61 protein-coding genes (2 of these 61 only partly in view) are annotated in these 55,119 nt (G+C 67.0%); 30 read left to right on the forward strand and 31 right to left on the reverse strand.

What is annotated here, in order from left to right:
• From RIF23_RS01760 to RIF23_RS01770, 3 genes are all read left to right on the forward strand, one after another.
• A protein-coding gene (locus RIF23_RS01760) for a helix-turn-helix transcriptional regulator (RefSeq protein WP_310910533.1) crosses the window boundary here: on the forward strand, positions 1 to 398 show its 3' portion. It extends 52 nt beyond the left edge of the window; the window shows 398 of its 450 coding nt (coding positions 53-450); its start codon lies beyond the left edge, outside the window; its stop codon occupies positions 396 to 398.
• Between the two features lie 5 nt (positions 399 to 403).
• Entirely contained in the window at positions 404 to 817 is a 414-nt protein-coding gene (locus RIF23_RS01765; protein ID WP_310910534.1) for a VOC family protein, read from the forward strand.
• Positions 818 to 1,007: 190 nt separating this feature from the next.
• Positions 1,008 to 3,410, forward strand: coding sequence for an excinuclease ABC subunit UvrA (locus RIF23_RS01770; protein WP_310910535.1), 2,403 nt, complete (start codon positions 1,008 to 1,010; stop codon positions 3,408 to 3,410).
• Between the two features lie 95 nt (positions 3,411 to 3,505).
• Here the strand turns inward: RIF23_RS01770 and RIF23_RS01775 are convergent, their stop codons facing one another.
• Positions 3,506 to 3,982 (reverse strand): hypothetical protein, encoded by a 477-nt coding sequence (locus RIF23_RS01775; RefSeq protein WP_310910536.1) that lies wholly within the window; start codon positions 3,980 to 3,982, stop codon positions 3,506 to 3,508.
• On the opposite strand from RIF23_RS01775, the gene RIF23_RS01780 reads away from it, so the two are divergent.
• A complete protein-coding gene (locus RIF23_RS01780) occupies positions 3,953 to 9,091 on the forward strand; it encodes an SDR family NAD(P)-dependent oxidoreductase (RefSeq protein WP_407659353.1) in 5,139 nt (1,712 codons plus the stop codon). The genes RIF23_RS01775 and RIF23_RS01780 overlap by 30 nt on opposite strands.
• A 60-nt stretch (positions 9,092 to 9,151) precedes the next feature.
• On the opposite strand, the gene RIF23_RS01785 is transcribed toward RIF23_RS01780, so the two are convergent.
• Positions 9,152 to 10,129, reverse strand: coding sequence for an aldo/keto reductase (locus RIF23_RS01785; protein WP_310910538.1), 978 nt, complete (start codon positions 10,127 to 10,129; stop codon positions 9,152 to 9,154).
• An 84-nt stretch (positions 10,130 to 10,213) separates the two neighbouring features.
• Between RIF23_RS01785 and RIF23_RS01790 the strand changes: the two genes are divergently transcribed.
• Both RIF23_RS01790 and RIF23_RS01795 read left to right on the forward strand, forming a co-directional pair.
• On the forward strand, positions 10,214 to 11,107 hold the full coding sequence (locus tag RIF23_RS01790; RefSeq protein ID WP_310910539.1) for a DMT family transporter: 894 nt from the start codon (positions 10,214 to 10,216) through the stop codon (positions 11,105 to 11,107).
• 303 nt (positions 11,108 to 11,410) lie between these two features.
• On the forward strand, positions 11,411 to 13,108 hold the full coding sequence (locus RIF23_RS01795) for a formate--tetrahydrofolate ligase (RefSeq protein ID WP_310910540.1): 1,698 nt from the start codon (positions 11,411 to 11,413) through the stop codon (positions 13,106 to 13,108).
• Positions 13,109 to 13,172: 64 nt separating this feature from the next.
• On the opposite strand, the gene RIF23_RS01800 is transcribed toward RIF23_RS01795, so the two are convergent.
• The 7 genes from RIF23_RS01800 to RIF23_RS01830 all read right to left on the reverse strand — a co-directional run bounded on the left by RIF23_RS01800 (position 13,173) and on the right by RIF23_RS01830 (position 16,699).
• Entirely contained in the window at positions 13,173 to 13,616 is a 444-nt protein-coding gene (locus tag RIF23_RS01800) for a pyridoxamine 5'-phosphate oxidase family protein (protein ID WP_310910541.1), read from the reverse strand.
• 45 nt (positions 13,617 to 13,661) lie between these two features.
• Positions 13,662 to 14,063: a VOC family protein gene (locus RIF23_RS01805; protein WP_310910543.1), complete on the reverse strand. Its 402-nt coding sequence runs from the start codon at positions 14,061 to 14,063 to the stop codon at positions 13,662 to 13,664.
• A 115-nt stretch (positions 14,064 to 14,178) separates the two neighbouring features.
• Positions 14,179 to 14,352 (reverse strand): hypothetical protein, encoded by a 174-nt coding sequence (locus RIF23_RS01810; RefSeq protein ID WP_310910544.1) that lies wholly within the window; start codon positions 14,350 to 14,352, stop codon positions 14,179 to 14,181.
• Entirely contained in the window at positions 14,340 to 15,014 is a 675-nt protein-coding gene (locus tag RIF23_RS01815; protein ID WP_310910545.1) for a type II toxin-antitoxin system VapC family toxin, read from the reverse strand. Before RIF23_RS01815 ends, RIF23_RS01810 begins: the two co-directional genes overlap by 13 nt.
• Entirely contained in the window at positions 15,011 to 15,271 is a 261-nt protein-coding gene (locus RIF23_RS01820; protein ID WP_310910546.1) for a type II toxin-antitoxin system VapB family antitoxin, read from the reverse strand. Before RIF23_RS01820 ends, RIF23_RS01815 begins: the two co-directional genes overlap by 4 nt.
• A 277-nt stretch (positions 15,272 to 15,548) precedes the next feature.
• Positions 15,549 to 16,343, reverse strand: a complete 795-nt coding sequence (locus RIF23_RS01825; protein WP_310911209.1) for a pyridoxal phosphate-dependent aminotransferase — start codon at positions 16,341 to 16,343, stop codon at positions 15,549 to 15,551.
• On the reverse strand, positions 16,232 to 16,699 hold the full coding sequence (locus RIF23_RS01830) for an aminotransferase class I/II-fold pyridoxal phosphate-dependent enzyme (protein WP_310910547.1): 468 nt from the start codon (positions 16,697 to 16,699) through the stop codon (positions 16,232 to 16,234). Before RIF23_RS01830 ends, RIF23_RS01825 begins: the two co-directional genes overlap by 112 nt.
• A gap of 134 nt (positions 16,700 to 16,833) precedes the next feature.
• Between RIF23_RS01830 and RIF23_RS01835 the strand changes: the two genes are divergently transcribed.
• On the forward strand, positions 16,834 to 17,427 hold the full coding sequence (locus RIF23_RS01835; protein ID WP_310911210.1) for a pyridoxamine 5'-phosphate oxidase family protein: 594 nt from the start codon (positions 16,834 to 16,836) through the stop codon (positions 17,425 to 17,427).
• Between the two features lie 18 nt (positions 17,428 to 17,445).
• Here RIF23_RS01835 and RIF23_RS01840 read toward each other — a convergent pair whose 3' ends face one another.
• From RIF23_RS01840 to RIF23_RS01860, 5 genes are all read right to left on the reverse strand, one after another.
• The gene (locus tag RIF23_RS01840; RefSeq protein ID WP_456085732.1) at positions 17,446 to 18,516 is read right to left on the reverse strand and encodes a fatty acid desaturase family protein; all 1,071 of its coding nucleotides are present in this window, start codon (positions 18,514 to 18,516) and stop codon (positions 17,446 to 17,448) included.
• A 253-nt stretch (positions 18,517 to 18,769) separates the two neighbouring features.
• On the reverse strand, positions 18,770 to 19,675 hold the full coding sequence (locus tag RIF23_RS01845; RefSeq protein WP_310910548.1) for a dihydrodipicolinate synthase family protein: 906 nt from the start codon (positions 19,673 to 19,675) through the stop codon (positions 18,770 to 18,772).
• Between the two features lie 39 nt (positions 19,676 to 19,714).
• Positions 19,715 to 19,861, reverse strand: a complete 147-nt coding sequence (locus tag RIF23_RS01850) for a hypothetical protein (RefSeq protein WP_310910549.1) — start codon at positions 19,859 to 19,861, stop codon at positions 19,715 to 19,717.
• Positions 19,862 to 19,894: 33 nt separating this feature from the next.
• Complete coding sequence (locus tag RIF23_RS01855) at positions 19,895 to 20,080, reverse strand: hypothetical protein (RefSeq protein ID WP_310910550.1); 186 nt, start codon at positions 20,078 to 20,080, stop codon at positions 19,895 to 19,897.
• A 69-nt stretch (positions 20,081 to 20,149) separates the two neighbouring features.
• On the reverse strand, positions 20,150 to 21,406 hold the full coding sequence (locus tag RIF23_RS01860; protein ID WP_310910551.1) for a metal-dependent hydrolase family protein: 1,257 nt from the start codon (positions 21,404 to 21,406) through the stop codon (positions 20,150 to 20,152).
• Positions 21,407 to 21,491: 85 nt separating this feature from the next.
• On the opposite strand from RIF23_RS01860, the gene RIF23_RS01865 reads away from it, so the two are divergent.
• Positions 21,492 to 22,334, forward strand: coding sequence for a MurR/RpiR family transcriptional regulator (locus RIF23_RS01865; RefSeq protein WP_310910552.1), 843 nt, complete (start codon positions 21,492 to 21,494; stop codon positions 22,332 to 22,334).
• 138 nt (positions 22,335 to 22,472) lie between these two features.
• The gene (locus tag RIF23_RS01870) at positions 22,473 to 23,912 is read left to right on the forward strand and encodes a sodium:solute symporter family protein (protein ID WP_310910553.1); all 1,440 of its coding nucleotides are present in this window, start codon (positions 22,473 to 22,475) and stop codon (positions 23,910 to 23,912) included.
• 93 nt (positions 23,913 to 24,005) lie between these two features.
• On the opposite strand, the gene RIF23_RS01875 is transcribed toward RIF23_RS01870, so the two are convergent.
• Positions 24,006 to 24,665 carry a hypothetical protein gene (locus tag RIF23_RS01875; protein WP_310910554.1) on the reverse strand — a complete coding sequence of 220 codons (660 nt, stop codon included), beginning with the start codon at positions 24,663 to 24,665 and terminating at the stop codon, positions 24,006 to 24,008.
• A 275-nt stretch (positions 24,666 to 24,940) separates the two neighbouring features.
• Here RIF23_RS01875 and RIF23_RS01880 point away from each other — a divergent pair, with 275 nt between their 5' ends.
• Together RIF23_RS01880 and RIF23_RS01885 are read left to right on the forward strand one after the other, a co-directional pair.
• Positions 24,941 to 25,561 carry a class I SAM-dependent methyltransferase gene (locus tag RIF23_RS01880; protein WP_310910555.1) on the forward strand — a complete coding sequence of 207 codons (621 nt, stop codon included), beginning with the start codon at positions 24,941 to 24,943 and terminating at the stop codon, positions 25,559 to 25,561.
• 37 nt (positions 25,562 to 25,598) lie between these two features.
• Positions 25,599 to 26,174 carry an HhH-GPD-type base excision DNA repair protein gene (locus RIF23_RS01885; RefSeq protein WP_310910556.1) on the forward strand — a complete coding sequence of 192 codons (576 nt, stop codon included), beginning with the start codon at positions 25,599 to 25,601 and terminating at the stop codon, positions 26,172 to 26,174.
• A 15-nt stretch (positions 26,175 to 26,189) separates the two neighbouring features.
• On the opposite strand, the gene RIF23_RS01890 is transcribed toward RIF23_RS01885, so the two are convergent.
• Positions 26,190 to 26,696 (reverse strand): SRPBCC family protein, encoded by a 507-nt coding sequence (locus RIF23_RS01890; protein ID WP_310910557.1) that lies wholly within the window; start codon positions 26,694 to 26,696, stop codon positions 26,190 to 26,192.
• A gap of 433 nt (positions 26,697 to 27,129) precedes the next feature.
• Here RIF23_RS01890 and RIF23_RS01895 point away from each other — a divergent pair, with 433 nt between their 5' ends.
• A complete protein-coding gene (locus RIF23_RS01895; protein WP_310910558.1) occupies positions 27,130 to 27,648 on the forward strand; it encodes a lytic polysaccharide monooxygenase auxiliary activity family 9 protein in 519 nt (172 codons plus the stop codon).
• 142 nt (positions 27,649 to 27,790) lie between these two features.
• On the opposite strand, the gene RIF23_RS01900 is transcribed toward RIF23_RS01895, so the two are convergent.
• Positions 27,791 to 28,429: a nucleoside/nucleotide kinase family protein gene (locus tag RIF23_RS01900; protein ID WP_310910559.1), complete on the reverse strand. Its 639-nt coding sequence runs from the start codon at positions 28,427 to 28,429 to the stop codon at positions 27,791 to 27,793.
• A gap of 51 nt (positions 28,430 to 28,480) precedes the next feature.
• Positions 28,481 to 29,305 carry a hypothetical protein gene (locus tag RIF23_RS01905; RefSeq protein WP_310910560.1) on the reverse strand — a complete coding sequence of 275 codons (825 nt, stop codon included), beginning with the start codon at positions 29,303 to 29,305 and terminating at the stop codon, positions 28,481 to 28,483.
• 562 nt (positions 29,306 to 29,867) lie between these two features.
• Here RIF23_RS01905 and RIF23_RS01910 point away from each other — a divergent pair.
• The 11 genes from RIF23_RS01910 (at position 29,868) to RIF23_RS01960 (ending at position 39,801) form a co-directional block, all read left to right on the forward strand.
• Entirely contained in the window at positions 29,868 to 30,857 is a 990-nt protein-coding gene (locus tag RIF23_RS01910) for an ATP-binding cassette domain-containing protein (RefSeq protein WP_310910561.1), read from the forward strand.
• Entirely contained in the window at positions 30,857 to 31,705 is an 849-nt protein-coding gene (locus tag RIF23_RS01915; RefSeq protein WP_310910562.1) for an ABC transporter permease, read from the forward strand. Before RIF23_RS01910 ends, RIF23_RS01915 begins: the two co-directional genes overlap by 1 nt.
• A gap of 230 nt (positions 31,706 to 31,935) precedes the next feature.
• Positions 31,936 to 32,208, forward strand: a complete 273-nt coding sequence (locus RIF23_RS01920; protein WP_310910563.1) for a hypothetical protein — start codon at positions 31,936 to 31,938, stop codon at positions 32,206 to 32,208.
• A gap of 97 nt (positions 32,209 to 32,305) precedes the next feature.
• A complete protein-coding gene (locus RIF23_RS01925; protein ID WP_310910564.1) occupies positions 32,306 to 32,692 on the forward strand; it encodes a transposase family protein in 387 nt (128 codons plus the stop codon).
• Positions 32,693 to 32,960: 268 nt separating this feature from the next.
• On the forward strand, positions 32,961 to 33,296 hold the full coding sequence (fdxA, locus tag RIF23_RS01930; protein ID WP_310910565.1) for a ferredoxin: 336 nt from the start codon (positions 32,961 to 32,963) through the stop codon (positions 33,294 to 33,296).
• 65 nt (positions 33,297 to 33,361) lie between these two features.
• On the forward strand, positions 33,362 to 34,798 hold the full coding sequence (amrS, locus tag RIF23_RS01935; RefSeq protein WP_310910566.1) for an AmmeMemoRadiSam system radical SAM enzyme: 1,437 nt from the start codon (positions 33,362 to 33,364) through the stop codon (positions 34,796 to 34,798).
• Between the two features lie 16 nt (positions 34,799 to 34,814).
• Complete coding sequence (locus tag RIF23_RS01940; protein WP_310910567.1) at positions 34,815 to 35,189, forward strand: cupin domain-containing protein; 375 nt, start codon at positions 34,815 to 34,817, stop codon at positions 35,187 to 35,189.
• A 68-nt stretch (positions 35,190 to 35,257) separates the two neighbouring features.
• Positions 35,258 to 36,349 carry a pyridoxal-phosphate-dependent aminotransferase family protein gene (locus tag RIF23_RS01945; RefSeq protein WP_310910568.1) on the forward strand — a complete coding sequence of 364 codons (1,092 nt, stop codon included), beginning with the start codon at positions 35,258 to 35,260 and terminating at the stop codon, positions 36,347 to 36,349.
• An 8-nt stretch (positions 36,350 to 36,357) separates the two neighbouring features.
• Positions 36,358 to 37,311: a quinone oxidoreductase family protein gene (locus RIF23_RS01950; protein WP_310910569.1), complete on the forward strand. Its 954-nt coding sequence runs from the start codon at positions 36,358 to 36,360 to the stop codon at positions 37,309 to 37,311.
• A 46-nt stretch (positions 37,312 to 37,357) separates the two neighbouring features.
• Positions 37,358 to 37,984 carry a LysE family transporter gene (locus tag RIF23_RS01955; RefSeq protein WP_310910570.1) on the forward strand — a complete coding sequence of 209 codons (627 nt, stop codon included), beginning with the start codon at positions 37,358 to 37,360 and terminating at the stop codon, positions 37,982 to 37,984.
• A gap of 773 nt (positions 37,985 to 38,757) precedes the next feature.
• Positions 38,758 to 39,801: an Rv2578c family radical SAM protein gene (locus RIF23_RS01960; RefSeq protein WP_310910571.1), complete on the forward strand. Its 1,044-nt coding sequence runs from the start codon at positions 38,758 to 38,760 to the stop codon at positions 39,799 to 39,801.
• Positions 39,802 to 39,818: 17 nt separating this feature from the next.
• Here the strand turns inward: RIF23_RS01960 and RIF23_RS01965 are convergent, their stop codons facing one another.
• Positions 39,819 to 40,553: a uracil-DNA glycosylase gene (locus RIF23_RS01965; protein ID WP_310910572.1), complete on the reverse strand. Its 735-nt coding sequence runs from the start codon at positions 40,551 to 40,553 to the stop codon at positions 39,819 to 39,821.
• Between the two features lie 276 nt (positions 40,554 to 40,829).
• On the opposite strand from RIF23_RS01965, the gene RIF23_RS01970 reads away from it, so the two are divergent.
• Entirely contained in the window at positions 40,830 to 42,113 is a 1,284-nt protein-coding gene (locus tag RIF23_RS01970) for an MFS transporter (protein WP_310910573.1), read from the forward strand.
• Here RIF23_RS01970 and RIF23_RS01975 read toward each other — a convergent pair.
• The 8 genes from RIF23_RS01975 to RIF23_RS02010 form a co-directional block, all read right to left on the reverse strand.
• Positions 42,110 to 42,601 carry a TetR/AcrR family transcriptional regulator gene (locus RIF23_RS01975; protein ID WP_310910574.1) on the reverse strand — a complete coding sequence of 164 codons (492 nt, stop codon included), beginning with the start codon at positions 42,599 to 42,601 and terminating at the stop codon, positions 42,110 to 42,112. The genes RIF23_RS01970 and RIF23_RS01975 overlap by 4 nt on opposite strands.
• 288 nt (positions 42,602 to 42,889) lie before the next feature.
• The gene (locus RIF23_RS01980; protein WP_310910575.1) at positions 42,890 to 43,627 is read right to left on the reverse strand and encodes a VOC family protein; all 738 of its coding nucleotides are present in this window, start codon (positions 43,625 to 43,627) and stop codon (positions 42,890 to 42,892) included.
• A gap of 280 nt (positions 43,628 to 43,907) precedes the next feature.
• Complete coding sequence (locus RIF23_RS01985) at positions 43,908 to 44,153, reverse strand: FitA-like ribbon-helix-helix domain-containing protein (protein ID WP_310910576.1); 246 nt, start codon at positions 44,151 to 44,153, stop codon at positions 43,908 to 43,910.
• Positions 44,154 to 44,306: 153 nt separating this feature from the next.
• Positions 44,307 to 45,317 (reverse strand): protein-L-isoaspartate O-methyltransferase family protein, encoded by a 1,011-nt coding sequence (locus RIF23_RS01990; RefSeq protein WP_310910577.1) that lies wholly within the window; start codon positions 45,315 to 45,317, stop codon positions 44,307 to 44,309.
• 39 nt (positions 45,318 to 45,356) lie between these two features.
• Positions 45,357 to 45,770: a lasso peptide biosynthesis B2 protein gene (locus RIF23_RS01995; protein WP_310910578.1), complete on the reverse strand. Its 414-nt coding sequence runs from the start codon at positions 45,768 to 45,770 to the stop codon at positions 45,357 to 45,359.
• An 8-nt stretch (positions 45,771 to 45,778) separates the two neighbouring features.
• A complete protein-coding gene (locus RIF23_RS02000; protein WP_310910579.1) occupies positions 45,779 to 46,072 on the reverse strand; it encodes a PqqD family peptide modification chaperone in 294 nt (97 codons plus the stop codon).
• Complete coding sequence (locus tag RIF23_RS02005; protein WP_310910580.1) at positions 46,062 to 47,861, reverse strand: albusnodin/ikarugamycin family macrolactam cyclase; 1,800 nt, start codon at positions 47,859 to 47,861, stop codon at positions 46,062 to 46,064. The genes RIF23_RS02000 and RIF23_RS02005 overlap by 11 nt, the downstream gene beginning before the upstream one ends.
• Positions 47,862 to 47,938: 77 nt before the next feature.
• Positions 47,939 to 48,061, reverse strand: a complete 123-nt coding sequence (locus RIF23_RS02010) for a putative RiPP precursor (RefSeq protein WP_310910581.1) — start codon at positions 48,059 to 48,061, stop codon at positions 47,939 to 47,941.
• 198 nt (positions 48,062 to 48,259) lie between these two features.
• On the opposite strand from RIF23_RS02010, the gene RIF23_RS02015 reads away from it, so the two are divergent.
• From RIF23_RS02015 to RIF23_RS02030, 4 genes are all read left to right on the forward strand, one after another.
• Positions 48,260 to 48,463, forward strand: coding sequence for a hypothetical protein (locus tag RIF23_RS02015; protein WP_310910582.1), 204 nt, complete (start codon positions 48,260 to 48,262; stop codon positions 48,461 to 48,463).
• Positions 48,447 to 48,995, forward strand: coding sequence for a DUF6879 family protein (locus RIF23_RS02020; protein WP_310910583.1), 549 nt, complete (start codon positions 48,447 to 48,449; stop codon positions 48,993 to 48,995). The genes RIF23_RS02015 and RIF23_RS02020 overlap by 17 nt, the downstream gene beginning before the upstream one ends.
• The gene (locus tag RIF23_RS02025; protein ID WP_310910584.1) at positions 48,992 to 49,864 is read left to right on the forward strand and encodes a helix-turn-helix domain-containing protein; all 873 of its coding nucleotides are present in this window, start codon (positions 48,992 to 48,994) and stop codon (positions 49,862 to 49,864) included. Before RIF23_RS02020 ends, RIF23_RS02025 begins: the two co-directional genes overlap by 4 nt.
• A 117-nt stretch (positions 49,865 to 49,981) precedes the next feature.
• On the forward strand, positions 49,982 to 50,530 hold the full coding sequence (locus tag RIF23_RS02030; protein WP_310910585.1) for a DUF6879 family protein: 549 nt from the start codon (positions 49,982 to 49,984) through the stop codon (positions 50,528 to 50,530).
• A 130-nt stretch (positions 50,531 to 50,660) separates the two neighbouring features.
• Here RIF23_RS02030 and RIF23_RS02035 read toward each other — a convergent pair whose 3' ends face one another.
• Complete coding sequence (locus RIF23_RS02035; RefSeq protein ID WP_310910586.1) at positions 50,661 to 50,924, reverse strand: DUF397 domain-containing protein; 264 nt, start codon at positions 50,922 to 50,924, stop codon at positions 50,661 to 50,663.
• Complete coding sequence (locus RIF23_RS02040) at positions 50,921 to 51,775, reverse strand: helix-turn-helix domain-containing protein (protein ID WP_310910587.1); 855 nt, start codon at positions 51,773 to 51,775, stop codon at positions 50,921 to 50,923. Before RIF23_RS02040 ends, RIF23_RS02035 begins: the two co-directional genes overlap by 4 nt.
• Positions 51,776 to 51,977: 202 nt before the next feature.
• On the opposite strand from RIF23_RS02040, the gene RIF23_RS02045 reads away from it, so the two are divergent.
• Positions 51,978 to 52,343 (forward strand): hypothetical protein, encoded by a 366-nt coding sequence (locus tag RIF23_RS02045; protein ID WP_310910588.1) that lies wholly within the window; start codon positions 51,978 to 51,980, stop codon positions 52,341 to 52,343.
• On the opposite strand, the gene RIF23_RS20745 is transcribed toward RIF23_RS02045, so the two are convergent.
• Positions 52,303 to 52,605 (reverse strand): alpha-hydroxy-acid oxidizing protein, encoded by a 303-nt coding sequence (locus RIF23_RS20745; RefSeq protein ID WP_407659354.1) that lies wholly within the window; start codon positions 52,603 to 52,605, stop codon positions 52,303 to 52,305. The genes RIF23_RS02045 and RIF23_RS20745 overlap by 41 nt on opposite strands.
• A 318-nt stretch (positions 52,606 to 52,923) precedes the next feature.
• On the opposite strand from RIF23_RS20745, the gene RIF23_RS02050 reads away from it, so the two are divergent.
• Entirely contained in the window at positions 52,924 to 54,564 is a 1,641-nt protein-coding gene (locus RIF23_RS02050) for a DUF885 domain-containing protein (protein WP_310910589.1), read from the forward strand.
• A gap of 218 nt (positions 54,565 to 54,782) precedes the next feature.
• Here the strand turns inward: RIF23_RS02050 and RIF23_RS02055 are convergent, their stop codons facing one another.
• A protein-coding gene (locus RIF23_RS02055) for an ATP-binding protein (protein ID WP_310910590.1) crosses the window boundary here: on the reverse strand, positions 54,783 to 55,119 show its final stretch. It continues 5,120 nt past the right edge of the window; the window shows 337 of its 5,457 coding nt (coding positions 5,121-5,457); its start codon lies off the right edge, out of view — the gene reads right to left on this strand; its stop codon occupies positions 54,783 to 54,785.

Here is a 55,119-nt window from a genome sequence, read left to right on the forward strand (position 1 = left end):
GCCGTGTTCGGGATCGTATCGACCGGGAGTACGATCGTCCCCTGGATGTGACGGCGTTGGCGCGTGGCGTGCACATGTCGGCGGGGCACCTTAGCCGCCAGTTTCGCCTGGCCTATGGCGAGTCGCCGTACAGCTACCTCATGACCCGACGTATCGAGCGGGCGATGGCCCTGCTGTGGCGCGGTGACCTCAGCGTCACCGAGGTCTGCTTCGCGGTCGGCTGCGCCTCGCTGGGCACCTTCAGCAGTCGATTTACCGAGCTGGTCGGTGTTGCGCCCAGTATCTACCGGCGTCGAGCTTCGGGGGCGGCCGTGGGGATACCACCGTGCGTGGCAAAACGGGTGACGCGACCGATCAGGAATCGAGAAGCCTCCCAGGCTCGGCTACAACTAGCGTGATCAGCATGGATATCACTATTCACACCAGCTTCCTGCCGCACACCGACCCGGAGGCATCCCTGGCCTTCTATCGGGATGCGCTTGGCTTCGAGGTTCGGGGCGATGTCGGTTCCGGTGAGACGCGTTGGATCACGGTCGGTCCTCCCGGACAGCCGGATACCGCGATCGTGTTGGAGCCTCCGGTGGTACCGGGGGCGGGAATCACCGACGAGGAGCGCCGTGTCATTACCGAGATGATGGCCAAGGGCACCTACGCGAGCATCAATCTCGCCACTCCCGATGTGGACAGCACATTCGAACACCTTCAGGCGAGTGGCGCCGAGGTGGTCCAGGAGCCCACCGACCAGCCCTGGGGAGCCCGCGACTGCGCCTTCCGGGATCCGGCGGGATCCATGGTCCGCATCATCGAACGGAGCTGAGGCCAGCTCTGGGAGCCGGCGCATCCGACCAGGGTCGAATCCCGGCGGCGTGTCCGCGGAGCCGGTGGGGAGGGCGTCCGCTTGGGCTCGAACCGGGCGGCTGCCCCGTTGGGCTGCCGGATTCGGGGCTGCGGGGCTGCCACACCACAGGACGATCAAGCCCATGGGTTGTGACCACCAGGGAGATGTAATGGGTACGGAGCAGCAACGGGAATGGCCCACGTCCGCGGTGCACGCTGCCGACCGTCACGACCTCATCCGAGTGCGTGGTGCGCGGGAGAACAACCTGGGCGGGGTCAGTGTCGAGATTCCCAAGCGCCGGCTGACGGTGTTCACCGGGGTGTCCGGATCCGGGAAGAGTTCCTTGGTGTTCTCCACGATCGCCGCGGAGTCCCAGCGGATGATCAATGAGACCTACAGCGCGTTCCTCCAGGGGTTCATGCCGACCCTGGCCCGCCCCGACGTCGATGTTCTCGACGGCCTGACAACCGCGATTATCGTCGACCAGGAACGCATGGGTGCCGATCCACGCTCCACGGTCGGTACCGTCACCGACACCGGTGCGCTGCTGCGCATCCTGTTCAGTCGCCTGGGGCAGCCGCACATCGGCTCGCCCCAGGCTTTCTCATTCAACGTCGCCTCGGTGCGCGCCAGCGGTGCGGTCACCGTCGAGCGAGGTCCGGGAAAACCCAAGACCGAAAAGGCGACCTACACCCGGTTGGGGGGAATGTGCCCGCGCTGCGAGGGGCGTGGTGCGGTCACCGACTTCAATCTCGCCGCCATGGTGGACGACAGCAGGTCCCTACGCGAGGGGCCGTTCACGATACCGGGGTGGGGGGCAGAGGGCTGGTACGGCCGCATCTACCTCGGCTGCGGATTCTTCGACCCGGACAAGCCCATCCGTGAGTTCACCGAGTCCGAGATGCACGACCTCCTCTACCGGGAGCCCACCAAGATCAAGGTCGACGGCATCAACGTGACCTACGAAGGCATCATCCCGAAACTCCAGAAGTCGATGCTGGCCAAGGACCGGGAGGCGATGCAGCCGCACATTCGCGCCTTCGTGGACCGGGCCATCACTTTCACCACGTGCCCCGACTGTGACGGGACCCGGCTGTCCGAGGCGGCACGCTCCTCCAAGATCAACGGGATGAGTATCGCCGATGCCTGCGCGATGCAGATCAGCGACCTCGCGGTGTGGGTGCGTGATCTGGATGAGCCCGCATACGAGCCCCTCCTCGCGACACTGCGGCATACGCTCGACTCGTTCACCGAGATCGGCCTGGGTTATCTCTCCCTGGACCGGGCCGCAGGCACACTCTCCGGCGGTGAAGCCCAACGGACCAAGATGGTGCGCCATCTCGGATCGGCGCTGACCGACGTCACCTACGTCTTCGACGAGCCCACGATCGGCCTGCACCCCCACGACATCCAACGGATGAACGAGCTGCTGCTCCAGTTGCGCGACAAGGGCAACACCGTGCTCGTCGTGGAACACAAACCGGAGACGATCATGATCGCCGACCATGTGGTCGACCTCGGCCCCGGTGCCGGTGCCGAGGGGGGCACCGTGTGTTTCGCGGGGGACGTGGCCGGGCTGCGGTCCAGTGACACCGTCACCGGTCGGCATCTCGACGACCGGGCGGTGCTCAAGGACTCGGTGCGCCACGCGTCCACGGCGCTGGAGGTTCGTGGTGCGTCAACGCACAACCTGCGCCATGTTGACGTGGACATTCCGCTTGGGGTCCTGTGCGTGGTTACCGGTGTCGCGGGTTCCGGAAAGAGTTCTCTGATCCACGGCTCGGTGGCCGGCCGTGCGGGGGTGGTGGTGATCGATCAGGCCGCGATCCGGGGTTCCCGTCGGAGTAACCCCGCGACCTACACCGGGCTGCTCGACCCGATTCGCAAGGCCTTCGCGAAGGCCAACGGTGTGAAACCGGGGTTGTTCAGTGCGAACTCGGAGGGCGCCTGTCCCACCTGTAACGGTGCCGGGGTCGTCTACACCGATCTGGGCATCATGGCCAGTGTCGAGTCCACCTGCGAGGAGTGCGAGGGGGAGCGGTTCCAGGAGTCGGTGCTCGAGTACCGGCTCGAGGGCCGGAATATTGCCGAGGTGCTGGCGATGTCGGTCAGTGCGGCCGCGGAGTTCCACGCGGTGGGCGAGGCTCGCATACCCGCCGCGCAGCGGATTCTGAACCGCCTTGTTGATGTCGGGCTTGGATACCTGCGTCTGGGCCAGCCGCTCACCACCCTGTCCGGGGGCGAGCGGCAGCGCCTCAAGCTGGCCACCCACATGGCCGAAGGTGCCAGTGTCTACGTCCTGGACGAGCCCACGACGGGTCTGCACCTCGCCGATATCGACCAGCTGCTTGCCCTTCTCGACCGGCTGGTGGACGGGGGGACGTCAGTCGTCGTCATCGAACATCATCAGGCAGTGATGGCACACGCGGACTGGATCATTGACCTCGGTCCCGGAGCCGGCCATGACGGTGGCCGGGTTGTCTTCGAGGGCATCCCCGCCGATCTCGTTGCGCAGCGGTCCACGCACACGGGCGAGCACCTCGCCGCGTACGTGGCACGGTCGGGTGGCTGAGCCCACCGATCGCTGTGCTCCACAGTGTGGGGCGGTGGTGAGGAAACGGTTACACAGCTCCGGTGGTGGGAGCCGTGGCCCATCGGGTGCCCGGTTCATCCATGTGGAAGCTCACCCACGATGGCATACACGGAGGCGACGTCTTCCTCCGGCCACACGACAATGATCTCGCGCTCGGTACGATGTTCGATTCCAGCGCCGGTGCACAGGACCATGCCGTCCACGGTGTCTTCGGTGATCTCGAAGCGTTCGCGCTCCTCTTCGTCCGGCGATCGGTTCATATCGTAAACGCCGATGTTTTCTCCGGAGCAGAACTCCTCCACACCGTCGGCGTCGGTGGTGAAGCTCGCCCGGTACAGCGGAAGGTTCGCCCACCCATGGTCGGCGGTGACCTCCACGTCTTCGGCGTTCTCGGGGATGGTGAGCTCACTGAGGTCCTCGAAACCCTCGTAGACCTCCGCTTCCCCCTCGGGGAGTGGTACACGGCCCCGAAGTTCTCGCGTTGCCTTGGCCACACCGGCGCCGCGGCGGGTATGGCGGGGATGATCAAGATGATCGAGGCGATCCGGCATGCGCATCTGCCGTGCACGTTGCATGTGGATGAGCCCACGCCGCATCTGGACTGGAGTCGTTCCGGGCTTGCGTTGTTGACGCGGGCTCGGGACTGGCCGGATATGGGCCGGCCCCGCCGGGCGGCGGTGTCAGCATTCGGCGTCAGTGGTACCAACGCCCACCTCGTCCTCGAACAAGCCCCCACCCCCGAGGCATCCCAAGATCCACGACCGGACTCTGTGCAGGGGGGTGAGACACAGTCCTGCTCGGCGATCCGAACGGAGACCGCGATCGAGGCAGAGATGGTTGTTGGGAAAGGAAGGACGCTGCCATGGCTCCTGTCAGCCCGCAGTTCTGCGGCACTACGTCGGCAGGCTCGCCAACTCGCGGATCGTATCGAGGCTGAGCCGGAGGTCGATCCGGTCGGCATCGCGTGGTCGCTGGCAACCCAGCGCACGCAGTTCCCGTATCGGGCCGCGATTGTGGACCGCGACCTCGCCGGCTTTCACAGCCAACTTACCAGTCTCGCCGAGAACCGTCCTGCCTCTGGCCTGGTAAACGGGCAGGCGAACGCATCCCGAGCGGCGGTGTTCGTGTTTGGGGGCCAGGGGGCGCAGTGGGTGGGGATGGGTGCCGGCCTCTTAGATTCCTCTGAGGTGTTCGCGGAGTGGATCGCGGCGTGTGAGAAGGCACTCGCCCCGTGGGTGGACTGGTCGGTGCGTGCGGTGCTGCGCGGGGAAAATCACGACAGTGACCTGCGACGTGTGGATGTAGTCCAACCAGTGTTGTGGGCAGTGATGGTGTCGCTGGCCGAGGTGTGGCGTTCCAGTGGAGTAGAGCCAGCCATGGTGGTAGGCCACTCCCAAGGCGAAATCGCCGCGGCCACCGTCGCCGGTGCCCTGTCCCTGGAGGACGCCGCCCTCGTGGTGGCCCGCCGTAGTCAGGCTATTGCCGCCAACGCCCCACCGGGCGCGATGGCGGCACTTGCCACCAACGCCGACCAGGTTCGCCCTCTGATCGACCCCGAGTCCGAAGTGGAGTTGGCGGCAGTCAACGGTCCCAACGCCACCGTGGTCGCGGGCCGTCTCGCTGCTGTGGAGGCCGTGGTGGACCAGTGCGCCCGGCTCGACGTACGCGCCAGCATCCTGCCCGTGGACTACGCCTCTCACACCGCGGCCATGGAACCACTACGCCCACACATCCGAAATGACTTGGCCGGAATCACCCCCCAGCCGCCCCGCGTTCCGATGTACTCCACTCTCACCGCCGACTGGGTAGTGCCCACCACCCCCCTTAACGCCGACTACTGGTACCGCAATCTCCGGTACCCGGTCCAGTTTCACAGCGCCACCAAGGCCCTGCTTGCCCACCAGCCCTCCGTGTTCCTCGACGTCAGTCCGCATCCCAGCCTGGGCCCAACCCTGATCGACACCCTCGCCGAGGCACCCTCTCCCAACAGCGTCGTGCTGCACACCCTGCACCGTGACGCGGGAGACGAGGCCACCCAACTCGCCATAGCCCTCGCCCGTGCCCACGTTCATGGCCTTACCGTCGATTGGCCTCAGCTGCTGCCCCCACCTTCCACCAGCCCCCCGGAACTGCCCACCTATCCCTTCGAACACCAGCACTTCTGGCTCTCAGCCACCCCCGATGGCATCGTCCCCACTTCCAACGATCCCGAAGCGTTGGACCATCCACTGCTGGACACTGCGGTCTCCTTGGCTGACCGGGACGGCTATGTGATAAGCGGACACATCAACCTGGACACTCACCCCTGGCTGGGCGACCACACCGCCCTGGGACAGACCCTGTTGCCGGGGACCGCGTTCGTGGACCTAGCGCTGTATGTTGGCCAGCGCATCGGACTCGGCACCGTTGCGGAACTGGTGATCCACACCCCCCTGCCGCTGGCCGAGGGGCAGACCAAGCGCTTGCAGGTCACGGTGGATGCCCCCGACCCGCAGGGGCGCCGGGAGCTGCGTGTGAGTTCCGCCGTTGCTGAAGCCGACCCCATAGAGCAACACGCCTGGGTCCAACACGTCACCGCAACGCTCGCCCCCGATGCCGTTGCGCGTCCGCAGCACACCACCACCGTGCCGCATCCCGAAGCCACGCCACTGTCCGTAACCGAGCTGTACACGCGGTTGGACGAGCTGGGCTACGGCTACGGCCCCGCATTTCAAGGCGTGACTCGTGCCTGGCAGCAGGAACGCGACCTGTATGCCGAGGTTGACCTGGGAGAGGAGCAACGCAGCGAGGCGGAGAACTACTGCCTTCATCCCGCCTTGCTCGATGCCGCGCAGCACGTCCTGGCGAGCCTGACGCCCGTTACGCGGCAGAGCCATGAGGAACGTGACGACACCCGGTTGCCCTTCAGCTGGAACGGGATCCGTCTGTATACCACCGGAGCCACCCAGGTGCGGGTGCATGTCCGTCCCGGTGGGGAAGGGCAGGCACGGCTTGAACTCAGCGATCCAACCGGAACACCGGTTGCGTCCATCGAGTCCCTCCAGCTCCGGCCGGCCCAACGTGACCAGCTCACCCGTGCCAATGCGGATCGCCTAGAGCTCTACCGCTTGGAGTGGCCCGTGCTGGAATACGCCCCCCAGGCCACGGCGACACACTGGACCGTACTCGGGCCGGACCATCTGGGCATCGCCGAGGCGCTCACCCGACAGGGGCATTCGGTTCAAACCCACGCTACTCTGGACGAAATTGCGGAACGTATGGACGCGGCCACGGCAGATGGTCACAGGGCTGCCGCGCCGCACGCGATGCTGGTACCGGTCGCCGTAGACGCAGGTACCACCGTTACAGCGACCCACACCGTTACCCAAGAGGTGCTATCTCTGCTGCAACGCTGGTTCAGCGATAGTCGCTTTGACGAGGTACCCGTGGTGGTGCTTACTCGGCGTGCCGTGTCCGTGGTCGACGGTGAGCCGGTCGCTGACCTCTCAGCGGCGGCCGTGTGGGGGCTGGTCCGTTCCATCCAGCGGGAGTACCCTCAGCGTTGTGTGCTGATGGATCTGGAGGATGCACCCAGCGCTGTTCGCCAGCTATCGACGACGCTCCTGGATCTCGACGAGCCCCAGCTGGCAGTGCGTGCGGGACAGTTGTATGCCCCACGATTGGCACGGATCCAGACTACTAACGATACCGAGCCAGTGACGTTGCCGCGAACCGGAACAGTCCTGGTGACCGGTGCAGGCGGAACCCTGGGGCAGAGCATAACCCACCATCTGGCCTCCCGATACGAGGTCTCGCACCTACTACTCCTGAGCCGCACCGGATCCTTGGATCCCCACGTGGAAGCGGAGTTGGTTGCGAACGGGACCAGTGTCGAATCCGTGGCCTGTGACGTAGCCGATCGAGAAGCCCTGCGTGCGGTCCTCGACGCTATCCCGACCCATCGCCCCCTTTCCGCGGTAATACACATTGCGGGAACACTCGACGACGCAACGGTCGGGGCACTGACCCCGCCGCAGATCGAGACTGTGCTACGTCCGAAGGTCGACGCGGCGATACACTTACACGAACTCACCCAGGGACACGACCTGGAGGCGTTTGTTCTGTTCTCCTCGGCTGCCGGCACCTTTGGGGGCGCGGGGCAAGCAAACTACGCTGCCGCAAACAGCTTCCTGGATGCGCTCGCCACCTACCGTCGAAAGCAAGGGTTGCCCGCGACGTCGCTGGCGTGGGGACTGTGGGAACGGCGTAGTCAGCTGACCGCCAAGGTGAACAACACTGATCTTCGACGCTATGCGCGCCTAGGTATGGCGGGTCCGGTGAGTACCGAGGGGGGCTTGGCCCTGTTCGATGCGGCACTGGCCGCCGACGAACCCCATATCCTTCCGGTTCCGCTGGATACGGCGGCGGTGCGTGCCCGCGCCAGGCGCAGCGGAAAGGTGGACCCGCTGTTTCGTGGTCTCATAGCGGCGCCCCGCCCGTTGGCGGCGGGCGAAGCTCGTACGGAGGATCCGAACTCCCTGGTGGACCTGCCCCTCGAGAAACGGTATTCGGTTCTGCTGGAGCTGGTGCGCGCTCGAACAGCCGAGATTCTCGGTCATTCCCAGCCGTCGGACATCACTACCGAGGATGCCTTCCTGGAGTTGGGCTTCGACTCGTTGACTGCGGTGGAACTGCGCAACCACCTGGCAATGGCCACCGGGCTGCACCTGCCGGCTGGGCTCGTTTTCCAATACACCACGCCAGCAGCGGTCGCTCAGCATCTCCAGGACCAGCTGTCGAGACTCTCGACAGGGCAGGAGGACTCCACCGAGGATGGGATCGGGGACGGAGCGAGCGGTGATGTGGGGGAAGCCCTGGTCACTCTGTTTGAACAGTGCTGCCACCAGGGCAAGATTGCCGAAGGGTTCCAGCTGGTCGAAGCTGCGGCCCAGGTACGCGCCAGCTTCGCCGTTCCCGTGGAGCTTGCGGAGCCACGGGATCCGGTGCGCCTATCTCAGCAGGCGGCCTCGTACCCGGTGCTGGTCTGTTTGCCGTCCTTGCTGATGATTTCGGGGGTTCAGGAGTACGCGCGCTTTTCTGCGGGAGTGACGGGGCTACGTGAGGTTGAGGTACTGCCGCATCCCGGCTTCGGCGCAGCGGAACCGTTGCCCAATAACGTAGAGGTGGTAGCGCGGCTGCACGCGGACACCATCGCGCACAGTGTCGGCGATCGGCCATTTGTTGTGGTGGGGCGATCCTCCGGCGGATGGCTGGCTCAGGAGGTCACCCAGCACCTGGAGCATCGCCGGCTGTTTCCGCAAGCGCTGGCCCTGTTGGACGCGCCCGCGCCAACGGACCGCACGCTCAACGCGACTGTCGAGACCGGAGTGGTCCAGCGGGCCGAGCTGTTGGGGATCATGGACAGCGTGCGGTTGACCGCGATGGGGGCGTATCTGCGGCTGTTTCGGGATTGGCAGCCGCAGCCCATCACGACCCCCACGGTGATTCTGCGTCCGCAGGAGCCCACCATCGACCGCGATGGCCAAGCTCTGGCTCCGTTCACCTGGGATCTGCCCCATACGGTACTGGAGGTGCCCGGGGATCACTTCAGCATGCTGGAGGGTGATGTGGATGTGGTCGCACGTCACCTGCACGACTGGCTGGCCGAACGCGGCTGGTAGGTGCGGCGGGGCGGGCGACCGCCCCGCCGGCGGGCTGTGCCGGTGCAGTGATTATCACGCTCACCAGCGGTGGTGGATCTCGGGGTGGATCAGTTCGGCATAGATGTCGCGCACCGCGGCGTGGACGTCGGCGCTCAGTGGCGCAAGCTCATCCGCGGCGGCGTTGGTGCGGGCCTGCTCGGCGTTGCGGGCTCCCGGGATCACGGTGCTGACCCCGGGCTGGTCCAGGATCCACCGCAGGGCGAACTGTGTCATCGTCATTGTCGGGGGCACCAGGGGGCGGAGCCGCTCCACGGCGGCCAGACCGGTCGCATAGTCCAGCCCGGAGAAGGTCTCGCCGCGGTCGAAGGCGGAACCGTCGCGGTTGAAGGTGCGGTGGTCGTCCGCACCGAAGCTGGTGTCGCGGGTGAGCTTGCCACTGAGGAGGCCGCTGGCGAGGGGAACGCGGGCGATGACGCCCACCCCGGCCTGACGGGCCTCGGGCAGCACCTGTTCTAGGGGCTTATGGCGAAACGCGTTGAGAATGATCTGCACACTGGCCACGCCGGGGCGCCGAATCGCCGCGAGAGCTTGGGTGCAGCTCTCCACACTCACCCCGTAGGACGCGATGCGCTGCTGTTCGACTTGGGTCTCCAGAGCGTCGAACACGGCGTCACTGGTGTAGACGGCGTCCGGAGGGCAGTGGAGTTGCACCAGGTCGATGGTGTCCACGCCGAGGTTGGAGCGGGACCGGTCGATCCAGTCGCGGAAATTCGCGGCCGTGTAGTTCTGGGGGTCTTGGGCGGCCCGCCGGCCGATCTTGGTGGCAACCACGAGGTCGGGGTGCTCGCGTCGTACCTGCCCCACCAGGCGCTCACTACGTCCGTCGCCGTAAACGTCGGCAGTGTCTATGAAGGTGATGCCGGCGTCGACGGCCGCGCGCAGCGCGGCCAGGGCGTCCTCCTCGGGGACCGTTCCCCAGGCTCCGCCGATCTGCCATGCGCCGAAGCCCACAGTGCTGACCTGTCGTCCGGTTGTGCCAAGCTCACGTGTCCGCATGCGGCCGATCCTAGGGGCGGGTATGGGGTGCGCGGAAAACGTGTGGGGCGCGTGCGAGCATAGTGCTCATGAGACGGGTGCGACGTGAGTGATTTTTGGATCGCGGTGGCGCTGTCGGTGGTCTCGGCGGTGTGCTACGGCGGGGGAGCGGTACAGCAGCGCCGGGTGGCCGCCGGGATTCCCCCCGAGCTGACCCGGTGGGCGGTGCTGCCGGTACTGCTGGGGCAGGCGCGCTGGTGGGCGGCTTTGGCGTTGAACTCGACCGGGGCGCTGCTGCATGTGGTGGCGCTGGTGTACGGCACCCTGATCGTGGTGCAGCCCTTGGGAACTCTGGCCCTGGTGTTCGCGTTGCCGTGGGCCGCGTGGCTGATGGCGCGTACTGTCACAGGTCGGGAGTGGCGGGGTGCCCTGCTCACCATGGGGGCTTTGAGCGTGATGATGGTTGTGGCCGCGCCGACGGAAGGGGGCCACGCTCAGGACCAGCAGGGTGCGTTGGTGTTGACGGTGGGCACATTGGCGGGCGTGGGGGTGGCGGCGGCCCTGGCACTGCGCCTTCCCCGGGTGGCCTGGCGCAGTCAGGTGTGTGCCGCCGCAGCCGGGCTCGGGTTCGGGGTGTCCTCGGCGTTGACAAAGACGTTGGCCGAGCAGGTGTTGGCCGAGGGGCTCATGGGGCTCGTGCACGTGGCCGTCCCGGGGATCGCTGCCCTGGGGGTGAGTGGGGTCCTGTTGTCGCAGGCCGCCTACCGCGGGGTGACTGTGGGTGCTCCGCTGGCGACGATGACACTGGCCAACCCGGTGGCTGCGGTGTTGGTGGGGCTGCTGTTCATGGGTGAGGTCTATCTCGGCGGGGGCTGGGGCTTGGTCGTGGCGCTGCTGAGCGGTGCCGTGGCGGTGCGGGGCGTGGTGCTGTTGACCGTGACCGTGGATGCGGGGGTGCGGCAGCGTCGCATCGCGCCGGTGGCGGGTGGCGCTGGCTGAGTTCGGCCGGGGTCCGGGGCTGATCGAAGGTGTGCGGTTTGCCCGCGGTGGTGGTTGTGGCTGCACTATCATCGCGATCCTTGCGTCACGTATCGCGTCTGCGTTGTAGCCCAGAGTTCGTGACGATCGTGGGCCGTGTGACTGGCCTTACCCCCTCGTTGTTTCGTATCATGAGAGGGGTTGCGTAAGACGGAACTCGACGCACACGATGGTGACCCCGGGAAACCGAAGTCACCGCGCGGGTGGATCCGCCGAGTCACCCCACTCCCACAGCCACCCCAGCCACATTCCAGGAAGGCAGCCATGGGATTTCCAAGCGACCTCACAATCGCACGGGACGCGGCCCTCACGCCGCCGCAGGAGATCGCCGAGCAGATGGGGATCGGATCCCACCTGCTGGAGCCCTACGGCGAGAGTGTCACCAAGGTCAAGCTCGAGGCCGCCGACGAGCTGGCCCACCGCCCCCGCGCCCGCTATGTCGTGGTTACCGCCGTCACCCCCACCCCACTGGGCGAGGGAAAAACCACCGTCACTGTCGGACTCGGGCAGGGCCTCAACCGCATTGGGAAAACCGCAACGATTGCGGTACGCCAGCCCTCCATGGGCCCCACCTTCGGGATCAAGGGTGGCGCCGCCGGTGGCGGCTACAGCCAGGTCGTACCCATGGAAACCCTCAATCTGCATCTCACCGGTGACATGCATGCCGTCACCGCCGCGCACAACCTGCTGTCGGCGATGGTCGACAACCACCTGCATCACGGCAATCAGCTGGGTCTCGACCCGCACAACATCACCTGGCGTCGGGTGCTGGATGTCAACGACCGAGCCCTACGCAACATCGTGGTGGGGCTCGGTTCCCGTGCCGACGGCATCCCCCGACAGACCGGATTCGACATCACCGCCGCCTCCGAAGTGATGGCGCTACTCGCGCTGGCCACCTCACGCGCGGACCTGCGGGCCAAGCTCGGGCGGATCGTGGTCGGCTACACCCGTGAGGGCGACCCGGTCACCGCGGAGCAGCTGGACGCCGCCGGATCCATGGCCGTGCTCCTACGCGAGGCCCTCAAACCCAACCTGCTGCAAACCCTGGAGAACACGCCGGTGCTCGTGCACACCGGTCCGTTCGGCAACATCGCCACTGGCAACTCGTCCATCGTCGCCGACCAGATCGGCCTGCGCAGCGGTGACTTCTTGGTCACCGAGGCCGGATTCGGCGCCGACATGGGCGCCGAGCGGTTCTTCAACATCAAGTGCCGGCTCTCTGGGGAGTCCCCCGACGCGGCGGTGGTTGTGGCCACGGTGCGTGCGCTCAAGACCCACTCCGGCAAGTACACCGTGGTGGCTGGCAAACCACTGCCCGAGGAGATGCTGGCGGAGAACCCCGACGACGTGCACGCGGGTGCCGACAACCTGCGCAAGCAGATCGAGAACTGTCGCATCCACGGGGTGTCGCCGATTGTGGCGATCAACGCCTTCCCCGGGGACCATCCCAGTGAGCACGATGCCATCCGTGAGATCGCCGCCGACGCGGGTGCCCGCAGCGCGCTGTGCACCGGATTCACCGACGGTGGTGCAGGCATGACCGAACTGGCCGAGGCCGTGGACGCCGCAGCAGCCGAGGACAGCTCCTACGCCCCCCTGTACCCGGACCATGCCACCCTCCGCGAGAAGATCGAGACGGTGGCCAGCCGCGTCTACGGTGCCGACGGTGTCGACTACAGCAGCCAGGCGTCCAGTCAGCTCGACGCCTACGAGAAGGCGGGATTCGGCCAACTGCCGGTGTGTATCGCCAAGACGCACCTATCGATTTCCTCGGACCCGAGTCTGCGCGGGGCACCGACCGGGTGGCGGCTGCCGGTACGGGAGGTGCGCGCATCGGCCGGCGCCGGGTTCGTCTACCCGATCTGCGGGGAGATGCGCACCATGCCCGGCCTGGGAGCCCAGCCAGCGGCCACTCGCATCGATATCGACGAGCACGGCGAGATCACGGGCTTGGGGTAACGGCAGCACCCCAGATGCCCGGTGCCGGGGGCGCGGACCGGCACCGGGCACCCGTGCGGCTGGGTCAGTTCGGGTCAGCCGCACGCTGTTTGGACAGATCCCTCGCGATCAACCGGTCCGGCTGCATCCGCACCAGCCGCGTGTCCTCGTCGAAGTCGTGGAAATCCCGTGGCCAGGTGGTCTCGTCCTCGCCGAGGTAACGCACCAGCTTGCGCCGCGCCAGCTGTGGGTCGAACGGACGGATCTCGCCCGTTCCCCGCACGTTGACCTGCAACACCTCCAGCGTGCCCAGGTCGCAGGTGTCCACCACCAGCGACACTCGCGCATCCCGGCGCAGGTGCTGGGCCACGCGCGAGTACGAGCCGGTGATCCACCAGAACGCGTTCTGCTCCCACAGAAACCACACCGGGCGCACCGTGGGGCCATTGGTGGCGTTGGTGGCCACCCGTGCCACCAATGGACGCCGCAGGAACTCTTCGATGTCGAAGGGGGGAATGGCGGTCAGCATGCGCCTACTCTAGACATCGACACTCCCCGTCAGCGCGCCGGCAGCTCACGCGGAGATCTGCGACTCGTCCATCCACAGCACCTCCCAGTGGTGGCCGTCCAGGTCGTAGAAGGCGCGGCTGTACATGAAGCCGTGGTCCTGCGTGGCGCCCGCACTGGCGCCCTGGGCCAGCGCGGTGTCGACGAGCTGGTCCACGCCGTCCCTGCTCTCGGCGGAGATCGCGATGATCGCCGCGGTGCTGGTGGCGGGATCCGCGACCGGCCGGTCGGTGAACGTGGCGAAGAAGTCCCGCACCAGCAACATCACGAACGCGTCCTTGCCCACCAGCATGCAGGTGGCGTTCTCGTAGGTGAAGTCCGGATTGAACTCGAATCCCAGCGCGGTGAAGAAGGAAACGGCCCGGTCCAGCTTGGACACCGGGAGGTTCACGAACAGCTTGCGCTCCATGGCACTACCCATCCTTGACGACGATGCGATGCGGCCTACACCAGAACAGACTCCCCCGCCACGTGAAACTCATCGCAGGCATGAGCAGAGAATTCGCCGCAAGTGTAGGTGCGCGTCAGCCCACTACCGCCCCCGTCGCCACGCACCCCGCCACGATCGCAACAGTGGCCAGCACCACCGCACACCCCAGTGCGTACTCGGCCAGGTCAAGCAGGAAACCGACCACGGCGCCCAGAAGGATGATCACGACGGCGGCACCGATCGCGATCCCCACGATCAACAACTCCACGCCACCTCTTCCCGCGGCACCGGACCGATCACGCCAGCTCTCGCTACACAGCCTTCCCACACCATCGGACCACACGCACCCGCGGTAGCCCCCACGCAGCGGCGATAGCGAAGTCTGGCCCGAGGGTCAGCTACCACAGGCTGGCTCGACGGGATCAGGGCGGGAGTGACGCGGTTCTGGAACCTGGGGTTCGCTCCCAGACCAGGAGACCCAGGAAATGCCGATGGGGGTGTCCAGGAACGGGGACGACCTTCGTCTCCGGAACCGCGCACGAACACCGCGGCCTCAGGGACGGGCCGGCCGGATGTCGGTGTGGGGAAGTCCGCTCCCTTGAACAGCAGGGCCAGGGCGTAGGAGAAGCAGTCCCCGAAGTTCAGTCCCGCCTTGTGGCCGCTGCGCTTGCCATAGTCCCAGTAGGAGCGTCGCGCGATACGGGCCTGCTGTGCAGTGACCGGCATGATCGCGATGCCCGCTCGCTCCAGGAAGTCGTCGAGTAGCCTGGAGGCAACGGGATCACGGGCTTGTTCGACGACCGCGGCCAGTTCCGCGTAGGTTGCGGCGGACATTTGACGCTCGCTGTCTGTCTGTAGCGCGGCGAGAAGTTCGGCGGCATCCGGTTCGTTGTTGATGATCGCGATGACCGCGCTGGTGTCGACGATCACGTGGGCAGTCCCGTCTCCGGGCCGTAAAGATGCTCGCTGCTGAGCTCGGCGCCGCCCACTCTGGCACGGATTCGCTCGGCGATGGTGCTGAGGTCATCGGTGAGCGTGGTGTCGTCCTCCTGCTGCCGAGCGGCGAGCAGTGGGGTGCGACGCTCGCGCAGGGCAGTGACCACCGCGGTCGTCTTGCTCTCCCCGGCGGTCCTGCTGACCTCGGCCGCCAACTCATCGGCCTCGCGGTTCTTGATGTTCAGATTCACCGCCGCCACCTGTTTCTACCGGATCTGTAATCTGATTCTTCCCGGGGAGGACGATTCCTGCCGAGTGCCGGGCCCCTCGGCGAGGTCGGTCGCAATGAGCCCCTCGCAAACGATCCAGACGTCCTCGCGTTCCAACAGACGGTGGGTGGGGCCTGCGCTCCAGCAGGTCCACACCCACGCAATGCGGCTGGTCACACCACTCCGGCGGAACCGGTTTGTGCCTCCGCCAACCGTCGCTTTGGGCGAGACGCCCGCTTCCGGAGCCTCCCGTCGGCGCTCACCGTGCGGTGCCACGCGGCGCCCGCTTGCGCAGCCATGCGGCGAAGGCGTCCAGGCCGGCCTGCGGATCGGCGCGGCCGAAGCCGATACGGAAGCGGTCGGTGGGCGTGGGGGTGAGCTCGGAGTGGAACACGCTGGCGGGCAACAGCAGCACACCCGCCTCATGCACCAGGTCGTGACACATCTGTTCCACGCCATCCGTGCCCAGGTAGCGGGGGAAAGCCACACAGCCCCCGTCGGGGTGGGTCCAGTCGAACAGGTCGGCGAACTCGCCGAAGAACGCGTCGAACATCGGCAGGTTCGCCGCCAGGACCGCCCGGGTGCCCTCCAGCAGCTGGGGGCGGGCCTTGAGCGCGATCCGGGCCAGGATCTCACTGGGTGCCGAGTTGCAGATCGTGGTGTAGTGCTTCGCGTTCAGAAGCCGGCGGCGCACCTCAACATCACGACAGGTGATCCAGCCGATACGCAGCCCCGGTAGTCCCAGTGATTTCGAAGTGACGTTCAACGACAGGGCCCGCTCCGAGAGATCGGCCGCGTGCGGTAGGGCGGTGCGTCCACCCAGCTCCAGCCCGCGGTACACCTCGTCACTGAGCAGGTAGACGCCCCGTTCCTCGCACAGTCGAACTAGCTGCCGGAACTCCTCCTCCGGCGGTAGTGCCCCGGTGGGGTTGTGCGGGAAGTTCACGTACACCAGGCGAGTATTGGGCCGTAGTGCGGCAGTGAGCTGGTCCAGGTGTAGTGCCCAGCCGTGGTCCGGATCCAGCGCCAGTCCGGTGACCGCACACCGCGACAGGGGACGCTTTCCGCGGACTGGTAGTTGGGCGTGACCACCACAGCGTGGTCCCCCGGCTCGAGCAACGCTTGCATCGCCAGGTACAGGCCCTCCTCAGCGCCAGCGAAACACACCACGTCCTCTGCGTTGGCCTGGGTGTGGGTGGCTGCGATCGCTGCACGCAGCCCCGAGTCCCCCGGCACTTCGGTGTAGCCCAGCTCCAGCTCCTCCCAGGCCCGACGGTCCTCGGGGTCGGCGAGTTCCAGGAGCTGGGACATCGGTATGGTCTGGGCGTCGGAGGCGGTCATGTGGTACTGGGCGGTGAATTCCCAGCGGTCCATGTGCTTTTCCAGCCGAAACTCCGGTAGTTGCCGCACGCTGGCGCCACCCTTCTCCCCGCGTCTGCGAGTCGGTCTGGTGCCGCCGGATGATCCCACGGCTGTCGTGAGTGGGGACAGGCGGCACACTGGGTCTTCCATGATGCGGCCTACCGGTGACAGAATCAGCCACGTTGGGAAAGCACTATTCCGCCCTGGACGAAGGCCTGCGTGCCTTCCTGCGGGCGCAGCCCGTGTTCTTCGTGGGCAGCGCCCCGCTGGAGGGCGATGGCCATGTGAACGTCTCGCCGAAGGGAATGGCGGGCACCTTCGCGATTCTCGATGATACGCGCGTTGCCTACCTCGACTACACGGGCTCCGGCGCCGAGACCATCGCCCATCTACGCCAGAACGGCCGAATCGTGCTCATGTTCTGCGCTTTCGTCGGTCCGCCGCGGATCGTGCGTCTGCACGGCAGCGGCCGGGTGGTCGTTGCCGACGACGCGGAGTTTGCCGAGCTGCGAGGATACTTCCCTAAGGAGCGAACGATCGGGCAACGCTCCATCATTGTGGTCGAGTGTCACCGCATCGCGGACTCCTGTGGGTACTCGGTGCCGCTGATGGAGTACCAGGGTGATCGCGACATCCTGGACCGCTCACACGAACGCCGCGAACCCGAGTACTTTCCGGAGTACTGGAAGCGGCGCAACGCCACCAGCATTGACGGGATCCCGGCCTACCCCACAACTTCGGGCTCGGATACGGAAACCCGCATGGAAACCAGTTAGTGCCGGGTATCCGCTGGTTCACCGGCGCTGCCGCAGCGGCGCACCAGCCTGGTGCAGGTGACGCAGAGCCTCGGCGTGGGATCCGAAGAATCCGGTTTCGTGGTACGGAAGACCGATGCGCACGCAGTGGTCCCGCACGATCGGTTGTGCGGCCCGCAGGTGCACCGAGGGCATGTTCGGCAGCAGATGGTGTTCGATCTGGTAGTTCAAGCCGCCCAGAGCGACGTCGGTGAACCAGTTTCCACGCACGTTGCGGGTGGTCAGTACCTGCTTACTGAGGAAGTCCAGACGCTGTCCGGGCGTCACGGTCGGCATGCCCTTGTGATTGGGGGCGAAGACAATACCCAGGTACACGCCGAACAGTCCCTGGTGTACGACCAGGAAGGCCACGGCCATGGCTGGCGGCAACACCAGGAACACCAGACCGAGATAGCCCACGAAGTGAGCGAGAAGGAGACCCCCCTCGAGGGCACGTCGCTTCATCCATGGCTGGAACAGAGCCCGCACGCTTTGGACGTGCAGGTTCATTCCCTCCAGCAGGAGCAGTGGATAGAACAGGAACGCCTGCCAGCGTCCGATCACCCGGGTGATCCCGGTGGCGGCGCGCGCCTGGTCGGTCGACCATACGAAAATCTCGGTCCCGATATCCGGGTCACTGCCCTCGTGATTCGGATTGGCGTGGTGGCGGGTGTGCTTATCCTGCCACCAGCCGTAGCTCATGCCGATACCGAGATTGCCAACGAGACGTCCGGTGAGGTCACTGTACGTGCGCCGACGAAACACCTGCTGGTGCGCAAGGTCGTGCGCGAACAGGCCCACCTGACCAAACACCACCGCGAGCACGGCCGCAACCAACAGTTGCCACCAGGAGTCGCCAACGATGAGGAATGCGGTCCAACCGCCGCCGAACAGCAGAGCGAGGACGGTGGCGCGCAGTCCGTAGTAGCCGGGGCGTGCCCGCAGCAGGCCCGATTCGCGAATCTCGCGGATCAGGGGGGCGAAGTCGCTGCCCCGGCGCCGCGACGGCCCCTGTGCGTCAGGGTCGCTGGCCGGATGGTCCGATTGTCGACCACCGCCGGGGGCTCCAATATTCACGCTTAAGCCGCCTTCCGGGACGGGCGGGCAGCAGCCGCGGCTCCCGGGGAATCGAGGGGATCGCTTTCCGTCAGCCGGATGCTGCACCGCGGACACTAGGGTGCGGTTCCGGTGGATGCCGGCGTGTCCAGCAGTAACCTGACCGCTGCCACCCAAACTAGGTTCCGGAATGCGCCAGGGACGATGGTGCACACAGGCGTCTTCGTTTTGGTGTGTGCACCCCCGGTGTAGGGGTGCACACACCCCTCTACACCGTCCCGACCGGCTGCCGTGCTAGCTCCAGCGCAGCCGCGACCCGGTCGCGATCAGCCTTGGGGAGTGGCAGTACCGGCCGGGGTGGCTGGGCCTCGGTGATGCCCAGCAGATTCGCGGCGCAGTACATTACCCGCAGACTGGACAGCTCGGCGAACAGCTCCCACACCGGGGCGAGGCGCTCGTTGCTGGCGTGGGCGCTGGCCGCATCGCCGGCCTGGGCGGCGCGCACGATCGCCAGCGCCGCTTCAGGGAACAGTCCGCCACTGACCGAGTACCAGCCATCGGCACCCGCCAGTAGGGCCGCGGTGGCCCGGTGGTCTCCGCTGTAGCCCACGGCGAAGTCGCTGGGCACATGAGCGCGCAGCGCCGCCAGGTTGTCCGCGACCTCCTCGGCTGGCGGGCCCGGATGCTTGACCGCGCACACGGTGGGAATCTGGGCGAGACGCCCGGTCAGTTCGGTGGAGATCGTGAGGTGGGTGGCCACCGGGTTGTTGTAGATCGCGAGTGGAAGGTCGGTGGCCCGGGCCACGGCGGCGATGTGGGTGTGGATCTCGGTGTCGGACAGCGGAGCGTAGGCCATGACGGGGGCCAGTAGCCCGTCCGCGCCGGCCGCGGCGGCGTCACGGGCGAGGTCGATGGCCGTGTCGGTGCGCAGCGCGGCCACGCCCGCCATGACGGGAGTCCGACCGGCGGTCGCATCGACGGCCGCGGCCACCGCCCGCCGACGCTGCCCGCGTTCCAGATAGGGAGCGATGCCGGTGCTGCCCAGCACACCCACGGAATCCACCCCGGCGGTGGCCAGCCGGTCGGTGAGCGCGCCTACCGCGGCGGTGTCGACGCGGCCGTGCTCGTCGGTGGGGGTGATCGGGAAGGCCGAGAGGCCGTGGAACAGCGCCATCGCCAGCTCCGTCCGCTGGAGGGGAAAACGGAGTCCAGCCTATCGGGGGAGCTCGCCGTAGCTGTTGTGGTAGATCCTTCCGGGTTTGGGGTGCGTGAACGTCAGTGCGGAGTAGGTCGCTGTCCCGTTCCGGCAGGTGCTCTCCACCATGGCGTGGCTGTAGCCGATGCGGATGACCTCGCCCATGGTGAGCTCGGTGCCTCGTCTGCGGCCTTTGGGTCAGGACACCCACAGCGCTCCGCGGGACGCGAGGTGGTCCCGCCATCGTGGAAACGTCTCCTCGAGTTCGGCCTGGTTGGCGACGAACAGGTGCATGTGGTCGAAAGTGCCGCTGAGGGGGCGGCGCATCGCCCTGAGGACCTCGAACGCCAGCTCCATCGGCTCGGCTGGCGGATAGCGGTCCATCCGACGTCGGGCCCGTTCTACTGGGGTGCGGGAACCCGGGCCGTCCAGGGCCGCGGGACCCGCACGGTCTCAGGCCGCGGCACGCGCTGGCGTGTTCCGCCGGTCCAGCTGGATCTGTCCTTCGGTGAGCACCATGCGCAGGTGCTGTTCGTGGTCGGCCAGGATGGTGACATCGTCGAGGGGGTTGCCGTCCACCACCACCAGGTCCGCGCACGCGCCCGGCTGGATCGTGCCGATGTGGCCCTCCAGGTTCAGCAGGCGTGCGGCGGTGCTGGTTGCGGCGCGCAGGATGTCGGCGGCGGGCTGGACCTGGGCGCGGATGCGGAACTCTTCGTTCTGTTGGGTTTGCATATCCCCCAACAGGTCCGTTCCGTAGACGAGGTTGACGCCACCTTCGTGTGCCATGCGTAGCGCGTGCAGCCCGCTGTGCAGGACCGTGTCGATCTTGGCCTGGCTGGCCGGGGGAAGTCCTGATTCGGGTCCGCGGCGGGAGAGTTCGTGGTAGGTGGCCAGGGTGGGCACGAGGAAGGCGTCGTGTTCGCGGAACAGCTCGATGCTGGTTTCGTCGATGAGGTTGCCGTGTTCGATACAGCGCACCCCCAGCCGCAGGCCGCGGTTAACCGCACGGGCGGTATAGGAGTGCCCGGTGACGTAGCGGTTGGCGAGCTCGGCCTCCTCGACGATGGCGCGGACCTCCTCCTCAGCCGTCTGGACCGAGTCGATGCGGTCGGTGGGGGAGGCCACCCCGCCGGAGAGCATGATCTTGATGTGGTGGGCGCCGGTACGTAGCTGGTCACGGGCGGCACGGCGGGCCTCGGCGGCACCGTCGCAGCGAACACCGAGTGTGGGGCAGCAGGGGTGGTCGTCGGCTGCGTGGCGGCCCCGTGTGCGGAAGTCGCCGTGACCACCGGTGGGGGAGAGGGCCTTGCCACCGAACATGAGGCGGGGGCCGGAGATGGTGCCCTCGGCGATGGCGTCGGCAAGTCCGAAGTCGCCGCCGGCCACGTCGCGCACGGTGGTGAATCCACGGTGCAGCATGCCGGTGAGGGCCTGGGCGGCGCGGATGCCCACGTAGTACGGCGACTGTTCGCTGACGAAACCCAGGTCGGCACTGATTGCGGTGGGGTGGACGTGGGCGTCGACCAGTCCCGGCATGAGAGTGGCGCCGGCGAGGTCGATGACCGTAGCGTCGGCGTCTGGCGGAGTGTCCTGGCCGTGGGCGGCAATGGTGCCGTTGGTGACCAGGAGCCAGGAGTCCGGGTGGCGGCTGCCTGTCTCGGGGTCGAGGAGACCGGCGTTGGTGAACAGGATGGACGGAGCGGTCAACGTCCCACCTCCGAGACACGTGTGTGCAACGTATGTTGCGTCACATCGTATCTGGGCTGAGGCTGGTGCATGTCGAGAGGTGACTATGTGGGACTGGATCGCGTCGGCTGCGGCAGGCGAACGGGTGGGGCAGGCCGCAACGCGGGTATTGGAGGTGCTGGGACAGGAACCCCGGTTCGCCTCGTATGCCTCGGCGGCCGCGTTGGCCGAGCGGGCCGGGGTGAATGCCGCGACCGTGGTGCGCACCGCCCAGCTGCTGGGGTTTACTGGGTGGCCGGAGCTGCGCCTGGAGCTGCGGTCGCGCTACCTGGCCTCTCTGAGTGCGGGGGAGGTGCTCGCCGAGCACGCCGAGGCAGCTGGGGAGTCCGGGGATCTGGTGCACGCCGCGATCAGCGCGGATCAGGCCAACCTGGGCATGCTCGCCACCACGGTGGACGCCACAGCAGTTCGGGCGATCGCAGCGGCCATGCATGCAGCCGGCACCACGGTGGCACTGGGGTCGGGTGCCTTCGCTGCGCCGGGCGTCCAGTTGGCCCATGTAGCGGCGATCATGGGCTATGCGGCGGTGTCGCGTCAGGGCGGTGGCACCTCGCTGATCAACGATCTACGGCGGCTGGGCGGGGGCGACTGCCTGGTGGTGTGTGACCTGTGGCGACTGCCGCGCGAGATCGCCACGGCCGGGCGCCTGGCCGCCGAGCGTGGAGCCACGGTCGCGGTACTCACCGATCGACGCGACTCCAGCCTGGCGCGCAACGCAGCACACGTGGTTGTGGTTCCCAGCGAGGGAGTGAGTCTCTACCCGGCTCTGGCCGCCACGATGAGTGTGGTGCACGCGATCCTGGCGGAACTGGCACGTCTCGGTGGCCAGCGAGCCCTGGAATCGGTGGCCGAGACCGAGCGGCTGTGGGAACAGGCGGAGCTGTTCTGACCAGGAAACACGGGTAATGTGACCTCCGTCACAGCATATGCAATAAATGTTGCGTCAGGCGGAGATGGCCTGGTTTCATCGACCGGTCATCGGATCACGCAATGTGTGATCCCCTGATCCTGGTCAAAGGCGGTCCGAGTGCAAGCAGTACACCTGAGCATCCTCGCCGGCTACCTGCTGGTGATGGTGGCCATCGCGGTGGCGATCACGCGACGCGGAAAAATCAAAAGTGGCGATGACTTCATGTTCGCCGGACGAAGCCTCTCCCGTCCCGTGCTCGTCGGAACGCTCCTGGCCACCTGGGTCGGCTCCGGAACGATCGTGGGCGGGGCCAACTTCGTCTACAGCCACGGCCCCCTGGCCGGCATGATCTTCTTCGCCGGAGGCCCTGTCGGCATCCTGGTGCTGTACCTGATTGCCCGCCGCGTGCGCCGCGCCTCCCGCTACACTCTGCCCGAGCTCCTGGAGGTCCGCTTCGGCTCCGGGGTACGCACCGCCGCAGCCCTGGTCACCATCCTCGCCTACCTCGGCATCGCCGCCTCCCAGTTCATGGGCGGAGGCTATGTCCTCAGCCTCATCACCCCGCTGGACGCCACCGAAGCCACGATCCTCGTCGCAGTGATCGTCACCCTGTTGACCATCAGCGGTGGACTGTTCTCCGTGGCCTACACCGACTTCCTGTCCACCCTGGTGATCGTCGGCGCGCTCATCGTGTCGGTGCCCGTTGTGTTCGCCGCCGTCGGTGGCGTGGACGCCTACTGGAGCGAGCTGCCCCAGCAGGCCACCACGGTTACCGGCGGACTGAGCTGGATCCAGCTGCTGGGCTTCTTCCTGCCCACCCTGCTGCTGATCCTGGCCGACCAGAACATGTACCAGCGGCTCACCGCCGCCAAGGACGAGAATCAGGCCCGCTCCGCCGCTCTCGGTATGTTCGGGGCGAGCTTCGCCGTATACATCCCGGTGACCCTTCTGGCCTCGGCCGCCATGATTCTGTTGCCGCAGATCGACGCGGACATGGCCATTCTCGGCCTGGCCGCCGAGGGGCACGTCCCCGTCCTGATCGGTGGGCTCATCCTGGCCTGCGCCGCGGCCTTCGTCATCACCACCGGCTCCTCCTACATGCTCTCCTGCGCCTCGAACCTCACTTACGACCTCTACGCACGGTTCCTGCGCAGCGACTCCACCGACGCCCAGCGTCTGCGCGTCCAGCGCGGGGCTGTCCTGGCCGTCGCGGTAATCGCCTTCGTGCTCGGGATGTTCTTCCCCACGGTGCTCGATCTCCAGCTGTACTCCTACACGGTCTACGGTGCAGCGATGGTCCCCACCGTCTTCGCCGTGCTGTTCTGGAAGCGCGCCACCCCGGCCGGCGCCTTCGCCGCGCTGATCGCTGGAGCGGTCACGACGGTGCTGTGGCAGCTGGGTGGCAGTTCCGTGGAGGCTGCGCTCGGCGTGGACGAAATCGAAGGTGTCCTGGTGGCACTGCCCATCGCGGTTGTCGCCATGGTCGCGGTGAGCCTACTGACCCGGCCCCGCCAGACCGAACCCAGCGAGGAGCTCCACCACCAGCCCAGCACCTGAGACGTACCGGGCCGGAGCGTGCCCGTGCCACACGCCCCGGCCCACCCAGCGTGGCCCGGACCGCCCCCAGTACGGCGGCCCGGGCCACGTCGTCTAAACCGGGGCGTCGATGCGTACCCGCTCGGCCAGCAACCGGTCACACTCCCGTGCCAGGTGCGGGTACCGGACCGCGATCGCGGTGTAGACGCGCCGGCGCACGAGCAGCTCGCCCTCGACGCGGCCCACCCGCCCGGACAGTGCGGCCAACAGTGCGTCGTAGGGCGTGAGAACAGTACGCAGATAGGCCACCTCCCACTGCCGCAGTTGCTGCGGGTCGATGTCTTCGGGGTGATTGGGGGAGGGGCATCGGCGGATCGGAGTTCCCTTGCGGATCAGTGCCTCGTTGTGGTGCTCGATCGCCCGCCGCGCCAATTGCTCGCGTTCCAACGCGGGCAGCGTGATGGGGCGGCGACGTATCAGATCCAACGTGGCGGAGCGTTGGCGCTCCACCGCCGCCCGGGCCGCCTCGGCGCGTCGCGCGGCTTGGCGGGCCCGCGCGGCGAAGATGGGCCCCCGCTCCACCGACTCCACCCGATGGGCCGCGTAGTAGACCATCGGGGCGGCTCCGGCAACGCGGGGATTCGGCACGGTCTCATCCGGAGGCCCCAGCAGGTCTCGGATCATCGCGGCGGACCAGCCGCGGCACCGCAGCTGCCGCACGGAGTAGCGCCGGACCGGGGGCAGGAGTGGGGAGGAACCAGCAGGTTCGGACATGACGGAAAGCCCTTCCCTGGGGGTGCCACACTGGGATCGCACAGCCGGAACTGTTCTGTTGTCTGACAAGGGACGCAGTCACCCGAGCTGCATGACCACCAATCGTAGTGTGATGACCTGCTCGCAAAAAGTGGCAACCGCTGCTTGGGGATAGCCAGAGCGTCCGGGATCATCGTCTGGAGGCCACACCTCGCGTACCAGACAGCCGACGCAGCCGACGCAGCCGGCACGGTAGACACGGGGATGCACCAGGTCACGAGTAGCAAGGAGAGCCTATGCCCCAGCCACCCAACCGCTGGACCGAGCTCGTCGGCGAGGGCCACGGACACCGTTACGACCAGCGATTCAGTGACCTCGCTGCCTCCGGAGTCGATGTCCACGGGGAAGCCCGATTCTGCGCCGCACGGCTCAGGCCGGGGGCGCGGATCCTGGATGCCGGATGCGGTACCGGGCGGGTTGCGGTCTGGCTGGCGGAGCAGGGATTCGACTGTGTGGGAGTGGATGTGGACGCATCGATGCTGGACCAGGCCCGAGCCCGGGCTCCCCAGCTCCCCTGGGTCCACCGGGATCTGGCCGAACTGGACAGTGTTGATCTGGGCGCGGACTTCGATGCGGTGATCGCCGCGGGCAACGTGATTCCGCTGTTGGCAGGGGGAACGGAGGCACGGGCCGTCGGCCGGCTCGCCGAGCGGCTGCGCCCCGATGGGCTGCTGATCGCCGGTTTCGGCCTGGATGCCGCGCACCTTCCCCTGTCCGAAGCGCCGGTCCAGCTGGCGGACTACGACAGCTGGTGTCGCGTGGCCGGACTGGAGCTGCGAGAACGGTACGCCACCTGGGATGGCGACCCCTACACCGAGGGCGGATACGCCGTCAGCGTGCACACGCGCCCACGATGACCACCGCATCGGGTATGTGCACTGCAAGAATGGGAGCATGACACCTGCGCTGCATCTGACCGGCGACGCTGAGGCCGACCAGCTTCTCTCGGAGACCCCATTGGCGCTGCTGATGGGATCCCTGCTGGATCAGCAGGTCGCCATGGAGACGGCCTTTGCCGGGCCGAAAAAGATCGCCGAGCGACTCGGGCATCTCGACCTGTGGCAGATCGCCGAGATGCCGGAGGAGGACTTCACCGCGGTGTGCGCCCAGAAGCCGGCGGTGCACCGTTTTCCCGGAGCGATGGCCAAGCGTCTCCAAGCGCTGTGCCGATACCTCGCCGATACCTATGACGGCAACGCCGCCGGTATCTGGACCGACGGTTCCCCGGACGGGGCTGAGGTGTTGCGCCGGCTGCGGGCCCTGCCCGGGTTCGGGGAACAGAAGGCGCAGATTTTCGTTGCGCTACTGGGGAAACAGCTCGGGGTTCAGCCCGCTGGTTGGCGCGAAGCCGCCGGTCCCTACGGGCAGGAGGACGCCCGGTTGTCCATCGCTGACGTCGTGGACCGCCAGACTCTTCAGGAGGTGCGCAGCGCCAAACGTCAGGCCAAGCAGAAAACCTCCGGACGCTGAGGCCACCGGGCCAGGTCAGCTGCCGCGGGACCGCCGGCGGGTAAGAAGCCACCGCAGCAGCCGCACATAGCGGCTCCACCGGGCCGGCCGCTCTGGGGCGGCACCCAGCGCGCGCCCGGCGCGGTCCAGACTGTCCTCGATCAGGGCATCGTGGAGCGGACGGTACACCAGTGGCCAGGTAAGTCGGGCCAGGCCGGTGGTGCGCATACTCAGCGTGTGCCGCAGGACCGTGTTCCGGGGATCGTCTGCGTGGGCCTCGACGACGAACGTGTGGTAGCCCCGAAAGCCTCGAGGCTTGTCGAAACGAAACCGCACCGTACGCGATGGCTGGTGATCGACCACGCGGTAGCGGATCGGGCCGTGTCCCCCGCGGGCGCCCGGCCCCAACGGTCCGTCCAGGCGCATCGGTGGCCACGTCTCGTGTGGCCACAGCCGGTCCTCGGTGGTGGCCAGCGTATCGATCAACGCCCCGACCCGGTCGATGCCATCCGGGTACATCCGTCGGTGTTCGTTCGTAACCACGCCTGATCCTTCTCCTTCCGTTGACCCCCTTCCGCATCGCCGTGATCTGACTCCCCCAGGGCGGTCGCGGTTCCCGCCAACGAATCCTGGCGAGTTTCGCGCACAGCGAACAATGCGGTTCGTGCTCGGTGATCCTAGCCACACTCCAGCCCGCTGGAAGGTGGCGCGGTGCTGGGGCGTCGCGGTGACGTGGGGTAGTGGTTCTGTTTCCTGGGGAACCCTTCAAACCAACGGGACGGGTTGGGGTTACTGCGGGGACAGATTCTGCTCACTGCGCATTGATCGACTTCTCCCGCCCCACTATGGTCTAGACCACATCGGGGATTGAGGTGAGCCCGCATACCCCCGCGGTTCGCGGACTTGCCTGGCGAACGTCACCCCGCTGGGGACCACAGAGCCCCCGCGTTCGGATCCCCACAGAAAGGATGGATCAATGAGCCTGCGCCGCAGGATGTGCACCGTGGCCGCCGGTGCTGCCGCTGCCCCCTTCGTTTTGGTGATGCTGCCCGCCGGTGTGGCCAATGCCCACGGTTACGTTTCCGACCCGCCCAGCCGACAGGCCCAGTGCGCGGACGGGACGGTGGAGTGTGGCCCGATCCAGTGGGAGCCCCAGAGCGTGGAGGGTCCCAAGGGGCTGGACATGTGCAGCGGTGGTAATGCCCGGTTCGCCGAACTGGACAACGATCACCACGGATGGGAGGTCACCGACGTCGCCAGCACCGTCGAGTTCAGCTGGACCAAGACCGCCGCACACTCCACCCGGGACTGGCAGTACTTCATCGACGGGGATCTAGTTGCCGAGTTCGACGGCGGCAACGAACAGCCCCCCTTCAGCGTGGACCACACCGTCGACCTGAGTGATTACTCCGGCGAACACACGGTGCTCGCAGTGTGGAACATCGCCGACACCGCCAACGCCTTCTACGCCTGCACCGACGTCAACATCACCTGATCACCCGCACGGGGCGCCGCACCGCCCCGCTGGCACGGTTCCGGATCAGCCTCCCGGTTGAGCCCCGCTCCCGGTTGAGACCACCTCGTCTGCGGCTCCCTGGGTTTTCCCGCAGCCAGCCCGAGCCCCACGGTGCGTGCTGTCACGCAAATTCTTTGTCGTGCACGATCCGGTCACACCGTTGACGGGACTCTTTGACCAGATCACCGTTGGGTCGGTCGCTGCGCCGCACCCAGTCCCATGCTGCCTCCGGCGAGAGCCCACCCTGCTGTTGTCGGACGTGCAGGCGCTGCTCGCGCACCGTGTCACTGGATTCCACATACCACAGTTCGGTCGCCAGTGTGCGAACCTCGGCCCATGGTTGCTGGGGGCAGGCCAGGTAGTTGCCCTCGGTGACGACGAGACGCGTTTCGGGATCGACGACGTGGCGCGCGGCGACCGGTTCGTTTAGTTCGCGGTCGTAGTCGGGGACGTAGATGGCGTCGCCAGGCTCCTGGAGGATCCGTCGCAGCAGGGCAAGGTATCCGTAGGCGTCGAAGGTGTCTGGTGCGCCTTTGCGGTTGCGCCGGCCCAGCCACTCCAGGATCGCGTTGGACAGGTGGAACCCGTCCAACGGTACATAGCCCACCACGTTCGCGCCGAGACGCCGGCGCAGGTGCTGCACCAGGGTTGTCGCCAGCACGGATTTGCCCGCCGCGGGCGGCCCGGCCAACCCGAGAAGCACGCGTTCACCGTCGGCGGGGATGAGGGCATGGGCATTGTCGACCAGCTCAGTGACCACGGGTTCAGCCTAGCTCTGCCACTGCTACACATGGTGCACGTATTGGGAGTATCAGCCACACGGCAGGCGTGTCCCGCCGATGTCCACTCCCGTGGTGCTGTCCTGGAGACCGCGCAGGTCCGTACAGACCACTTCGGCCAGCTTCCTGGTACTGGCCCGGTTGATCGCCCCGCCGGCAACCGCACCCGTCAGGTAGGGGCCGAATGTGCTCAGATGGCGTCCCAGGAGCTTCATGAGCCGGTTACGCAGCGCCGTACGTGCCGCCACACTTACCGTGGCGCCGAACGGATCCTCATCGAGGTGGTCCAGTCCACGTCGATGCACCCAGGACGCCACATAGGCGGATGTGCGCTGGAGCGTTCCACCGCGGGCCGGGAAGCCGTAGTTCTCGTGCAGCTCGGCCAGCAGCTTGACCTCAACGGTGGCCACAGCCAGCGTTTCTGCGGTGAGGAGTGCCGGGCTGGTCAGCAGTAGCGGGGGAGCGGTCGTTTTCACAGCGGCGGCTGCACCCCCCGCGGCGCCGACCGTGGTGGTGGTGGCCGAGGCTGTGCGGATCAGCGCCTGGGCCCGTTCCTCGATGTTCAGGTCCGGATAGTGGAGGCTCAGGGTGTGTGCATCGCGGATGGGCAGACGCGGGACTACATCCTCGGTGAACACGTCGGCCAGCCAGCGTCCCCCGGCCACACTCGTGACCCCGGCGGCTCGTGCGCGCGCTGCCAGTCCGACCGCAAGACGCCCCAGCGCGCGCCGTTGTGTTTTCCGGTTTTGCTCGTCGGAGGCAGCGACCGCCACCACCAACTCGCCAGTACTGGCGCCCCGAAGTGTTTTCTCGTCGCCAGGCCGGAGCGACTCACCGGAACGGGCCTCCGCATTCACCTTGCGGCCTCCTTTCCACCCACCCCGTTGCCAGATTACGCGGCAGCGTTGCGGCGGGAGGAAACTCCGTGCCCGGCTCCCCGCACCGGTCCCACACACCCACCTCACTGGATCCGCTCTGGCGTGCCTGTTCGGAGCCTCGCGGCCTCGGGGTTCCCCCAGATGGTGGGCTGGAAGCGTGCGTTGAGACGGTCAGGCACCAGCGGCACGGCAGGATCCAGGCGGAATGTCCCCACGTCGGAGTACGGTTCCTCCGGACCCTGGCGACCGGAGGAGGAAGGTGGTGTGTGGCCCACGAGCACGGCCACCTGAAGATTGACTTCGATTAAGGTTGAATTTCTAGCCTTGGTATCGCTTCCGGTGGGTGACGGGTGGTCATCGCTCACCCACGCCAGCCGGGTTCGCGGAGGATTCGCGGGGGAGTAGTCACAACCCGCAGGACACATCCGAGATTGGTTGCTCGACGCTCCGGACAGCGACAACGCCAATGAGTTTCCCGTTCCGACCTGGTCGGTACCAGCACCACTAGGATTCGTACACACGATCGACAGAGGACGTAACTATGACGCTACGCGACCAGGACGCGGCCATCCAGGCCGAAGGTCTGGTGAAGGTTTTCGGGAGGACCCGCGCGGTGGACGGGCTAAACCTGACCGTGCCCCCTGGACAGGTCTATGGGGTGCTGGGCCCTAACGGCGCCGGCAAGACCACCGCGGTGAAGATGCTGGCCACCCTCCTTCAGATGGATGGTGGCCAGGCCAGGGTGATGGGCCTCGACGTGCGCAGCCAAGCCGACGCAGTGCGCGACAAGGTGAGCCTGACCGGGCAGTTCGCCTCCGTCGACGAGGACCTGACCGGCCTGGAAAACCTGATCCTGATCGGCCGGCTCGTCGGCTACCCCAAGCCGGCCGCCCGTCGACGGGCAGACCTGCTGCTGGAGGCCTTCGGCCTCGAGGACGCGGCCGATCGGCAGGCCAAGAACTACTCCGGCGGCATGCGGCGCCGCCTGGACATCGCCGCCAGCATCGTGCGTCCCCCAGAACTGATGTTCCTCGACGAGCCCACCACCGGACTGGACCCCCGCAGCCGCAACCAGGTGTGGGACATCATCCGGGTCATCGTTGCGCAGGGAACGACGGTACTGCTCACCACCCAGTACCTGGATGAGGCCGACCAGCTGGCTTCCCGCATCGCCGTCATCGACCACGGGCGGGTCATTGCCGAGGGCACCCCCGGTGAACTCAAATCCTCAGTGGGTGCGGGATCGGTGCGGCTACGCCTGCGTGATCCCGCACAGCGTGACCATGCCCGTGGCGTCCTGGCCGACGCTATGACGGCCGAGATCACTGCGGAATCCGATCCGCTCGCGCTCACGGCCCGCCTGACTGGCACCACCGACGGCGCCGAGCGCGCCGCGCGAGCCCTGACGGCACTGTCCCAGAACGGGATCGTTGTTGACGATTTCGCCCTGGGACAGCCCAGTCTCGACGAGGTCTTCCTCGCCCTGACCAACCACCCCGCCCACGAGGAGAGCGAGAAGGAGGCCGCCTGATGGCCGTGTCCACCACCAACTCCCCGGCCGCGACACCCAGCGCGACATCCCGGGACCTGCACACCGTGCTGGTTCCGCCCGAATGGCCCGATCGGCCTAGCCCCCTGGCCGCCACCGCGGCCTTCGGATGGCGGGCGATGCTCAAGATCAAACACGTGCCCGAGCAGCTGTTCGATGTCACCGCATTTCCGATCATGATGACGCTGATGTTCACCTACCTCTTCGGAGGTGCGATCGCCGGCGGCACCGGGGACTACATCCAGTTCCTCCTCCCCGGAATCATGGTGATGAGCGTCATCATGACCACCATGTACACCGGATCCTCGGTGAAGAACGACATCGACAAGGGCGTCTTCGACCGGTTCCGTACCCTGCCCATCTGGCGGCCCTCGCCGATGGTGGGCTACCTCCTGGGTGATCTGTTCCGCTACACCGCAGCCTCCGTGATCATCGTGGCCGTGGGGTTGATCTTGGGGTTCCGCCCCGATGGCGGCATCGTCGGTGTCGTCGCCGGAATACTGATGCTTCTTGCCGCGGCCTTCTCGATCTCCTGGATCTGGACCTCGGTGGGGCTGATCGCACGAACTGAGAAGTCGGTCATGGGCATCAGCATGATGATCCTGTTCCCACTGACCTTCCTGAGCAACGTGTTCGTGGATCCACGCACCATGCCCAGCTGGCTCCAGAACTTCGTGGACATGAACCCGATCACCCATCTCGTTACCGCGATCCGCTCGGTCATGGCGGGAGCACCCGACTACGGCGCGATCACCTGGGTTGCCGTGTTCTGCACCGCCGCGATCGTCGTCTTCGGCTCGACCACGATGTGGCTGTACAACCGCAAGTGAGCGTCCACGAAACACAACGACGACAACGGTGTTGGGACCTGTGTAGATCTCTCGGACCACTCATTGACGTGATCCCGGAGAATTTGAGCCGGTCACGGGGGTGCGAAGCGGGTGTTCGGTCGACCCGGGAGGAGTGTCCGTTCCCCTGACATAGGCGTGGAGCCCCGGGGAGGAGGCGAGGTGTCAAGCTCCGCTGGTCTACCGTGACCGGCTGCATGTGGGCACCGATCGTGCCATCCTCGACGTGCCCCGGGAAGCGGTTCGGTCCCGCTCCCGTCTCCTGGCCGCCGAGCGGCGACGCCACCAGCCCCGCCGTGCTCGCCCGCAACGCCGGGATCGGGCGCTGCCCCGCCGACCGCTACGTCGACGAGGGCACCGAGATCCTCGCCGACCAGGCCCCCGACCGGCACCAGGCCCGGGAGACCACCCGCGAGCACGGCACCGCCCCCTCATCCTGGACGGCATCGTCCTCCCCACCGACCGCTGCGCGGACACGACCCTGAGCGAGAACGGTGAGCAAATCGACCGGGGGCACCTCCCGCGTGCCGGGGCGGGTACTCCGGAAAGGCGCACACCCACGGCGCCAACCTCCACGGACTGATGGACCCCGCAGACTTTCCGCCGTTCCTCAGCGACGCCGAGCCCGGCTCCACCCACGACCTCACCGCGGCCCGCACCCACGTCCTGGGCGCGCTCTACGCCGCCGTCCGGGACCTGCCCACCCTCGCCGACCTGGGCCACCACCGGGCCGACATCGGCATCCTCATCCCGACCCCCCACCCGGCGAGCGACCGCCCCCTCGACCCCGACACCCGCACCGCCAACCGGCTACACCGCGGCCTGCGCTGCCTGGGCGAACGCGGCGTCGCCCTACTCACCCAACGCTGGCGCCTGCTCCAACACGTCCACGCCAGCCCCAGCACAATCGGCACCATCGCCAAAGCCGCCCTCGTCCGCACCCACGTCGAACACCAGCGGCTCACATAGAAAACACTGGGATCACCTCATTGGGTCCTGGACTCCGCGCCTCTGCAAGGGAACAAGATCCCGACTCGGAAGTTCACCAGAAGGAAAAAACATATAAAGAAAAACAGGACGCAGCGAACTCCTGCAACACAAGAGAATCCAGTCCCATTGGTTTCGGATTGAAAATTTCTCCGCGAAGAGGTGTTGACCACGGAAATCCTCCACTCTAGACTGGCCTTCTTGCGATCGCCCGGCGTGAGGTAAATGATCTTCTTCTCGGAAGTGGGGAATGGTATACGTCATCGCTGAACCCTGTGTCGATATCAAGGACAAGTCCTGTCTCGATGTCTTCCCGGTCGACTGCATATATGAGGGTGGGCGCAGCCTCTACATACATCCCGACGAGTGCATCGACTGCACAGCTTGTGAGCCAGTCTGTCCGGTGGAAGTCATTTATGAGGAAACGGAACTGTCCGATGAATGGCAAGCGTACTCTCAGATCAACGCGGAGTTCTTCGGTGAGGTGAACTCTCTGGAAATCCCGGGAAGAGCGGACAACTTCAAGCGCTCGCTCGCCGATCACCCACTTGTGTCGGTGCTGCCGAGGAACGAACAGATCCCCTGAGCGCAGGAACGCACGGAGGCACCACCGGCTCCTCGGATAACCCATCAACCAGGCAGGAGCACACGATGGCGAAGAAGAAATGGCAGGAGCACGGATACCCGGCCCAACTGGCGGAACAGTTAGAGGACAAGGTGGTGAGGTGCCACCTCAGCCCCAGGAACTGCAAGATCAGACCCGGGCAACACGGCTTCTGCATGGTCCGCGCCAACCGGGACGGTGAACTGGTCAGCCTGAACTACGGGCGTTCGGTCCACGCCACCGAGGAAACCATCGAGACCGAAGCGGTCTTCCACTACGAGCCGGGCGCGCGCATCCTTTCCATGGGGAACATCGGATGCATGCTCAACTGCGATTACTGCCACAACTGGAAGACGTCTCAGGCGCGTTTCGTGGAGGATAAGGACGTCTTCCACTACACCCCCGAAGAGGTGGTGGATATCGCCGAGCGCCATGGCATCCAGGTTATCTCCTGGACCTACAATGACCCGGTCGTCTGGCACGAGTTCGTCACAGAGACCGCTCGCCTCGCCAAAAGCAGGGGAATCATCAACCTGTACAAGTCGGCCTTCTTTATCTCACCGGAAGCCGTCGAGGAACTTATCCCGGTGATCGACATCTTCTCGGTGTCGATCAAATCGATGGATCCGAAGTATTATCGGAAGATCACCAAGGGGTGGATCGAACCGGTGCTCGAAGCGACGGAGCAGGTCTACCGAGCGGGACGTCACGTCGAGGTCTCCACACTGATGGTGACGGACCTGAGCGACAGCGAGCAGAACGCCAGAGACATGGCCAGGTTCGTCGGTGAATGCCTCGGCCCGGAGGTTCCCACCCACTTCGTGAGGTTCCACCCCGACTACAAGATGACGGACACCATCCGCACGCCAGTAGAACGGCTGGAGCACGCACGTCGCGTGTCCCTGGACATGGGCTTGGAGCACGTCTACCTCGGCAATGTCTACGACACCGAATCCACCAACACCTGGTGTCGCGGCTGTGGTCTGCTCCAGATCACTCGATATGGCCTAAACGCGCAATTGGTCGGAGTCACGCCGGACGGCAGGTGCTCGGGGTGCGGACTCGACGCGCACATCAAGCGCGTACCGAATCCCGTGGCGGCCCAGGCCACGTTGGATGAACTCCCCGCGCATGAAACCTATGACTTGGCCCACTTCGACTGGCACGGGGACATCCGCGCCGTCCACGTCCAGGTGGAGAACACCAGCGACAGGCCGCAGGAAGTGTTCCATCGCCGTGTCCGCAGGGACAACCCAAACACAGGATGGACAAGGATCGCGCTGGAGCCGCAGGAGAGCTACCGGTTCATCAGCGCGGAGTCCTTCAACGACGAGATCGGGGTGGTCGTCGCGGTCCCCAACGGATGTACCTCCAGTCTCCACCAGGTCTTCGATCGCGCCCATTTTCCCACCACCGAGGCGGCAGCCGGAACTCAGAATGCCGACATCACTCCCCTTCCCCTCTACGTCCGCCCCACCCGATAGGCCAAGGAGTATGTCCATGACCCAGCACGCGTCCCCCCGAACCAACGACGTGGTCATTGTTGCCTCGGCCGATGTCGAGCCGCGCACCGCGTTCCCGGACCTGGCCCGCAGGGTCCTCGCTCACAACGACAAGCTCATGCTCGTCGAGCACGTGATGGAAAAGGGATCGGTCTTTCCCCGTCACAGCCACCCGCACGAACAGCTTGCCTACCTGGTCTCAGGGCACATCCGCGTCGTTGCCGGAGACCAGACCTTCGAAGCCGGTCCCGGAGACAGTTTCGTCGTCAAGGGAGGCGTGGAACACCAGGTGTGGGCTCTGGAGAAGTCCGTGGCGCTCGACATCTTCACTCCCTACCGGGAGGACTACGTGGAGTGGGCGAGCGACGAGTGAGGGACGTTTCGAGCACCGTTACCCCTTCCGGCGACGCCGGCCCGAGTCCCCGTCCTGACCCTTTGCCCATGGTGGTAGGCCCCACTCGGCCCCACCCCTCGGTACTACGTCGTCTGGCGCAGGCTGCGGACCCCATCGACGCGCCGGCCTCCGTGCAGGACCTGCAACGGGCACTGCTGCTGACTAGGCAGCTCCTCGACGCTCCCGCAGCCGTCCCCTTTGTACTCCCCGGGACGGGAACGGCGGGGATGGAGAGCGTGGCCGCCAGCCTCCTCGCACCGCAGACGCCCGTGCTGGTGGTGTCCACGGGGATGTGGGGAAACCGCTGGCGCGATATCTGCGTCAGACTCGGCCTTCCGACGCATGTGCACACCTCCGAGCCGGGATACCCACCCGATCCAAGAGAGATCGGTCGGCTTCTTGGGGCAGAGCAGTACCAGGCCTTGCTCATCACCCATGTCGATTCCAGCAGTGGCGTGCGGACCAAGATCGACAAGCTGGCCCAGGTCGCCGGGGAACACGGCGCGCTGGTACTGGTGGACGGGGTGTCCGCAGCCGGAGCGGAGTTCGTGTACCAAGAGGCATGGGGAGTGGACGCCTATCTCACCTCCACGCCCAAGGCATTGGGAGTCCCCGCAGGTCTCTACCTCGCCTCACTCGGGCCCCGGGCCGTGGACGTGCTCGACTCGCGAACGTGGACACCGCCACACTTCAGCCTTGACCTTCGCGATTGGCTCCCGGTGATGCGCGCCGCTTTGGAGGCACGCTTCGTCTACCATCAGACGCTCCCGGGAAACCTGATCGGCGCCCTGACTCGGGGGTTGGAACTGGTCATCCAGGAGGGGACCGAACGAGTGCATAGGCACAGGCGCCTGGCGCTGCGGCTGCGCTCGGCCCTGGAAACGGAAGGGTTGCGCAACTTCGTCGCCGCGGACGGCGACCGTGCCAACGGGGTGAGTGTCTACCGCGCTCCGCCCCACCTGGCCGCCGGAGAACTGCTCCGTGGTGCTGCCGAGCTCGGTGTGCTCCTTCAGGCGGGCACGCATCCGAGCGCGGCCGGGGAGACCTTTCGTCTCGGTCACCTCGGCAACGTCGACGAACAGGACATCGAACGGACCGTCGGCGTGCTCTGCCGGCTGCTCTCTCCCCCGAACCGTTGAGGAAGACCATGGCAGAGACCGTCCTCGCCGCACGCCTGACCGGCCCCGACCGTGTCCTTCGTGTCGAGGAAACCAAACAGGGATCTCCGGCGACCGAGGAAGTCGTGATCGACATGATGTACGCGTCGATCAACCCCTTGGACACCTACGTGCTCGCCGGTCAGGTGGCCAGTGATGCCCCCGTGCCCCGCACACTTGGTGTGGAAGGGGTTGGACGTCGGGGCGATGATCTGTTCGTAGTCCACGGCCACGGCGTTGGCCTGTCCCGTGACGGTACCTGGAGCCAGAAAGCCGTCGTCCCGAGCGGTTCGCTTGTCCGGGTACCCGAAGGCGTCGATCCGGCCCAGGCGGCCTGCGCGGCCGTGTGCGGCCGAACCGCGATCCGCGTAGTGTACGAACTCGCCGGAGTCACACCCGAAGACCGCGTCCTGGTTCTGGGGGCGACGGGGGGAGTGGGCACGGCCGCGACGTCGCTCGCCCTGAGCTCAGGAGCGACGGTCTGGGGCCAGACCGGTGACCCGAACAAGGCCGAAGCAGTGGCCGAGATAGGCGCCGAGACCGTGATCGCCCGCTCACCGGAAGAGCTGATCAGGGCCGTGATGGGGCTGGGAGTGACCGTGGTGCTCGACCCGCTCGGCGGAAGCTACACCGCGGCCGCGACCCAACTCTTGGCCCCCTACGGCACCCTCGTCATCTACGGAGCCTCATCCTCAGCGCAGACCGAGCTCGATGTGCGATCCTTCTACCGCAGGAACATCCGGGCGTTGGGCTACGGGGGCGTCATGGAAGGACATGATGAGGTCCGCTCCGGTATCGGCGACGCCTTGCGCGCACTAGTAGAGGGGAACATGCGAATCCCGGTGAGAGACCGGGTATCCCTGAGCGCGCTTCCCGCAGTGTTGGAGCCCGAGCGTCGACGGTCTGCTATCGGTAAGACCATCGTCGATGTAAGCCTCACCTGAGCATCGACGTCCACCTGTTCTCCTCCCTTGGAAAGGGATCGGAATCGTGACGACCACCTTGGTCACTGGCTTCGGCTTCGGATTCGTGGTCGCCGCCCAGGTCGGCCCGATCTGGCTGCTGTGCCTGCGCAGCGTTCTGCGCGGAGGTGTCGCGCTGGGGTTGGCCATCGGTGCGGGGGCGGCGCTGGTCGACGTCGGATACGCCCTCCTGGGCATCGCAGGAGTGGCCGCCTTGCTCACCACCTGGGAAGCCCTGGGAACGGCGGTCGGGATGCTCGGTGTGTTGGTCCTGGTAGTGCTGGCGTTGCGTGCCCTGCGTAGTGCCCTATCCCCTCCGACGGAGCAGCAGGACAATCGCGAACTCACCTCGCCCCGGGCAGCGTTTGTGGTGGGGCTGGCCGCGACGGCGAGCAATCCGCTGACGATCCTGGCCTGGGCGGCGGTCTTCGCCGCCCTCTCCTCGGCCACATCCGACATGGGTTCCCTCACCCCATGGACCATGCTGGTGGGTGTGGGCGCGGGGACCTTCACCTGGTTCGCGCTGCTGTCCCTGGCCGCGTCCGTGTTGGGACGCTTTACTGGCCCCCGCTTTCATCGCGGGGTGGACATGGCGGCGGCGATCGGGCTTTCGCTGTTCGCCGTCGTCCTGGCTTGGCGGGTCCTGGCTTCATGACATCGCGCCTTAGCTGACAAGAACAGGCGCGCCCCACCTGTCGTCTGGCCGGGGATGCGCTGTTCGGTCCGCCCACTCACACACCAACGCTTGAGCTGCCGGACCGGTGAAGCGCTAAGCCATCGCCACGCTCCTTCCTCATCCTCGGGCTTCCTCAGGCGGCCAGGTCCATGACGGTGAAGTCGATCTCGTCCAGGGCTCAGTCGTAGTAGCGCTGCCCTTTCGCGCCAGCCCCCGTCGAGAGCATCTGCCATGCCCGGTGGGGGACGCGGCGGGCCTCCTCATCGGTGCGTAGCCAACCGGCGGGCGTGCTGAAGCGGTGGTCGCAGGAAACGGCCAGCACGTAATCGATACCGCGTTCTTCGAGTTCTTGGCGCAGGTGGGGGCTGGTTCCTTATACCTCGTCGCGACTCACTCACCCAGTCCACTCCACGGCCCGCGTCGAGGGCACGGGCGATCATCCGTACGCTCAGGTGGGGCTTGGCCGCGAATGCGACGTGGTCGCCGATGCCGGTCCAGTTCCGCCTTGTCCTCGCGGGTCACCCCCCAACGCTGCCCGGCATCAACCTGATCCTGGGCGATCCAGTTCCGGCCAAACTCTTACCTTGCGCTACCTACGGGGCCAGCCATGTCTCTCTGTTTGCGCTGGCCACATCCACGCAGCGCGGTGCATGAGAGCAACGACGTGACGGACACCGTTGCAGCCTCCCGGGTGGTCGAACATATGTTCTACAGTGGGTGGTGTTGGCGAACCCGCGCGGTAGGGGGCACGCATGCGCTGGCAGAACCTGCGGCTGGACGATGGAACGAACCAGCCCGTGTTGATCGAACGGGGTGCGGTCACTCGGACCTTCGACACCCCCGGTTTTCGTGGGATCACCTTCCACGAGGTGCAGGCCCGATCCCTCATCAACGAGGTTCCCGGGGCCTCCCGTGTGCCGTTCCGATACACGATCAACCCCTACCGGGGCTGTAGCCACGGCTGTGTGGGCTGCTTCGCCCGCAACACCCACACCTACCTCAACCTGGATTCCGGGCAGGACTTCAACTCCCAGGTCGTAGTGAAGGTCAATGCCCCCGACCTGGTGCGTCGCGAGCTCGCGCGGCCCCAGTGGCGGCGCGACCGCGCAGGCGCGGCGATCGCCATGGGCACCAACGTGGACTGTTACCAACGCGCTGAGGGCCGCTACCGGCTCATGCCCGGAATCATCGCCGCGCTACGCGACGAGCGTCACCCCTTCTCGATCCTCACCCGCGGCCCGCTGCTGCTGCGGGACCTGGAACTACTCGGGGATGCCGCGCAACATGTTGAGGTAAGCCTGGCGGTCTCGGTGCCGTTCGTGGACCGTGATCTCGCGCGGTCCTTCGAACCGGGGGCCGCCAGCCCACCGGCGCGCCTGCGAATCTGCTCCCGGCTGGAGCAGGCCGGGCTGGGCTGCGCGGTACTGATGGCGCCGATCCTGCCGTTCCTCAGCGACTCACCCCGGCAGCTGGAGGCCACCGTGGCCCAGCTCGCCGCGGCCGGGGCGCGAAGCATCACCCCGATCGTGCTGCACCTGCGGCCCGGGGCTCGGGAATGGTACTTCACCTGGCTACGCCAGCACCATCCGGACCTGGTGGGTCGCTACGAGGAGCTGTACCGGGGTGGGGCCTACGCCCCGAAGAGCTACCAGCGCCGGATCACCGAGCAGGTACGCGAGCTCGCCGAACGCTACGGGGTCACCCGGCGCACCGCCGACGCGCATCGCAGAGTGGGCACCGAGGAAGCTGCGACCGCCCCGGCTGCGGCTAGGCCCACACAGCTGAGCCTCTTGTGAGCCCGCCGGGTGTGCGTTCAGGCCAGCTCCGCGCTGGCCTTGGCCTCGGCCAGCACCGTGCGCAGCATCGCCGGGGTAAGCGTCCCGGTCTGGGTGTTGCGCTGGCTGACGTGGTAACAGCCGTGCAGCACGAGGGGAGTAGCGACGTCGCGAGATGGAAGTGCAACGCGGGTGCCGTGTGCGAACCGCGGGCGGGGCCGGGGAAGCTGCCAGCCGGCCTGGTCAAGGGCGGGCAACAGGGCCTGCCATCCGTAGCCGCCTAGCACCACGATCGCCCGCAACGTGGGGGTGAGCAGCTGGAGCTCGCGCACCAGCCACGGGCGGCAGGTGTCCCGCTCGGTTGGGGTGGGGCGGTTGGCTGGGGGAGCGCAGTGCACCGGTGCGGTGACGCGGGTGGCGTGCAACTTCAGACCGTCACCCGCCCAGGTTGCCGTGGCCTGGGTGGCGAGTCCCACGTCGTACAGCGCCTGGTAGAGCACGTCACCGGAGCGGTCCCCGGTGAACATGCGCCCGGTGCGGTTGGCCCCGTGCGCGGCCGGTGCCAGGCCAACGATGGCGATGCGTGCGTCGGCGGGTCCGAAGCCGGGCACGGCGCGGCCCCAGTAGGTCTGTTCGGCGAACGCGGCGCGTTTGGTGCGCGCCACCTCCTCGCGCCAGTCCACCAGCCGCGGGCAGGCCCGGCACTCGCAGATGCGATCGTCCAGGGCGGCCAGCGTGGCGGCCTCAGGCGCGGCAGCTATGGGCAGCGACATACTTCCAGTATCGGCGCTGTGGCGGGTCGGCTGTCGTGCCGCCTCGTGGGAGCGACATCACCGCGGTGCTGTGCGCCGCCGTGGCTGTGAGTCGCCTACCGGAAGCGTTACTGGTTTGTACTGGGTTGCGTCGCTCCGGTGGAGCGCAGTCGCCTACTCTGTTCCAGTCGCAGCGGGGCCCTGCTGGACGAGGGCATGATCGACCGGCGGTGCCAGGGCCTGCCCGTTGCCGCCTGACCCCGAACCCCACCGCGGCACACGACGAAAGCCGAGGCCATGACCGCCACCCCCGCAGCGCCCGTCGCTGATCCCCCCGCGCATCCCGCCCAGCGGCGCATCCTTACCGTGCTGGTCGCCGCCCAGGTGCTCAGCGGCGCCGGATTGGCCGCGGGTATCACCGTGGGTGCCCTGCTCGCCCAGGACATGCTGGGCGCGACCAGCCTGGCCGGCCTGCCCAGCGCCCTGTTCACGATCGGCTCGGCGGCCGCCGCAGTTGCGGTGGGACGCCTCTCCCAGCACCGGGGGCGACGCAGCGGCCTGGCCGCCGGCTATGCCGTCGGTGCGGCGGGCGCCCTGGGCGTGGTGGCCGCCGCGGTCCTGGACAGCCCGGTACTGCTGTTCAGTGCACTGTTCGTCTACGGCGCCGGTACGGCCACCAACCTCCAGGCCCGCTACGCCGGCGCGGACTTGGCCGCGCCCGCACGCCGTGGCCAGGCGGTGAGTACGGTGCTGGTGGCTACCACCCTCGGCGCCGTCGCCGGCCCCAACCTCGTCGAGCCTCTGGGGCGTCTGGCCACCGCGGTGGGCGTTCCACCGCTGGCCGGCCCCTTCCTACTGGCGGCGCTCGCCTACGGCACTGCCGCCGGGGTGCTGTGGCTGTTCCTGCACCCCGACCCACTGGTCACCGCACGGGCCCAGGCGAGTGCGCAGGCCAACCAGGACAGCCCCGAGTCCGCCGCGGGCTCGCTTTCCGGCGGGGCACGGAGCGCACTGCTGCTGGGCGCCCTGGTGATGGTCCTGGTCCAGCTGGTCATGGTCGCGGTCATGACCATGACTCCCGTGCACATGCAGCACCACGGGCACAGTGTCGGCGCTGCGGGCTTCGTCATCGCCGTGCACGTGGGCGCAATGTACCTGCCCTCGCCCCTGTCCGGCTTCCTCGTGGACCGCTGGGGCCCGGCGCCGGTCGTCGTCGCATCGGGGATCACACTGCTGGCGGCGGGACTGCTGGCCGGCCTCGGCCCCGCAGAGTCCGGCGGGGTGCTCGCGCTGGCACTGGGCCTACTGGGCCTGGGCTGGAGCCTCGGCCTCGTGGCGGGCACCGCCATGGTCACCAATGCGGCGCCCCTGGCTACGCGGGCCAAGACGCAGGGGGTCGTGGACGTCGCGGTCGCGGTGGCCGGCGCCGGGGGCGGGCTGGCCTCGGGCCTGGTGGTGGCCTCGACCAGCTTCACGGTCCTGTCCGTGGGCGGTGGGGTGCTGGCGCTGGGCCTTCTGCCGGCAGTGCTCCTCGCCGTGCGGCCGCGAACGGGTGACCACGCTACGGCGGCGGGTGACTAGAGGGAGGGACGGTCCGCCGCGAGCAGGGTCTGGGCGGTGCTGCGCGCGGTGTGCAGGCGCCGCGGGTCACCGTCGATGTTCCGCAGCGCAACCGTGCCCTCCAGCAGCAGGAACAGCTGCTCGGTAACGGGCGCCGGGTCGGCCAGCTCCGGGCGATCCGCGGCCACGAGTTCGGTGATCCGGTGCAGCACCTCGCTCTTGTGGTACTGGATGACGGCGGGTGCGGGGTGGTCGGCGGGAAGCTCGGCGTCCCCGTTGGGGAAGCCACACCCCCGGGAGAGGTCCAGGGCGGGATGGTCGACGTAGGCCTCGAACAGTGCCAGCGTGCGCGGTGGGGGAGCCGTGGCCAGCTGCTGTTTCATGTGCTGCCACCAGGTGGTGTGCCGGTCCCGCAGGTAGGCCACCACCAGCTCGTCCTTGGAGCCGAAGCAGTCGTAGAGGGTTTTCTTGGTCACCCCGGCGGCCGCGGCGATGGCCGCCACCCCCACGGCGTTGATGCCGTGGGGTAGAACAGGTCGGACGCGGCCGCCAGCAGCCGGCGTCCCGCCGGCGTACTGGACGCACGTTCCACTATGCTCGAAGTACACCCACCGGTCGGTGGCGCTCCCGGTGCGACGCCAGCGTCGCGCCCCAGCCGGCGCCACCGAAATCCCCGCCGGCCGTGGCACCGCGAGCGGCAGGCAGCGGCCGTACTGCGGAACTCCGTCGTGGCGCCGGACGGTGTCCCGGTCCCGGTGGCCGCCGCTGGGAAAACCGCGGGCCGGAACAACTCCGTGTCAGGCCGGGGTGAGGACGCAGAACTCGTTGCCCTCCGGGTCGGTGAGCACTATCCAGGGGACTTCGCCCTGGCCGAGGTCGAGGTCGGCGGCGCCAAGCTCGCGCAGCCGAGTTGTCTCCGCGGCCTGGTCGCCCCCCGGGTAGGGCCGCACGTCCAGGTGCACGCGGTTCTTCACGGTTTTCGTGTCGGGTGTACGGACGAACTCCAGGTACGGGCCGGTGCCCGCAGCGGAACGCAGCGTCGCATAGTCGTCGGTGACCTCGTGTACGGCCCAGTCCGTCGCCGCGCCCCAGAACCGGGCCATGACCCGCGGGTCCATACAGTCGGCCACCACCGCGGCGATCGGGCCAGTGTCCCGGTAGACCGCTCGGGGCTCCAGCACACAGAACTCGTTACCCTCCGGGTCGGCGAGCACGGTCCACGGAACGTCGCCCTGGCCCACGTCGACTGGCGTCGCACCGAGATCCCGCAGCCGCGCGACCGTCTCGGCCTGATGCCCGGCGGACGTCGTGGCGAGATCGACGTGGACCCGGTTCTTCACCGTCTTCGGTTCCGGAACGGCAATGACATCGATACAGACATGAACGGGGTCCGGATACGTGTCCCGGTCGGGCTGGACATTCGTCACGCCGGGTTCCTCGATGGCCGTTTCCCAACCGAGCGCCTGCGCCCAGAACCGTCCGACCTCGGCGTCATCCCGAGCGTTCATCGCAATCTGCACCAACCGCGTCGCCATGTCGCCAAGCCTATCCGCGGATGCGATACTGCTGCCTCGGTGCCAGACAGCGCGGTCGCTGCGGAGCGTCTGGCGCTCAGTCACTCTGCCACGGGTTGACGATCTCGATCCCTGTGTCCTGGAAGTCCCGGGTGTTGCGCGTGGCCAGGCGGGCGCCTTGCGCACGGCAGATTGCCGCAATCTGGGCGTCGGCGGACGTGCTGGGACGGCCCAGCTTTGAGTACAGCCTGCTGCGGATGCGCTTTGGCGAGCTCGGAAATGACGTTGATGTCCAGGACGATCATTCGTCAACGGCCGCCGGGCGGGGCTGTTTCGTACGCATCGGGAGGTCCAACTTCATGCCGTCCAGTGCCGCGAACCGAACGTGGATGCGGCTGCCCACCCCCAGTCTGGGTGGTGACTCTGCCAGCTGATCCTTCAGAATCGCTCGCACCTCGGCCTCCATGGAGCGGCCGTGCTGCGCCGCCCGGACCCGGAGTCGGTCCCGAAGCTGGTCGTCGAGCCCGCGGATCGTCAGTGTGGCCATGGTACTCCCTCCCGATCGCCCGCAGTCCTGCTGGCGATGCATGCACTGCAAGCGTGCCATGTGGGTGGCGAGTTCCCAGCCGGACATCCTGCGTTGCCCGGCGGGACCGTCTCGTCAAGGAAGCCGTGCCCCACGGTCAGGCATGGTGGCCGCTCACAGCGTGGCCTGCCAGCCATCCGTGATCCGGTGTAGGTGCGGGGTGAGAGTGTCAGTGCCAGGGCGTCCCGCGCTGGTCCAGGTGTGCAGCAGCTCCCGGAGTCGCTCCAGTGCCGGGGACTGCGCCGAGTCCGCGATCAGCTGGGAGTGGGGCAGCATTTCCAGCAGCGCCACGTGTTCCTCGGTGGCGATGCCGTAGCCCACGGCACGGTCGCGCCCGGCCGAGATCAGTCCCTCAGGTCGCTGGGCGATCAACCAAGCGCGCAGGTCGTCACAGTCCGGCCAGCTCAGGTCCACCGGCTCGGAGTGCGCGGCCGCCTCCAGCCGCCCCAGCAGGTCTACGGCATGCTGCGCGGGTCTCGAGTGGAGCCACTCGGCAGAGACATAGCCCGTGACGCTGGTGGCGTTGGCATCGTCAGACTCGCGGGCCTGGTGCACTGTTCCACCCATGCGGGCGTAGGCTCCCCGGTGCACGCTCGGCGTGGTCGGCGTGCCCGACTCGGCAACCACGCTGCGCAGCATCACCGTGGAGTAGGCCAATCGCGCCACCGGCAGGGGATGCAGCATCACCGCCCCTACGGTGGCCTGGTCCAGCCACGCATCCGGCAGCCGGGGCGGACAGGTCCACGCCACGATCCGCGTGTAGGGCCCATGCTTGGGGGCGCCGTCCAGCCCATCGCGGGCCAGGAACGTCACGTTCGCGTAGCCGGCCTCAGCGTGGAGCCGGGCGGCCCGTTCGGTGAGCTCCGGAAGGAGGTCCACACTGACGACATGGCCGTGTGGACCGACCAATTCGGCCAGCAGCGCGGTGGACAAGCCCGAGCCGGTCCCGATTTCCAGTACACGATCACCGGGTTCAATATCCGCGATTCGAAGATGGCGCAGGATTACCATGGTGTCGGTGGTCTGGCGCACCGCGCGGCCGTCGGTGCCGCGGAAGTGGGCCTCGTCAACCGCCGCGGCTGCCTCGCTCAATCGGTCCGCGGCAGTGGTGCTGATCTCGGGCACGGAGTGCTCCATTCGGCTGGTGGTCGGAACTGACGGGTGTTATACGCGCACGGTGACGTGAAACGGTGTTGTGGTAAGTACGGGTTCTGCTACAGGTACGCCACGGACCTCGACCCAGGCATGGGACTGGCACGGAGAGAACCGGCACCCGATACACCACGACACGGACCGCCAGCGCAGGGCCGTAGTGACGACGGTGGCTAGGGACACGTCCAGGCACGCGGTTCGCCCCGGGAAGCGGCGCGCGATCCTGCGACAGGCTTGTGCGGACCGCAGCGCGGCTAAGCGTCCGGCCGGGGCGCGGGAGGTTCGCCGGAGTAGCCGGACCAGGGCGAGGGTGCGGTGTAGCGGCAGCAGGCGGAGGACCACCAGGGCGGTGGCGACGCCAGCCACGGCGGTGACCCAGTCCCCGATTCGCGGCGTGGGCAGGCCCGTGGGGTCCGGTTCGGTCATCTCCACGCTCACCACCGCGACCACCGCCAACGTTTCCGGTGCAGCAGGCCATGCCGGGACAACTCCTGGACCAGAACTGCGGCGTCTGCCCGCACCTGATCCGGGTCGGCGCCGAGGTCGTCGGCCAGGGCTGCGGCAGCGTCATCCAGCCGGGTGCCGCTGGCCAAGGCGTGCCACAGCTGCGCGGCGGTGAGGGAGAGGGCGTACCATCGGCCCCGGCCACGGGTGTCGAGGAGCATTCCGCCCTCGGGTGTGATGGTCGCGTACACGCAAGGGTGCGGCCGGACGGGCTCAGCGGGCATAGCTGCCCCCGCTTTCGCTCGGGACCCGGGCAGCGGAGTCGAGTGTGCGGGCGAGCCACAGTTCCACCGAAACGAGGCGCTCCAGCGCGGCTATCCGTCCCGGGACCCCGGTGACGAGCCGGTCCAGTTCATCCCGCACGGTGTTCTGGTCCACGATGCCGCGCTCGACAAGGTGGGAGTCGGTGAGCAGGGTGCGCAGTCGGGCTGCGTTACGCCGAAGCCCTGAGTAGGCGTTGCCATCGTAAGCGCCCTTAGTGGCGCGAGTCAGCAGGAACAGGGGCACCAGACCACGCAGCGCGGCTCCGAGGAGTGGCTTCTGCACACCTGGCTGGCTGCGGTGGCTGACCGGGAGTGCCATGCAGGACCGCACGACCTCGTTGTCCAGGTAGGGGGCATGGGTCGGGACCCCATCGTGGCTGAGCTGCTGTTCCAGCTCGGCCTGGTAACTGCCGAACTCTCGGAGCTCGCTCCAGGCACGGTGCGTGGCCAGCGGCAGGTCCGGTTGTGCTTGCTCCGCCTGGGCATGCAAATGCTCCGCAAGAGTGGCGCGGGCTCTGCTGGTGAGCCAGACGGCGAATCCGGCTGTGCCGTACCAGGCAATCCGCTCGGTGGCCCCGGTTCTTCGGTGCCGCTGTGGCGTTCGGATCTGCTCGGCGAACTGGTGAAGGGCGTCCCGGCACGCCGTGCGGGCCTGAGCCCGGGCAGCGCGGGCGATCACTCGTGGGGACAGCTGCCGCACCTGAGCGAAGGCCAGAACCCGTGTGCGAAACGCGCGTCTGGACTGGGTGCGGTACGCCTCAGCGAGGTGATACGGCGCGGCCTCCAGCAGGGTGTCGCCACCCGATCCGGTCAGATGCAGGCTGCTGCCGTACTCGTGTAACGGCTGGCGGTAGGAGGTGGTGACGGCCCACCGCGCGGCGTCGCTGAAGGGCTGGTCGGTGGACGGTGCGGCGTCCAGCTGGTCGAACATTCGCGCGTCCTGGCCAGCCGAGGGAAATACGTGGCGCATGTGGTTGGCCTGGGCAACACAACGGCGGGCATAGTCCGGGTCGTCGTTGGGGCTGGTCGAGTCGAGGCGGGTGACCCCGAGTAGCGGCCCGTGGGTGTCGGCGAGCATGGCGAGGCTTGTGGAGTCCAGGCCGCCGCTGACATCGGCACTGAGGCGTTGTGCCGTGTTTGCCCGGTGGGCCACGGCCGTGTACAGGGCTACGCGCAGTGCTGCTGCGGCCTCGGGGAACGTGGCGGTTGGTGCCTCGGGCTCGTAGGGAACGATGCGTAGGGTGTGGCGGTCGGTTACCAGGGCATGTGCGCCGGGCACGCGGTGGATGCCGCGGTAGGCGGTGCGGTGGTCGGTGGCCTCGGTGACGGTTGGACACGTCAGGTGAGCCGCCAGGGCCGCGTCATCCAGGGGCGCGCCGGTGAGTTCGGCGAGGGGGCGCGTGCGGGTAGCCCAACGCACCTGCCCCCGATGGCGCGTGTAGTAGACGGAGCGAGAACCGCACAGGTCAGTGAGGATCGCGGTCCAGGGTCCACGCCGGGCGATCACCCAGTATGAGCCGGGCCAGCGGGTGAGTGCACGCCAGTCCTCGGCGCGCACCGCAGGGAGCGCGAGGTCGAGGGCGGACCGAGGGGCGTAACAGTCGCCGATGACCGCGAGTCGTAGGTCCCGATCCGTGGCGCAGTGCATCGGGGGCGGGTTCGCGCCGACCACGTGTGGTGCGTCGTGATCGGTCCAGAGCGGGGTTGTGGCGGTGGGCTGCGGCGGGCGATGTCCCTGAATCCAGTGCATGCGTGCCCTTCCTGGAGCGAGGCAGGCGGTGGCGCCGGGGCCGGCTCCATGTCGTGACCGACCCCGGCGCCGGACGTTCATTCGAAGTAGCGCCCCTGGTCCATGCTGTCCTCGGCGTACTTGCCCAGGGTCAGCTCGGGCACCTCGTCCAGCTCCACCACGGTGGGCGGTTCGTAGTGCGGCTGCGTCTCGGGCTCCATGCGGCACTCCTCTTCCTGCTCGTGAGCATGGTGCGGGCGGGTCGGCCCGCTGAACTCAAGTCTGCAACTATTCCATCATTGATGGAATATGGCAGGAGCGTAAGAGTATAGTAACCAAGTGAAGCGAGCAAACTTCCTTGCGTCGCGACGTATTCCAGTCATACTGGGATAGATGACCCCCCAGAGAACGGAGCCCTCATGCGCCTCACACGTATCGCAGGTGGCTGTGGCGACGACATGACCTGCCCCACGATCAGCGTCACGGACCGCTCGACGGTCATCGTCCAGGGCTATGAACTGTCCCCCGCGGTGCTGCCGCCGTCATCCCTGCCGGAGGGGGAGTCCGCAGTGGAGATCCCCATGTCGGTGCTTCAGGAGGCCGTGCATGCTCTCGGCACATGACCTCAGGGAGTACCTAGACGCACGTACAACCAACTGGATCTTCCGGTTGGAGGTTCTCGACACCTATGAAGTGGCCTCGGACGGGAGTGACTTCGCTCGTTACCTGGCGGGTGAACAGGAACCCACGCCGGCGCGCAAGCGGCCATGGTTAGACAAACTGGCCGCTGACTACGAATCTGGGCTTCGTCGACACCGGGTCCATGTGCTGTCGACGCCGTTGAACGACTACCTGCGTTACGAGTGCGAGTGGAGTTACGTCCCAAACGGGCACGCGGGGGAGGAGATCTACATACTCGATTTGTCCGAACGGGATAAACCGGACGAGCTTGTCGATCATGACTTCTGGCTAACGGACCAAGGATGCGTGGTCCGCATGTACTACGCCGAGGATGGCCAGTTCCTGGGTGCGGAACCGGTGGATAACCTGGAGCAATACCAGCGGGCCCGGGACGCCGCCATGACCGCCGCGGAACCGTTCTCGACGTGGTGGGCCCGGCACCCCGAGGAATGGAGAACCTACCAACCGCAATGACACAGTCCGACTCCTCGGCCACCGGTCGCGGGCCGGCCGACCGTGCCCGCCTGGCCCGTGCTCTGCGCAACGCGCGTCGTTATAGCGGGCTGGGCGGGGTGGAAGCGGGGCGGCGTGCCGGGATGTCGCAGTCCAAGATCTCCAAGATCGAACGGGAACTGCTGCTGCCCGCGGAGCGCGACGTGGCCGCGCTTTGCGGGGTCTACCAGGTGTCTTCCGAGCAGCAGGAGGAACTTCTGGGGCTCGCGCGGGGATTGCGGGAGGAGTCCTCCGCGCGGGTGATCATGGCGCGCGGCGTCGCCGAGTTTCAACGACGGGTGGGGCAACTGGAGTCCTCCGCCACGCTGGTGCGCGGGTTCCAGCCAGCCATGGTTCCCGGACAGCTACAGACCGAGAGCTACGCGCGGTGCGTATTCAGCGCATCGATCCCAACTCCGCTTGAGCCTCAAGAAATCGAGGAGGCTGTTACGGCGCGGTTGTCTCGTCGGGCTGGCATGAACGTCGGCTCCACGCAGTACCGACTTGTCTTAGCCGAGGGCGCGTTGCGCTGGCAGGCATGTTCGCCCGCACTGATGGCCGGACAGATCCAGGCTGTTGTCGCTGCCATTGCCAGCCCGAGTCTGGAAATCGGTGTGATCCCCTGGACGCAGCCGATGCGCGTGTTCGCCAGTCATGGCTTCCACATCTACGATGACGACGCCGTGACCGTTGGCACCAAGTCAGCCACTGCCACCCTCACTGGTCCAGCTGATATCGCCACCTACGTAGACCTCTTCACCGAGTTGGAACGGGCCGCCAGTTTCGGTGACGCTGCCCGGGAGCATCTGGAACGCATCGCCGCGGACTATCGCCGTCTCGCCGAGTCGTGACGGAGGCGTCCGGTATGCAGGGGATTCCCTTTAGCCCTAGTTCCTCGCCCTTGATGAACACACCCATACCCACCGTCACGCGCCCAGAGCGTCCAAGGACTATCACGGAGGTCGTTGATGCTGACCGCGAATGAGCTCGGTGAATACATCGATACTCGGATCACTCGTTCCGCGTTCCGACTAGAGCTTCTGGACCGCTACGAGGTGGCCTCCGATGGCAGCGACATTGCCCGGTATCTGGCGGGTGAGCAGGAGCCCACACCGGAGCGCAAGCAGCCATGGCTGGAGCACCTCGCAGCTGACTTCGCAGCGGGCATCCGCAACTACCGGGTCCATGTGCTGTCGACGCCGTTGAACGACTACCTGCGCTACGAGTGTGAGTGGAGCTACGTCCCGAACGGGCAGGCCGGGGAGGAGATCTACATCCTCGATTTGTCCGAACGGGACAAGCCGGGCGGGCTGGTCGATCACGACTTTTGGCTCATCGACGATCAGCACGCGATCCCCATGTACTACGCCGAGGATGGCCAGTTCCTGGGCGCGGAGCCGGTGGAAAATCTGGAGCCCTATCAGCGGGCCCGGGACGCCGCCATGGCCGCCGCGGCCCCGTTTTCGACGTGGTGGGCCCGGCACCCCGAGGAATGGAGAACCTACCAACCACAATGAAACGGACTGAGGTCAGCCATGTATCGTCGCCGCTGCGGACTATCGCCGTCTCGCCAGGTCCTAAAAAGCGGTCTGCGTCGTGGAGGGCCTCATCGAAGCTCGGAGCGATTCGGTTGTGTGGTGGGGCTAGCTACAGCGCTTCGGCTTTGGCGGCCTCGACGAAGGCCGTCCACTCGGTGCGGCCGAAGGAGAGGAAGCCGCGCTCGCGCTGGGTGGAGTCGCGCACCGCGAACCGCGCTGAGCCATCAAGCATCGGCCCGGCCTCGACGCACTGTGGATTGCCATTGGCGCTGTAGCTACTGATGTGCCAGCTGACCTCAACGCAGCTGCCGCCACCACTGGGGCTATGGCTGCTGGTGCGCCAACCGGTTGCGATCCAAGCGTCGGCGTTCATGACAGGTCCTTCTCTAGGGCGGCGAGGAACGCCGCTGACTTCTCAGCATCGAGACTGGTTCCTCGCAATTGATCGTACACCCGCACAAGCCGGTCGACTCCTGTGCGTTCGAGGTAGATGGCTCCTCCCGGGCACTCGCTGTGCGCGATGTCCGAGAACGGGGCGGCCAGTCCAATGAGGGCGAAGCTTCCCTCCGGGCTGGCATGAGCCCCAAGTTCGAAGGGAAGAACGTTGATCTCGACCTGGGGGAGATCCATCATCTGCCTCAGGTGTCGCAGTTGCCCTGCCATTACATCGTTGCTCCCGACGGTCCTGCGTAGCGCAGCCTCGTCGATTACTGCCGTGATCTGCGGGGGAGTATCGCGGTGTAGGATCTGCTGGCGTTCTTGCCGAAGGTCAACGCCACGCGTCAGTCGATGTGCACTCATGTCGGGGCTGGTGGCCGAAAACAATGCAAGTGCGTATTCACGGGTCTGGAGAAGGCCAGGTACTACCATCCCAGCAAAGAGGCGCAGGCTCACAGCTCGGTCTTCCAGCCAGGCGAGGTCGATGGTCGAACTCCACGCGTCGTCGGCGTAGGACTCCCACCATCCGGTCTGCCAGAGTTCCCCGGCAAGCTGGAGCAGCATGTCGCGGTGTTTGGGATCCTCCACCCCGTAGAGGTCCAGCAGGGCGGCCGTATCTACTCGTCGGATCGGGTAGACCCCGGTCTCGAACCGACTGACGGTGGCCCCGGTGCGCTGGAGATACTCTCCAGCATCCTTCAAGGTGAAGCCCTTCTGCTCGCGTAGATCACGCAGCAGCTGGCCCAGCCACTGTGCCCGCAGGGTGACACCACGCTCCTTGGACACCGCAGACCTCCCAGCATGCATACACAAGTTTACGTTTACGCTTGTGCGTCCATCATGTATGTGTGAGCATAGCAGTGCGTGAGCGAGATCTCACCAGGTGCCTGCGGGAAGCGCCGCATCATCCCAACCGGTACACCGCCCGGGGATGTTCAGGTCGGCAAACCCCACCCCCGGGCGGCGCACAGAAAGAGGAGGACCCTCAATGCCTGATGTCCCCACTCTCCCTACCCCGAGTATCCCCGAGGCGTGGGACAAGGTCGACACCTCGATCGATACCGAACCCCCGGAGAACCTCTCCGAGGACCAGTTCGACCGGCACGTGGAAACCGTGACCGCCCTACTGGCCGCCGCGGGGCTCCAGGTGCGCCAGCGCGATTACGGCGATGCCGGTTCCTTGCAGATCCGAACGCGATCGGGTGACCACAGCGTCGAGCTGGACCTGCGCGAGGACCGCGGTGCCGACTGGACCCTCACCGCCGATGGCGAGATCCCCGAGGGCACCCCCACCCAGGACATCGCCGCCCGGATCACCCGTCTGTTGCACGCCGCCGAACCAGCGGGTAGCTGATTCGTACCCATGGATGCCGACATCCTGTCGGCATCCACCACCAACTGCGAGACGTGGCGTCAATCGCCGACAGTCGCTGTGCTGTGTCCGAAAACACGGCCAGTGGACTGACCGCACGGTCCAGCCGGCAGGCACCGGCGTTGGACACCACGGCTGCGTCCGAACCGACCTCGACCACTGCCCGCACATCCGCGACAGTGTGCACACCCTTGATCGCCAATGTGGTGGACCACTCGGTCGCGGATCCATGCCAGGTGGCCACGGCCCGGCGCCGGTTTGAACAGCCTTTGGGGCATCTCTGCGGGGGAGAGGCCGCGCGCCTCCAGCAGGGTCAGTTCCGGTGGTGTTGACCTTGGGAAACGTCCTCCCCGGTTGGGCCGCAGGTCCTGGCACGCGGTCTCGGCAACCACTCGGGGAACGATGATCTCCGTGCAGTGACTGTGCCGGCACTGCCTATAGTGCTCCGGCAGGATGCAGCCGACCGTGGACAAATCTCGGAGCATGGTTGGCCTACGGCGGGGCACAGCTGGCGCACCTGGGGCCGTGTGGTGCGTGTTGCCGTACGTGCGACAGTGATCCCATGACTGCGATCTATCGTCTGTGTTCTGACTATGTCGACCAGCGGGCTGCCCTTGATCCTGTCGGTGCCTCCATTTCCGGGGTCTCCGGTTCGTTGGGTCCCGCCACGGACTACAGTCCGGAGGGCTATGGAGCCCGGGCCGAGCTCATTGACACGACTTTGGCCACGCTTGCCACGCTGGACGAGACCGGGCCTGCCGATCGCCGCGCCGCCGCATATTTGCGTGAGCGGCTGGAGGCCCAGCGCGCCTGGCACGAGGCGGGCGAGCCCTACCGCAATCTTTCCGCCCCGTTGGGATTGCTGCATACGCTACACACCTGTGTACAGCTGATGCCTCGTGCCACCAGCGCGGACTGGCAGGCCATTGTGGCGCGGCTGAACGCGATCCCCGGAATGCTGCGCGGCTGGCGGAAAAGTCTGGAGTATGGGCTGGACCAGGGTCTGGCCGCGGCTCGTCGTCAAGCGGTGGAGGCCGCCGCTCAGGCGGAGCGGTTCGTTGCCAGCGAGGTGCACCAGGATCTGATTGTGGCACACGGTGATGGGGCCTATGCCGTGGAGCTTCGTGATGCGGTCGACCAGGCACGTCACGGCTATGTAGAAACGGCGCGCTACCTGCGAGAGGACTACGCGCCGCGGGCGGCTACGGCTGATGGGGTGGGTCCGGAGCGTTACGCGGTAGCCAGCCGCATGTATCTGGGAGCCGACATCGACGCACGTGAGGCCTACGCATGGGGGTGGGCCGAGTTGGAGCGAATCGAGGCGGAGATGGCCGCCGAGGCCGATCGGGTCCGTCCCGGAGCAACCGTGGACGAAGCCACCGCCATCCTGGACGCCACCGAGTACGTTGAGGGGAGCGCTGCCTATCACGATTGGCTGCGCTCCTGGCACGACTGGGCGATTCGCACGCTGGACGGCACGCACTTCGACATCGCCGATCCCTTGCGGACCATCGAGGTGGCCCTGGCGCACGGTTCCAGTTCGGGAGCTGCCTACTACACGCCGCCCAGCGAAGATCTGTCCCGGCCGGGGCGCACGTGGTGGCCGGTCGGTGCACAGCAGCGCTTCACCACATGGAACGAGCTCTCCACGGTCTTTCATGAAGGGGTCCCCGGACACCATCTTCAGCTGGGGGCCAACCGGGCACTTGGTGACTCGCTGTCGCGGTTCCAGCGTTTCACCCAGGTCAGCGGGCACGCCGAGGGATGGGCGCTGTACGCGGAGCGTCTCGCCGACGAGCTGGGGTGGTTCACCGAGCCCGGGACACGCCTGGGCATGCTGGGCAGTGCGGCGCTGCGCGCGGCGCGGGTCGTGATCGATATTGGGGTGCATCTGGACCTGCCCCGCGATGACGGGCATCGTTGGACGTTTGAGAATGCCCAGGAGTTCCTGCGTACGCGGGGACGTGAGCCCGCGCATCGGGTCCATCCGGAGGTGGTGCGCTACTTCGGATGGCCCGGGCAGGCCATCTCCTACAAGCTGGGGGAACGCGCGTGGCTGGCCGCGCGGGAGGAAGCGCGTCGCCAGCCCGATTTTGACCTTAAGGCCTGGCACACCGCCGCTCTCGAACTGGGGCCGGTGGGGTTGGACACCCTGGCTCGGGAGCTGCGTGGGGATGCGGGGTCGAGCTATTCCGGGGATTAGGCCGGGTTCTCGTGGGCAGGTGCGGTCGGCGATCCGGATGCGGGGTCGGGGACCGGGGTTTGGTGTGTACGTCGGTCGTGGGGCCATCGCACCCCGTCTCTGGCCGTTCCCGCGAGGAAGCTGCTGCTGAGGGCGTAGCTGTGCCGTGGGCCCGGGGGAGGTGTCCTCGCGGGCCCACGGCACAGCTGGGTAGCCGTCGTGTTGCCGGCAGCCCTGGTTCAGTCCCGGTGCGATTCCAGGGCGGCGATGATGCGGGGGCGAATTTCGCCGGCGTGGATGACGGCGTCCACGGAGCCGACCTCGACCGCGCGTTGGATGTTGTGCACCTGGTCGAACTCGGCGGCCACCTCTCCGAGTTTCTCGACGCGCACCGAGGCCCGCAGCTGGTCGAGCTTCGAGGTCAACGACGCCCGGTCCGAGCCGGTGGCGTCCGCGATTTGTGTCTCCAACTCCTGCACGCGGTCGTCCGCCGCAGTGCGGGCGTCGACCTCGCCGGCGAACACGACCGCGGCAGCGGGAGCTCCCCCCAGCACCGAGGCGTAGGAGCCCTCCACC

The sequence above is a fragment of the Lipingzhangella rawalii genome (assembly GCF_031628175.1).
In the GTDB taxonomy this organism is placed as follows: domain Bacteria; phylum Actinomycetota; class Actinomycetes; order Streptosporangiales; family Streptosporangiaceae; genus Lipingzhangella_A; species Lipingzhangella_A rawalii.

Excerpts from the sequence above, each read along its gene's own strand:
- RIF23_RS02025 (WP_310910584.1), top strand. The coding sequence starts at position 48,992 with ATGACACAGTCCGACTCCTCGGCCACCGGTCGCGGGCCGGCCGACCGT.
- RIF23_RS02035 (WP_310910586.1), bottom strand. The coding sequence starts at position 50,924 with ATGAACGCCGACGCTTGGATCGCAACCGGTTGGCGCACCAGCAGCCAT.
- RIF23_RS01885 (WP_310910556.1), top strand. The coding sequence starts at position 25,599 with ATGACACCTGCGCTGCATCTGACCGGCGACGCTGAGGCCGACCAGCTT.
- RIF23_RS01765 (WP_310910534.1), top strand. The coding sequence starts at position 404 with ATGGATATCACTATTCACACCAGCTTCCTGCCGCACACCGACCCGGAG.
- RIF23_RS01850 (WP_310910549.1), bottom strand. The coding sequence starts at position 19,861 with ATGGGCGAGGTCATCCGCATCGGCTACAGCCACGCCATGGTGGAGAGC.
- RIF23_RS01995 (WP_310910578.1), bottom strand. The coding sequence starts at position 45,770 with ATGACCGAACCGGACCCCACGGGCCTGCCCACGCCGCGAATCGGGGAC.
- RIF23_RS01925 (WP_310910564.1), top strand. The coding sequence starts at position 32,306 with ATGGACCCCGCAGACTTTCCGCCGTTCCTCAGCGACGCCGAGCCCGGC.
- RIF23_RS02045 (WP_310910588.1), top strand. The coding sequence starts at position 51,978 with ATGCCTGATGTCCCCACTCTCCCTACCCCGAGTATCCCCGAGGCGTGG.
- RIF23_RS01945 (WP_310910568.1), top strand. The coding sequence starts at position 35,258 with ATGGTGGTAGGCCCCACTCGGCCCCACCCCTCGGTACTACGTCGTCTG.
- RIF23_RS01875 (WP_310910554.1), bottom strand. The coding sequence starts at position 24,665 with ATGTCCGAACCTGCTGGTTCCTCCCCACTCCTGCCCCCGGTCCGGCGC.
- RIF23_RS01910 (WP_310910561.1), top strand. The coding sequence starts at position 29,868 with ATGACGCTACGCGACCAGGACGCGGCCATCCAGGCCGAAGGTCTGGTG.
- RIF23_RS02015 (WP_310910582.1), top strand. The coding sequence starts at position 48,260 with ATGCGCCTCACACGTATCGCAGGTGGCTGTGGCGACGACATGACCTGC.
- RIF23_RS01895 (WP_310910558.1), top strand. The coding sequence starts at position 27,130 with ATGAGCCTGCGCCGCAGGATGTGCACCGTGGCCGCCGGTGCTGCCGCT.
- RIF23_RS02050 (WP_310910589.1), top strand. The coding sequence starts at position 52,924 with ATGACTGCGATCTATCGTCTGTGTTCTGACTATGTCGACCAGCGGGCT.
- RIF23_RS01785 (WP_310910538.1), bottom strand. The coding sequence starts at position 10,129 with ATGCGGACACGTGAGCTTGGCACAACCGGACGACAGGTCAGCACTGTG.
- amrS (WP_310910566.1), top strand. The coding sequence starts at position 33,362 with ATGGCGAAGAAGAAATGGCAGGAGCACGGATACCCGGCCCAACTGGCG.
- RIF23_RS01915 (WP_310910562.1), top strand. The coding sequence starts at position 30,857 with ATGGCCGTGTCCACCACCAACTCCCCGGCCGCGACACCCAGCGCGACA.
- RIF23_RS01880 (WP_310910555.1), top strand. The coding sequence starts at position 24,941 with ATGCCCCAGCCACCCAACCGCTGGACCGAGCTCGTCGGCGAGGGCCAC.
- RIF23_RS01960 (WP_310910571.1), top strand. The coding sequence starts at position 38,758 with ATGCGCTGGCAGAACCTGCGGCTGGACGATGGAACGAACCAGCCCGTG.
- RIF23_RS01865 (WP_310910552.1), top strand. The coding sequence starts at position 21,492 with ATGTGGGACTGGATCGCGTCGGCTGCGGCAGGCGAACGGGTGGGGCAG.
- RIF23_RS02000 (WP_310910579.1), bottom strand. The coding sequence starts at position 46,072 with ATGCCCGCTGAGCCCGTCCGGCCGCACCCTTGCGTGTACGCGACCATC.
- RIF23_RS02010 (WP_310910581.1), bottom strand. The coding sequence starts at position 48,061 with ATGGAGCCCGAGACGCAGCCGCACTACGAACCGCCCACCGTGGTGGAG.
- RIF23_RS02030 (WP_310910585.1), top strand. The coding sequence starts at position 49,982 with ATGCTGACCGCGAATGAGCTCGGTGAATACATCGATACTCGGATCACT.
- RIF23_RS01980 (WP_310910575.1), bottom strand. The coding sequence starts at position 43,627 with ATGGCGACGCGGTTGGTGCAGATTGCGATGAACGCTCGGGATGACGCC.
- RIF23_RS01845 (WP_310910548.1), bottom strand. The coding sequence starts at position 19,675 with ATGGCGCTGTTCCACGGCCTCTCGGCCTTCCCGATCACCCCCACCGAC.
- RIF23_RS01965 (WP_310910572.1), bottom strand. The coding sequence starts at position 40,553 with ATGTCGCTGCCCATAGCTGCCGCGCCTGAGGCCGCCACGCTGGCCGCC.
- RIF23_RS01770 (WP_310910535.1), top strand. The coding sequence starts at position 1,008 with ATGGGTACGGAGCAGCAACGGGAATGGCCCACGTCCGCGGTGCACGCT.
- RIF23_RS01805 (WP_310910543.1), bottom strand. The coding sequence starts at position 14,063 with ATGGAGCGCAAGCTGTTCGTGAACCTCCCGGTGTCCAAGCTGGACCGG.
- RIF23_RS01940 (WP_310910567.1), top strand. The coding sequence starts at position 34,815 with ATGACCCAGCACGCGTCCCCCCGAACCAACGACGTGGTCATTGTTGCC.
- RIF23_RS01950 (WP_310910569.1), top strand. The coding sequence starts at position 36,358 with ATGGCAGAGACCGTCCTCGCCGCACGCCTGACCGGCCCCGACCGTGTC.
- RIF23_RS01795 (WP_310910540.1), top strand. The coding sequence starts at position 11,411 with ATGGGATTTCCAAGCGACCTCACAATCGCACGGGACGCGGCCCTCACG.
- RIF23_RS01985 (WP_310910576.1), bottom strand. The coding sequence starts at position 44,153 with ATGGCCACACTGACGATCCGCGGGCTCGACGACCAGCTTCGGGACCGA.
- RIF23_RS01775 (WP_310910536.1), bottom strand. The coding sequence starts at position 3,982 with ATGCCGGATCGCCTCGATCATCTTGATCATCCCCGCCATACCCGCCGC.
- RIF23_RS02020 (WP_310910583.1), top strand. The coding sequence starts at position 48,447 with ATGCTCTCGGCACATGACCTCAGGGAGTACCTAGACGCACGTACAACC.
- RIF23_RS02005 (WP_310910580.1), bottom strand. The coding sequence starts at position 47,861 with ATGCACTGGATTCAGGGACATCGCCCGCCGCAGCCCACCGCCACAACC.
- RIF23_RS01855 (WP_310910550.1), bottom strand. The coding sequence starts at position 20,080 with ATGGACCGCTATCCGCCAGCCGAGCCGATGGAGCTGGCGTTCGAGGTC.
- fdxA (WP_310910565.1), top strand. The coding sequence starts at position 32,961 with ATGGTATACGTCATCGCTGAACCCTGTGTCGATATCAAGGACAAGTCC.
- RIF23_RS01800 (WP_310910541.1), bottom strand. The coding sequence starts at position 13,616 with ATGCTGACCGCCATTCCCCCCTTCGACATCGAAGAGTTCCTGCGGCGT.
- RIF23_RS01780 (WP_407659353.1), top strand. The coding sequence starts at position 3,953 with ATGATCAAGATGATCGAGGCGATCCGGCATGCGCATCTGCCGTGCACG.
- RIF23_RS01970 (WP_310910573.1), top strand. The coding sequence starts at position 40,830 with ATGACCGCCACCCCCGCAGCGCCCGTCGCTGATCCCCCCGCGCATCCC.